Raw genomic sequence first — 57,671 nt, 5'->3', positions numbered from 1 at the left:
TCCGTCTTGCTCGATATTAGCGAGGAATCCGGGGCTAAAGTCCTCTACTGGGGGTCTGATCTGGGGCTCCTCACAGACGCCGATTGCCAAGCGTTCGCCGCGGTTTGTGTGCCTTCAACTTACAATTCCGATTCCGATGTGCCACCGCGTGTTTCTTTGGTGCCTCAACAAAGTGAAGGATGGATCGGTACCCCCGGACTAGTCGGCTCACGAAACGGCCTCGCACAGTTCAGCCGGTTCGTCCCGATGGACGTAGTGGCGGATGGCTACGGCACGGATGGGGCGCCGTCACACGCCGCGATCACCAGTATCGATGAGGAAGCCGGACTGGAGTTAAGCCTCACGCTGCACCTCACTCCTAGTGGCTTGTTGAAAACGCGTGCGGCGCTAACGAATACCGTCACTGACTTCTCCCACCCCTATTCGCTTGATTCGCTTCTGGTGGCACTGCCCACCCCGGCTGAGGAATCGCAGGTCATTGATCAAACCGGGCATCATCTGCGCGAACGCGATACGCAGACCCACGAGTTGACGATCGGTACCCATGATCGCACCCTGCGGATCGCGAGGGGGCATTCAACCTCCACGATTCACGGGACGTGCGCCCCCAGTACGGGGTGGCGCAACGGTGGCGTTCACTACGTTCACGTGGGATGGTCAGGCAACACCCGAACGGTGGCAGAAAAGAACCATCAGGGCGTCCAGTGCCTTCTTGCCGGAGAATTCCTCATGCCCGGCGAAGTTGTTCTGGGCGCGGGCGAAACATACGAGACACCGTGGATTTACGGTACGTGGGGCGACGGGCTGGATCAGGCCTCAGCTCGCTTCCATGACTATGTTCGTTCGCTTTCCCACTACCCTTCTAAGCCGCGTCCGGTGACGCTCAATGCGTGGGAAGCCGTGTATTTCGATCACTCAATGCCGCGCCTGCGAGCGCTGGTTGATGCAGCAGCGGAAACAGGCGTGGAGAGGTTTGTGCTGGACGATGGCTGGTTCGGTTCACGCCGCGATGACACGATGGGTTTGGGGGACTGGCACATCTCTCAGGAGGTGTGGCCCAATGGGCTCAATCCGCTATCGGATATCGTTCACGCCCACGGCATGGAGTTCGGATTGTGGTTCGAACCTGAAATGATCAACCCGGATTCGGAAGCTGCTCGCGCTCACCCGGACTGGATCCTGAGTCCAGCCACTCACCGCCCGCGCGAATCACGCAACCAACAGGTCATTGATCTCACCAATCCTGAGGCCTTCGCCTTTATCCGGGATTCCATTCTTCGAGTTCTTGCGAGCACCCAGATCGATTACATCAAGTGGGACTTTAACAGGGACCTTAATGAGGCAGTCTCTCCCCGCACTGGCCTTCCCGCCTATCATGCCCAAACTCTCGCAACATATGCCCTGATGGACGCGGTACTCGCTGCCCACCCTGAACTAGAGATTGAATCGTGCGCCGGCGGCGGTGGGCGCATCGATCTAGGCATTATGGAACGGGCGGTTCGCGTGTGGGGATCGGACTGCATTGATCCCATCGAACGGCAACTGATCGAAGCTGGCACGGCCCTTCTCCTACCGCCAGAGCTTGTGGGATCCCATGTGGCTTCCCCAACTTCTCACACAACGGAGCGAACCTCGAGCCTCACGTTGCGTGCGTCCACTGCGATGTTCTCCCATATGGGTATCGAGTGGGATATTACGGCCACAACCCAGCAGGAGCGCCGCGATCTGGCGGCATGGGTGAGCCTCCACAAAGAACTGCGGCAGATGCTGCACACGGGGCGTGTTGTGCACGCCGACCATCCAGACCGTGGCTGGTGGATCCACGGTGTGGTGTCCCAAAGCGGGGACAGGGCAATCTATGCCCTGACTCGCATGACCACCTCGGCGCAGCGGCCCACCCCACCACTGTGCCTTCCTGGCCTCGCGGCCGATGCTCGCTACGAATTGGCGGAACTCCTGCCGAACGGCGTTGCGAGCGAAGTTCGCGAGGAGAGCCATACGATCACGCCATGGTGGGGCAGCACTGTTGCCCTTCCCGGTTCGATTGTGACTCTCGCGGGATTCCGATTCCCGGATCTGGATCCAGAGCGGACGATCCTTCTGGATGTCACCCGCGTCTCAACAATTCGACAGTAGGAATGACATGTCAACTGTTACGCCACAGGCACCGGTAAAGCCACAGGCCCCGGCCCAGCTGCCGCGCCACAGATTCCGGTTGAGGAAAGATACACGCACCGCCGTGGTTTTCCTGATTCCGGCCGGAATCGGCTTGGTGTTGTTTTACCTTGTGCCAGCACTTCGCGGCTTGTATTACTCTTTCACCTAATATGAAGTTCTGACCCCGCCAGAGTGGGTGGGCTTGGACAATTACGAGCGGCTGATCAATGATCCGCTGTTCTGGAACGCCATGAAGGTCACGTTGTACTACGTTCTCCTGAATATCGGCTTCCAAACAATTATCGCTATTTTCCTTGCGGTGCTCATGCAGCGCTTGACCAATTCCACCTTCCTGCGTGGCGTGGCACTGATGCCATACTTCATCGCCAACGTGGTGGTTGCTCTGGTTTGGTACTTCATGATGGATTACCAAACGGGCATCGTGAACGTGGCCTTTGATTGGATAGGGCTGGACAAAATCGCGTTCTTTGGTGAATCGGCGTGGGCCATACCGACCGTTGCGTTTATCAACGTGTGGCGGCACATGGGCTACACCGCACTGCTCGTGTTCGCTGGCCTGCAAACGATTAACCAATCCGTGTACGAGGCCGCGGATATTGACGGGGCGGGTGAAGGGCGGAAGTTCTTCAATATCACCCTGCCGCTTCTGCGCCCGGTGCTTGCCATGGTCATGGTGGTCACCGTGATCGGATCATTCCAAATATTCGACACGGTTTCGGTCACCACGCAGGGCGGGCCTATTAATGCCACGCGGGTGATCAACTACTACATCTGGGATCTGGCCTTCGGACAACTCGATTTCGGATACGCTTCCGCGTTGGCCATCGTCCTGTTTGTCATATTAATGATCGTCTCGCTCGTCCAAATGAAGTTGATGCGCGCAGACGAATCGGATGAGTTGTAGGAGGGCACCGTGGCTCAAGAACCGAAGCAAAAGCTTCATCACAAGAAGCATGGAATCGGCCATTACGTGGCCTGGGCGTGTTTCATCCTTATCCTGTTACTGACACTTTTCCCGTTCTACTGGATGCTGCGATCTTCTTTTGCATCAAACGCATCCCTCATATCGGATCCGGGAGCGTTGTGGCCCGGAGAAACCACTCTTGACGCCTACAGGCGCGTGTTCGGATTGACCACTCCGGAGGAATCGATCGCTCAGGGAGGAGCGGGAGCCTCTATCAACTTCTGGCTCTACCTGCGCAACTCCTTTATCGTGGCCTCCATTGTCACCATCGGTCAGGTACTCTTCTCCTCCATGGCCGCCTACGCCTTTTCCAGGCTCCAGTGGAAGCGCCGTGAGCTGGTGTTCTCCGTGTTCATCGCGGCGCTCATGGTTCCCGCCATCTTCACAGCCATTCCGAACTTCGTCCTTATGAAGGATCTGGGGTTGCTCAACTCGTTCGCGGGACTGATTCTTCCCACGTTCTTCATGACCCCGTTCGCCATCTTCTTCCTGAGGCAATTCTTCTTGGGAATCCCTAAGGAGATTGATGAGGCCGCAATGATTGATGGGGCTAGCCGGTTCAGAGTGTTCTTCAAAGTGATCGTTCCGATGGCCAGCGCGCCGATCACCACGTTGGGGGTTCTGACCTTCATTAACGCCTGGAACGAATACTTCTGGCCGTTGTTGGTTGGCCAGGACGAAAATGTCCGAGTACTGACCGTGGCACTGGGCATCTTCCGATCGCAGACTCCGCAGGGTTCTCCGGATTGGTCGGCCATGATGGCGGCCACGCTGGTTGCGGCGCTGCCTATCATTATTCTTTTCTCCATCTTGGGTAAGAAGATCGTGAATTCGATCGGCTTTACCGGTATCAAGTGAGGCATCTGATGAATAGAAAAAAGAAAGCAGCGCTTTCAGGCGCTCTTGCACTCGCACTGGGACTCGGTGCCTGTGCAAGCGGAACACCGCAATCTGACGCCGATGTGACACTGCGATATTGGCTGTGGGATTCCAGCCAGCTCCCGGGATACCGCCAATGTGCGGAGAATTTTCAGGCGGACAATCCAGATATCTTCATCTCGATGGAACAGTACGGCTGGGATGATTACTGGACGCAGCTGACGGCCGCGCTGGTGGCAGAGAACGCTCCAGATGTGTTTACCAACCACACCTCGCGCTTTGGACGGTACGCCACCCTAGACCAGCTTCTCGATCTGTCCGATTACATTGAGCGAGATGACTATGACCTCACTCAGTTCCAAGAGGGCCTGCCAGAGCTGTGGAAGACCGAAAGTGGTTCTGGCCAACTAGGTATCCCGAAGGACTGGGACACCGTTGGCCTTTTCTATAACGAGGAAATGGTTGAAGAAGCTGGCTATACCGAAGAGGACCTGTGGGAACTCGAATGGAATCCTGAGGACGGTGGAACCTACGAGGAATTCCTTGCAGCTATGACCATTGATGCAAACGGCGTTCACGGCAACGAACCCGGTTTTGATAGTAATAATGTGGTGACCTACGGCATCGGGTACAACGAGGCAGGATCTGGTTACGGCCAAGTTCAGTGGTCCCCCTATCCCCTCTCCAACGGCTGGGACTATGCGGATGAGAATCCGTGGGGCAGGGTGTTCAACTATGACGATCCCAATTTCCAAGAATCAATCGAGTGGTGGCAATCTCTCATTGGAAAGGGATATATGCCGTCCCTTGCCATCGCTTCCTCAGGAATTGGAACGCTTGAATCCTTTGGTGCTGGCGCTTACGCCACTCTGATTGAGGGATCGTGGAACATGAGCAATGTTGCGTCAAGGGCAACCTTTGACCTTGACGTAGCGCCCACTCCGATTGGCCCTTCTGGCCAGCGCGCGTCCGTGATGAATGGGCTGGCCGATTCCATTTGGGTTGGTACGGGGCATCCGGAAGAAGCCTGGAAGTGGGTCAGCTACATGGGCTCGACCGAGTGCCAAGACATCATTGCCCAGGAGGCCGTGGTGTTCCCAGCGATTTCCTCCTCAACGGAACTGGCCATCCCGGCCTTTGAGGAATTGGGATTCAACGCCGAAGCATTCTCGATTCACCTCGATGAAGAGACCACTGTGACGTCACCGGTTGTGGACCGGTGGGCTCAGCTCGATTCGATCATGAATCCGGCTATGGCGGCAGTCATTGCCGGCCAATCCGATGTTTCTTCGCTGACCGATGCCAACAATCAGGTCAACGACATGATGGCTCGTGATCGCGATGACTGATGGGTGACGAGTGCTGTTAAGGGGCCCTAGACATCGACACGTCGATGCCCAGGGCCCCTTTAACGCGCTGTGGTGGATCTTATGAGGTGATGTCGGAGCTCATGAGTTGGCCGACTAGCGGAGCCGACTGAGCGATTCTATTGACAGCTGCCCGCATACCCTCGACGATCTCTGCTTGGCGCTCTTCTGACCAGCGTTCGATCGGTATGGAACAGGAGATGGAATCTCGGATAGGCACGGTGTAGGGAAGGGGAAAACCAACACACCGAATGCCCAGAGTGTTCTCTTGGTTCTCTGTGGCAAAGGTTTGCGTTTGAGCTCGTTCCAAATCTTCTTGAAGGGCCTCGGGAGTTGTGATCGTATACCTAGTGAGGGGCCTCAGTGTATGAGGAAAGAGATCGGGGCGCTGTGAAAGAATGGCCTTTCCCAGCCCCGTGGCGGCAGCGGGCAGGCGTCTGCCGACTCGTGAATACGCACGCAGGTCCTGTGGGGCTTCTTGGGTGACAAGGTAGACCACCTGAGAGCCGTCAATCCTTCCCATATGGAATGTTTCGTTGTGTGCCGATGCCAGATCGGTGAGTATTGGCCGCACAACGCGCACAAATGGATCCGAATCAATGTAGGACGTGCCAGCGATCAAAACGCGGATTCCTAAACTATAGCCCTCCGTGGAATCCAATTGGACCCAGCCTTTATCAATCAAGGTCCGAAGCAGTGCATAAATCGACGACCGTGGAGCATGTAACGCGTTGCAGATTTCCGACAGGTGTGCAGGGTCCGCTTGCCGAGACGCTAGGTATTCGAGAAGTTCGATCGTACGGCTCGCGGACTTGACTGTACGCACGCCCGTCTCCGGCATGGTGGTACTCATTCGCATTCCTTCACAGAGAGTTTTGTCAGCTTCAAGGATACCGAGATTACGCGGATCATGAGTTCAGGCACTTAGTCCTATAGGGAGACCTATATGTGACAAAGAGCACAATATGAAGAGTAGGTTTTCCTTCATTTAGTAGACTGTCTACATCTGTAGCCGTATCGTGTAGCTACGTAGACTAAAGTCTACTTCTTGAAATTGAACACCACAGCCTCAAATACGTTGTGGGTACGGACTCAATGTGGAGGGCAACAATGACGTTTAAGCCGGCAGGGATCATACCTGCTCTCGTGACTCCTCTGGATTCGGAAGGCAACCTTCTGGAACAGGGCCTACGCGACGTTCTGGATTACACCATAGGCAATGGAGTGCACGGTGTTTTCGTACTGGGTTCTTCCGGGGAAATATATGGACTGTCAGAATCGCAGAAGCGCCGCGTCGTTGAGATTACGGTCGAACATGTAGCCGGACGGGTGCCTGTATACGCGGGAGCATCAGAAATCACCACGCGTGACTGCATCAAGACGGCACATATGGCATCAGAAGTGGGTGGGGTCTCGGCTCTATCAGTTCTGACACCATACTTTATGACGCCAACACAATCTGAACTCGTGGAGCATTACAGGAACATTGCCGCCGAGACAGACCTTCCAGTGTTGCTGTATTCCAATCCGGGCCGCACTCAAGTCCCTCTTGCCCTCAATACAGTGCTTGAACTTGCAGAGGTGCCGAACATTATCGGAGTGAAGGATTCCGCCGGAAACATGACGCTCACGGCTGATTATCTACGTGAGACCCCGGATGACTTCATCGTTTTGATGGGGCGAGATACATTGATTTATCCGGCACTCGCCATGGGGGCAGACGGGGCGATTGCCTCCACTGCCAATATCGCGCCGCGGTTGCTGTCAAGTCTTTACAACGCGTTCCGAGAGGGTGATCACGCACGAGCACTCGAGCTTCAAAAGAAGCTCTCTCCACTTCGCAACCTGCTCGATCAAGCAACTTTCCCAGTTGTTCTCAAGGAGGGACTGCGCTATGCGGGTGTTGAAGCGGGCCAGTGCTTTGCTCCAGCTCGTGAGCTTGCGCCGGAGTTCCGCGAACCGCTCCAAGAAGCAGTTGCGGCCGTTACTACCTTCTGATGCCGAACCAGAGATCGTCGTATCTCAGGCTGCGGCCCGTAGCAGCTCCTCAGAAGGAGTTTGCTCTGAGGGAGTGTAGTCCACCGGGGTTTTCATCCCGCAGGGTTGTCACTCTCACGCTCAATGACGAGTTCATATAGGAGAAACTCATGCCTCTTTTGATTGTGGCGCTCGCGGTAGTGCTACTGATTTTTATGATGACAAAGCTGAAGCTCAACGGCTTCATCGCTCTATTGCTCACGGCAACACTTGTTGGCATATGGGCAGCAACAACCGGAAATCTGGCAGTTGACGGCGAAACGGTGGGCGTATCCGCCATCGCTGAAATTCTCGAAGCCGGTATTGGCGGGCAGATGAAATCCACGCTAGTTGTGGTTGGCCTTGGAGCGATGATCGGTCGCGTGATGGGCGATGCTGGAGCCGCCAGAAGAATCGCATCTCGCATTGTTGATGTTTTCGGACACGGCGGTGTGCAGTGGGCGATGGTCATCACGTCCGTGCTCATCGGTGTGACGATGTTCTACGAAGTTGCCTTCGTCATTATTGTCCCCGTGGCATTCACGTTGGTGAGGGCTACAAAGTCGAACCTCTTGTGGGTTGGACTACCGATGTCTATCACGCTATCGACCATGCACTCCTTTTTGCCGCCGCATCCTGGCCCGACGGCCGTTGCCGGAATGTACTCGGCATCCGTCGGACTAACTCTGGCCTACGGTCTCATCATGGCCGTGCCGCTCGGGATTTTCGTTGCCATGGTTTGGCCGCGGTTGAGCTTCATTAAGAAGATGAACCCGCAGATTCCCGAAGGCTTGGTATCGGAGAAGGAGATTCCAGAAGAGGAGCTTCCTCCGCTGAGCATTTCTCTGACCGTCGTGCTTTTCCCTGTCATCTTCATTGCCGGTGCCGCTCTCTACGATATGTTCGTCGATTCTGACGGCTGGTTCTCCGAAGTTATCAACTTCCTCGGCTCCCCGGCCATCGCACTCCTCTTGGCACTCCTCCTGGCGATGTACGTGTTTGGTCCACGCATTGGGCGTCCCATGACCGAAGTGGCCAAGTCCGCCGCTGAAGCCGGCAAGGCCATGGCGATGATCCTTCTTGTTATCGCGGGTGGTGGGGCCTTCAAGGAGGTTCTCGTCGCCGCCGGTATCGCTGACTACATCGCGGATATGGCATCCGGTTGGTCGATTTCCCCGATCATCCTTGCGTGGCTCATCGCGGTGATCCTGCGTATTGCGTTGGGATCGGCTACGGTTGCGGTTGCCACGGCGGCAGGGATTGCCGCGCCACTTGTGGCATCGGCGGGAGTCTCACCGGAACTGATGGTGCTGGCAACAACCACGGGTTCAATTGCCTTCTCGCACGTGAACGATCCGGGATTCTGGATGTTCAAGGAATACTTTAATTTGTCTGTGACTGAAGCTCTCAAGTCACGTACTTCCTACACCACAGTCTTGTCGATTCTGGGCTTGGGAGCCGTGCTATTGATGAGCCTATTTATCAGTTAACCACGAAAAGGAAAGGGAACGAATATGAAGATTGGATTCATTGGTCTTGGAATCATGGGAAAGCCCATGGCCAAGAATTTGGTCCGTGCTGGTTATGAACTCTACGTCAATGATCGCAATGAGGATTCAATTGCTGAGCTCGTTGAAGCCGGAGCAACTGCCGTGGGCAGTGCGAAGGAAGCCGCAGAAGCTAGTGAACTAGTCATCACGATGTTGCCGAATTCTCCCCATGTCAAAGAGGTTGCACTCGGTACAGGTGGTATCGCCGAAGGAGCTCACGACGGGCTGATATACGTGGACATGTCCTCGATTGCCCCGCTCGTGTCGCGTGAAGTCCATGATGCTCTAGCTGCGCGAGGGATTCCGATGTTGGATGCACCCGTCTCCGGCGGTGAACCCAAGGCCATCGATGGAACCATGTCAGTGATGGTGGGAGGCGATCGGGCAGTATTCGACACTGTCGCTCCCGTCATCGATACTATGGCTGGCGCTGTGACCTACGTAGGCAGCATCGGCGCTGGAAACATTGCGAAGTTGGCTAATCAGACGATCGTTGCAGTGAATATCGCAGCCTGCGCTGAGGCGTTCACCTTAGCTCAGAAGGCCGGAGTAGATCCTCAAGCCGTGTACGAAGCAATTCGTGGGGGACTGGCTGGTTCTACGGTGATGGATGCCAAAGTACCCATGATGCTCGCACGTAACTTCGAGCCGGGATTCCGGATCAACCTACACATCAAGGATCTCGGAAATGTTCTTGATACGGGTCATGGAGTAAACGCGCCGCTACCACTGACCGCGCTCGTACGCGAGATGATGAGCGTTCTTGACGGGGATGGCCACGTGGCTGAGGATCATTCCTCTCTCGTGCGTGTGTACGAGAAACTGGCCAACATCGAGCTGACTCCAGGAGAGCCCGAAGCCTGAATCCATCAGAATAGCCCTCGGACGGCTCCACACTAGCCGTCCGAGGGCCCATAACTGTCACGATATTTCTTCACTCATACACTGAAAGGGGACAAGGATGTCCACACCTACCGTAGCGAAAATCGACGTCTATCCAGTAGCAGGTCACGATTGCATGGAGCTCAACCTCTCGGGAGCTCATGGGCCATATTTCACCCGGAACATTGTGATTATTACTGATTCTGAGGGAAACCAAGGTATCGGTGAGGTGCCGGGCGGTCAGAAGATTACCGAAACGATCGAGGATGCGAAAGACATTGTCCTAGGCCGGCAACTCGGCGAATACAAGAACATCCTTGCAGAAATTGGCGAGCGATTCGCTGATCGCGATTCGGGCGGCCGGGGGCTTCAAACCTTCGATCTGCGCACCACAGTCCATGCTGTCACCTGTATTGAATCGGCACTCTTGGACCTTCTCGGTCAACACCTCGGCGTACCGGTTGCCGCCTTGTTGGGCGACGGTCAGGTCCGCGATGAAGTCCGGACACTCGGTTATCTCTTCTATGTGGGAGATCCTGACAAGACCGATCTAGAGTACATCCGTGAGAGAGATTCCGATGTGGATTGGTATCGCCTCCGCCATGAGGAAGCATTGACGCCGGAAGCCATTGTGAAGTTCGCGGAAGCAACTCATGAGCTATACGGTTTCAAGGATTTCAAGCTCAAGGGCGGCGTGCTTTCCGGTGAGGAGGAAATGAAGGCGATTGTCGCCTTGAAGGAGCGTTTCCCGGACGCCCGCATCACTCTTGACCCCAACGGTGCGTGGTCACTTCAAGAAGCAATCGATCTTTGCAAAGATAAGGTCGGAGTTCTTACCTACGCTGAAGACCCGTGTGGCGCCGAAGAAGGCTTTTCTGGCCGAGAAGTACTGGCGGAGTTCCGCCGAGCCACCGGCTTGCCAACAGCCACCAACATGGTGAACACGGACTGGCGCCAAATGACTCATTCGATTGCTCTACAGTCGGTGAGTATTCCACTTGCGGATCCTCACTTCTGGACGATGCAGGGATCGGTGCGAGTGGCGCAGCTGTGCCATGACATGGGGATGACGTGGGGCTGTCACTCCAACAATCATTTCGATATTTCCTTGGCGATGATTGTCCATTGTGGTGCAGCGGCTCCCGGTGAATACAACGCACTTGATACCCACTGGATCTGGCAGGAGGGCGTTGAGCGCCTCACCAAGGAGCCGGTGAAAATCGTTGATGGCAAGGTGGCCGTGCCATCCAAGCCGGGGCTCGGTGTTGAACCGGATATGGAGCGGATTCTCGCAGCCCATGAACTCTACAAGGAGAAGGTGGAGGGTGCTGGAGCTCGCGATGACGCTATTGGAATGCAGTTCCTCATTCCGGGATGGACGTACGATAACAAGAAACCAGCGCTCGTTCGTCCGTAAGTAGATGGCGGCGGCGATCGTTTGGCGTTACTGCCAATGCGATCGCCGCCGGTTCTGCACGATAACGCTCCAGATGCCATCCAACTGGAGAATCCAAGCGGCGTCCAAAAGTACCTACAGTGCGCTCATCGAACGCGTTAGGTGTGTGATCATTGCGGCCCGAGCCCCATCGGAATCTCTGCGGGCGATAGCGTTGCGAATTTGACGATGCTCGTGGCGCAATAGATCGCCGTGTTCAGGTGCGAGGACATTGGTGCCTTCGTGGATACTGGCACGTTGGAGCAGCACTGCCTGTGAACCCAGAGCAGAAATAATGGCAATGATCAGCGGATTACTCGACGCTACAGCGATACTTCGATGAATCGCGAAATCGGCAGAGATGGTTGACGCTCCATGTGCCACGGCCTCTTCAAAGTCCATGAGGGCTCTGTCCAGACTTGCCAAGTCCGCTACCCGGTAGCGCTTGGAAGCGAGAAAGGCAGCGTGTGGCTCGATGCCTAGCCGCAACTCCATGATGTCTTCTGCGGATCGTGACACTGAGAGATCGATGCTGAGACCATGAACATCAGCGTCATTGTGTGGCACAGAAGCGGCAGCGATGAAGGTGCCTCGCCCCTGATATGTCTCCACTAGCCCTTCGGCACGGAGTTGTGACACTGCTTCGCGCACAACCGTTCGTGAGACCTCATATGAGCGCCCAAGCTCGGCTTCCGATGGAACCTTATCTCCCGGCGCCAGTTTTCCGATGGCGATGTCCGATTTCAGCCGTACGGCAACGGCGTGGGACAGTCCGCGGTGATCCTCTCTGAGGAGGGGACCGGTTGGTTCTTTCATCGTTCTCCAGACTTGTGGGCGGGTTTGCCCCGATGGGGAAAGTCAAACCTGTGGTTCGATGGTACGACAAGGGGGCAGCTTGCACCACGATGGTGGATGACACCGTGGTGCAAGCTGCCCGAGGCGTGGCTAGAGATGGATGCGCTGTTACGGGCGCGTGCCGATCTCGGACGTTTCAACGGTCCATGCGCGTAGCTGGTCCGAAAGTGTGACGCCAAGACCGGGGCGGTTGGAGACGATCATGCGCCCGTCCTTGATTTCCATGTGTTCGTTGAACAGGGGGTCAAGCCAATCGAAGTGCTCAACCCATGGTTCGATTGGATACGTAGCAGCCAGATGCGAATGAATCTCCATCGCGAAATGGGGTGCAAGCTGCAATCCGGCGCTACTGGCAATCGTTGTGAGCTTGAGAAACTCAGAGATGCCCCCGATGCGTGGTGCGTCTGGCTGAATGAAATCGGCAGAATTCATTTCAACGAGCTTCTTGTGCTCGGCAACTGACGTCAGCATCTCACCTGTCGCAATGGGAGTGGATCTCGCGGGTTAGTACGGCATGCCCCGCGAAGTCATAGGCGTCCAGAGGTTCCTCAATCCAAATCAGATTGAACTCTTCCATCGCCTTACACATACGCATGGCAGTGGGACGGTCCCACTGTTGGTTTGCATCGACCATCAGAGGGAACTGATCTCCCAGATGCTCTCGCATGGCCGTCAGCCTCTCGAAATCAACGGTCCTATCGGGATGCCCAACTTTGATCTTGATGCCGCCAATTCCGGCCTCTAGCGACTTGGTGGCGTTGTCAAGAATTGCTTCCAGCGGAGCATTAAGGAACCCGCCGGAGGTGTTGTAGCAGCGAATGGAATCGCGATGAGCACCGATGAGTTTCGAAAGTGGGAGATCCGCGCGCTTGGCTTTCAAGTCCCATAGGGCCACGTCGATTGCAGCAATCGCCTGAACTGCTACGCCGGACCGGCCCACGGAGGCTCCGGCCCACAGCAGCTTGACTCTCAGTCTGTCAATATCATTCGGATCTTCCCCGATAAGATTGTCAGCTATTTCCTTGGCATGGGCGAACTGTGCCGGCCCGCCCGCGCGCTTTGAATACCCGAAGCCAAGACCCGAGTGGCCATCTGTCGTTTCAAGTTCGCAGAACAAGAAATGGACCTCTGTCATTGGCTTTTGGCGCCCTGTGAATACTTTCGCGTCTGATATTTCCGTCTTGAGAGGGAGAATAACGTGTGAAAGTTTGACGTGTGCAATGGTATCGGCAACCATGATGCTCCTTTGCGATCTGGAAGAGGTGCTGCGGTGCTCCTCTTCGCGGTAAACACATCATATAAGTAGGTCACTTGTATGACAAGTGCATAATCGTCATTGCTTTCCCAATATATGTGTATCCAATTCTGAGTGCCCAGTTGTATCTCCCGTTGCAGGCAATTTGTCTCTCGTACCATTTCGCAGAAAAGACCCCAGTCCTTAAGCAATCTATCGTATCAAAATACAGACACCTGATTTACTGTCATCCTTTGTGGCGTGGAGCGTTGGACGGAGTCCGTGAAAAATCCGTCGTCGTCGACAAAAGGGACGATAGTCCCAACCTGCCTACCCGATTTATCACAGGGAAATTTCCTCCATCTAATCAGCGAAATTTCGCCGAATGTGGGGTGAATAACGCGTAATTCGCCTCAGACCTACAGACAAAGGTCCAGTAGTGAGCGATAATTGAACTAATTCCATTACGGACTACCCATCCAGGAGAGACAAACAATGGAGCAAACCAGCGCAGGAGCCGAAACCCCCACTCAAGAGGCTTGGGGCGGCTTTGTTACCGGAGATTGGACCGAGAACATCGATGTCCGGGACTTTATCCAAAAGAACTACATCCCGTACTTGGGCGATGCGGAGTTCCTCGCGGGCTCCACTGACAAGACGCTCCGCGTGTGGGACACGCTCGAAAAGAAGTACCTGTCCGTAGAGCGTGAGAAGCGCGTTTACGACGTGGATACGAAGATTCCAGCGGACGTGGATGCCTTCCCGGCCGGCTACATCAGCGAAGATGACGATGTCATTGTTGGCCTGCAGACTGACGTTCCACTCAAGCGCGCGATGATGCCCAATGGCGGATGGCGCATGGTGGAAACGGCCATCAAGGAAGCGGGCAAGGAGCCCGATCCCGCGGTCAAGGAAATCTTCACCAAGTACCGCAAGACCCATAACGATGGCGTGTTCGATATTTACACGCCGAATATTCGCGCGGCCCGTTCCTCGCATATCGTGACCGGCCTTCCCGATGCGTACGGCCGTGGCCGCATCATCGGCGATTACCGCCGCGTGGCACTGTACGGCGTTGACCGTTTGATCGAGGACAAGCTGGCAGCCAAGGACGCTGTCAAGGATGAGCCTTTCTCCGAGAACTGGGCGCGCTACCGCGAAGAGCACAGCGATCAGGTCAAGGCCCTCAAGAAGCTCAAGCATATGGCTTCCATGTATGGCATCGATATTTCTGGGCCAGCAAAGACTGCTCAGGAAGCCGTGCAGTGGACGTACTTCGGCTACCTCGGCTCTGTGAAGTCACAGGACGGCGCTGCCATGTCATTTGGCCGCCTCTCCGCCTTCTTCGATGTGTACTTCGAACGCGATCTGGCCGCCGGACGTATCACCGAGCAGTTCGCTCAGGAAATCATTGATTCCCTGATTCTCAAGCTGCGCATCGTCCGCTTCCTTCGCACCATCGATTACGATCAGATCTTCTCAGGCGATCCCTACTGGGCAACGTGGTCCGACGCCGGGTTTGGCGATGATGGCCGCCCGCTCGTGACGAAGACGTCCTTCCGCCTCCTACAGACCCTGCGTAACCTCGGCCCGGCCCCCGAGCCAAACATCACGGTGTTCTGGAATGAGAACTTGCCAGAAGGTTACAAGGATTTCTGTGCGGCGATCTCGATTGAGACCTCCGCGATCCAGTACGAATCCGATGATCAGATTCGCTGCCACTGGGGCGATGACGCCGCGATTGCGTGCTGCGTTTCCCCGATGCGCGTAGGCAAGCAGATGCAATTCTTCGGCGCGCGTGTGAACGCAGCCAAGGGCCTGCTCTACGCCATGAATGGTGGCCGTGATGAGATGACTGGCAAGCAGGTTGTTAACGGCTTCGCCCCCATTGAGGGCGACGGTCCGCTGGACTTTGACGAGGTCTGGGCCAAGTATGAGGACATGCTCGATTGGGTCACCGGCACCTACGTTGAGGCGCTCAACATTATCCATTACTCCCACGATAAGTACGCGTACGAAGCGGTGGAGATGGCCCTTCACGATTCCGATATCGTCCGCACGATGGGCTGCGGTATCGCGGGACTTTCGATCGTGGCCGATTCGCTTTCCGCCATCAAGTACGCGAAGGTCACCCCGATTCGGGATGAAACCGGTTTGATCGTGGATTACAAGACCGAGGGTGAGTTCCCCACGTATGGGAACGACGACGATCGCGCCGATGAAATCGCGGCAACCGTTGTGCACACCATCATGGACAAGATCAAGGCGATCCCGCTCTACCGCGATGCGGTGGCAACCCAATCGGTGCTGACGATTACCTCCAACGTGGTGTACGGCAAGGCAACAGGTTCCTTCCCGTCCGGCCACAAGGCAGGCACACCATTCGCCCCGGGCGCCAACCCGGAGAACAGCATGGACTCCCACGGCATGGTGGCATCAATGCTCTCCGTGGGTAAGCTGGATTACAACGATGCGTTGGACGGCATTTCGCTCACCAACACCATCACGCCATCCGGACTTGGCCGCAACAAGGACGAGCAGGTTTCGAACCTCGTGGGTATCCTCGATGCCGGGTTCGTTCCCGAAGATGCCGATATCTGAGTTTCGCAAGAGGACTGAAAGGAAGCTACATTATGGCAGCTAAGACATACGAAGAGCGCCTCGCATCTATGAAGGCCGCTCGTGAGGATCACGGCGGAGTGCAGGGCCTGTACCACGCCAACATCAACGTGCTTGATCGCTCCACTCTAGAAGATGCGATCGATCATCCGGAGAAGTACCCGAACCTGACCGTTCGCGTATCCGGATACGCCGTTAACTTCGTCAAGCTCACGAAGGAACAGCAGCTGGACGTTCTGTCCCGCACGTTCCATCAGAGCGCGTGAGCGAGAACGATTGACTGAAACACTCGTGATGGGGGCCGCTGGCGATCAGGATTTCCTGTCACCAGCGGCCCGTCCGCATGGTGCCGGCATTGCCGGGATCGAAGAGCTCTCCGATCTGCAACGTGCAGACCGGTTGGCGCGCATGCGCTCCGGGGATCTGGGATCTATCCATTCGTGGGAGCTTGTGACGGCCGTTGATGGGCCGGGCACACGCATGACCACCTTCTTCTCCGGATGCCCGCTTGCCTGCCAGTACTGCCACAACCCGGATACGCTCCAAATGCGCAACGGGGAACCGGTAAGCGCCGAGGAGCTGTTGCGCCGGATTCGGCGGTACCGCAGGATCTTCAGGGCAACTGGCGGCGGCATCACGTTGAGCGGCGGCGAGGTACTCATGCAGCCCGCCTTTGCCTCCAAAATTCTTCATGGGGCCAAGTTGATGGGCGTTCACACGGCCCTCGATACCTCGGGCTTCTTGGGATCGCATGCCTCAGATTCCATGCTGGATGATGTGGATTTGGTGCTACTGGACGTCAAGTCCGGGGATCCCGCCACCTACAAAGAGGTGACAGGGCGCGCCTTGGAACCCACGATCCGCTTTGGCGATCGCTTGGCCGAACGCGGCATTGAGATCTGGGCCCGATTCGTTTTGGTTCCCGGCCTCACCGATGATCCGGAGAATATCCGCAAGGCCGCGAAGATCGCGGCTCGATGGAACTCTGTGAGCCGCGTTGAGGTTCTTCCGTTCCACCAGATGGGGCGGGACAAGTGGGCCAGCCTAGGCATGGAGTACAAACTTGCCGATACCAAACCGCCAACCAACGAGGCGGTAGAAGGAACCCGGCAGATCTTCCGGAACGAGGGCCTGAAGGTCTTTTAAGGGCGGCTTGACGCGGGCCGTCCGCGATTCCGGCGTTCTCGCATGGGTAAATCTGTGGCGCCACGGCCAGCTCAGGCGTTGAATAGTGACATGAGCAACTATCAGGTTCACAATCCAAACACAGGCGAAATCCAAGAACACTTCGATTCTCTGACTCCAGAAGAGATCCCTGCGGTGATTGACCGCGCTCACGATGGTTTCCAGCGTTGGAGCGCCACGCCCATGGCCGAACGCAGTGCCGTCCTTGAGCGATTCGCGGATCTGGTGGAAGCGGAAGCCGATCGCCTTGCCCGAATTATTGGGCGCGAAATGGGCAAGCCGCTGTCCGATGGACGTGCTGAAACCGGGACGCTTGCCAAGCACGCGCGATGGTTCGCGCGAAACTCTTCGGACGTACTGGCGGACACCGTTATTGACGCCTCCGATGGTGTGAGAACCTACGTCAAGCACGATCCGCTCGGCGTGCTACTGGGCATTATGCCGTGGAACTTCCCGTACAACCAGATTGCACGTTTCGCCCTGCCACAGCTCATGGTAGGAAACGCGATCCTCATGAAGCAGGCGTCCATCTGCCCAGTGTCCTCCGCTGAGTTCCAGAACTTGCTGGAGTGTGCTGGATTGCCTGAGGGCGTGTACACCAACATCTATCTTGACTCCTCCGATGTGGAGGCCGTACTCACCGATTTCCGGGTGAAGGGATTCAGTATCACGGGCTCGGAATCCGCAGGTGCCTCCGTGGCCGCGATCGCCGGGGCGAACATGAAGCGTTCTGTGCTCGAACTGGGCGGCAACGATCCGATGGTGATCCTTGATGCGGCAGATGTGCCGGCGATGGCCGAAAAGGCTGTGAGGCTACGCCTGTTCAACGCCGGGCAGGTGTGCACCTCTCCCAAGAGGATCATTGTGGATTCCGCCATCTATGACGAATTCATGGAAGCTGCGAAGGCCGTGATTGCCACAATCAAAGTTGGACCGTTCGATGCCGAGGGCACGGATATGGGCCCGGTTTCCTCAATTGAGGCGCGCGACGAGGTGGTGGAGCGGGTGGCTCAGGCGGTGCGCGACGGTGCGATCCTGCACTACGGCGGGGCGGCAATCGATCGCCCGGGCGCCTACATGGAGCCAGCGCTGCTGACAGATGTTGGCCTCGATCAGGATATTTCGTGCGATGAGCTGTTTGGCCCCGTCGTCGTCGTTTATCAAGCCGCCGATGAGGCGGACGCGTTGCGCATCGCGAACGCAACCGAATACGGGCTCCAATCGTCCGTGTGGAGCCAGGACGTGGAGAAGGCCGAGCGCTTCGCTCACAAAATCAACGCGGGCATGACTCTGGTGAACGCGCATCGCGAATCCAGCCCGGAATGGCCGTTCGGCGGAATCAACCGCTCGGGCTACGGGCGCGAGGAAAGCGCGTGGGGGCTCACCCTCTTCACGAACGAGCACGCTTTCCGTATTCACGACGCCAGTTAGGCAGCGGCCTTGCTGCGGGAGAGGCCCGTGGTTCGGGCGCAGAAGGTGGTGGAGCGGCATAGTAGGCTAGGTGCGCTATGGTCAGTTCGAATTCAGCATCCCGTGAAGCGTACCTTTCATCGATGGCGCGGCTGCGCGCGCGTATTAACGAGGCGTCGGCGCAGCAGGCCGATTCTGCGGCAGCACCGTCCCCGGATTTGGCGGGGGCGGACGTCAGTTCAGGCCGCGCGGGCGCCGGTGGGATGCGCGGTGTTGGCGCGCGCAACGCCCAAGCCGAGAAGATCCTCGAGGGGCTGAACCCCCAGCAGCGCAAGGCCGTGACGCATACGGGCGGGCCGCTGCTGGTTGTGGCCGGTGCTGGCTCGGGCAAGACTCGCGTGCTGACGGCGCGGATCGCCTACCTCATCGCATCGGGCCAGGCGCGTCCCAATGAAGTCCTCGCAATCACCTTCACCAACAAGGCCGCGAAGGAAATGCGGGAGCGGCTGGAACAGAATCTGGGCGGCTTGGCGCGGCACATGTGGATCTCCACGTTCCATTCGGCCTGCGTGCGCATACTCCGCAAGGAGCACGCCACCCTCGGGATGCGCTCCACGTTCACGATCTACGATCAGACCGATGCCCAGCGGCTGATGAACATGGTGTGCCGGGAGGGAAATTTCGATTACCGGGCCTTCCCGCCCAAGACTCTTTCGCGGCAAGTTTCCGATCTGAAGAATGAGATGGTAACGCCGCAAGAGGCCGCGCGGCGCGCTGAGGACCGCGCAACAACCGTGCTTGCGGAGGCGTATGCCGCCTACCAACAGCGCCTCCATGCGGCCAACGCGATGGACTTCGACGATCTCATCATGCAGGCCGTGCTGTTGCTGGAGAACCACCCGGATCTTGCCGAACATTACCGGCGGCGCTTCCGCCACATCCTCGTTGACGAGTATCAGGATACGAATACCGCGCAGTATCAGTTGGTCAAGGTGCTCGCGGGCGGGGTGCCCGAGGCGGAGGAAGGCGGCGAACCCGGGGAAGGCGGCGCCGTCCCTCAGGCGGACCTCATGGTGGTGGGGGATGCGGACCAATCGATCTACGCGTTCCGCGGGGCAACGATCCGCAACATCGAGGATTTCGAGCACGATTTCCCGAACGCCACCTCCATCTTGTTGGAGCAGAACTATCGCTCCACGCAGTCCATCCTCTCTGCCGCCAACGCCGTGATTGCCAACAATCAGGGGCGGCGCCCCAAGAAGCTGTGGACGGATCAGGGTGGCGGCGAAAAGCTGGTGGGCTACGTTGCGGATTCGGAAGCGGACGAATCGAGCTTCGTTGTTGAGGAAATTGATCGGCTGCGCGACACTGCAGGGTATCGCTACGGCGATATCGCGGTGTTTTACCGAACGAACGCGCAGTCCCGCGCCGTGGAGGACATGTTTGTTCGCTCCGGCATCCCCTACAAGGTGATTGGTGGCACCCGCTTCTACGAGCGGCGTGAAATTAAGGATGCCATGGCCTACCTCCACGCGGTGGTTAACCCGGACGATACGGTTTCGCTCAGGCGTGTGCTTAATATGCCCAAGCGCGGGCTGGGTCAAAAGGCGGAGGAGCATGTGGCGCTTCAGGCCTCGCGTTACGGGATTTCGTTCGGGGCGGCGCTCGCGGATGTTGCACATCCGGAGAACTCTGACCGCGCCGAAGTGGCGGGCTTGACTGCCCGCGCCCGTAAATCTCTGGAGGCCTTCGTGCGCGTTCTGGAGAAGGGGCGCGAAGTTGCAGAAAGTGGGGCGGGGCCAGCCGAGGTGCTGGACGAGGTGCTGGACGAAGCCGGCTACTTGGCCATGCTGCGCGAATCCACCGATCCTCAGGATGAATCTCGCCTCGAAAACCTCGCAGAATTACATTCGGTTGCCTCCGAGTTCCGAACCATCAACCCGGAGGGCACGCTGGAGGAGTGGCTGGATCAGGTCTCGCTGGTCGCCGATTCTGACCAGCTGCCCGAAGCAGATGGCGGTGAAGGCGAGGTCACGCTCATGACCATCCACACAGCCAAGGGCTTGGAGTTTCCCGTCGTGTTCGTGACCGGGATGGAGGACGGCACGTTCCCGCACATGCGATCGCTGGCCGATCCGAAAGAACTGGCGGAGGAGCGCCGCATCGCCTACGTTGCGCTCACCCGCGCACGCCAACGCTTGTATCTCACGCGCGCGGCTACCCGGTCAGCATGGGGCGCTCCCCAAGAATTCCCGGCCTCACGCTTCTTGGAGGAGATCCCGGATGACGTGATGGAGTGGCGCCGCGAGCAATCCAGCCAGGATGTGGTGCGCGCGAGTTATCAGGGCAACGGTTTTGGTCAGGGACGTTTCGGCCAGCGTGGGCGGGGTTCTTTTGACGACGACGGCGGGCCAGTATTCGGCTCCGGCAAACCGTTTGTTCCGGGCAAGCTGGGAGCAGATAGCGAAATGGCTCAGGGCGGAGAACCGGAGGCCGGAAGCTCCGGCCAGGAACCAAGCGGCGGGAAGGCGGACGCAGAAACCGGCGGGCTTTCGGTAGGCGATGCGGTGCGCCATAAGAGCTTCGGTACAGGAAAGATCGTGGCGTTTGAAGGCTCGGGAAAGTCCACGGTTGCCAAGGTCAATTTCCGCGGCGGCGTGACCAAACGCCTCATGCTGCGCTTTGCTCCGCTCGAAAAGGCTTAGAGTTTAGTAACTGCGCGAAATGTTGGGTACACTCAAAGTATCTTGACGTCGAGATTTCGGCAGGGGAAATCCGACCGAGGAAAGGATACTGCGAGTGGATCTCTACGAGTACCAAGCGCGTGACCTCTTTGAAAAGCACGGCGTTCCCGTGCTTGACGGAGTGGTAGCGAGCACCCCCGATCAAGCAGCACAGGCGGCACAGCAGCTAGGCGGCCTAGTGGTTGTCAAAGCGCAGGTCAAGACAGGTGGACGCGGAAAGGCGGGCGGCGTCAAGCTTGCCCGCAACCCAGATGAAGCTCGGCAGGCCGCTGAAGCGATCTTGGGCATGGACATCAAAGGGCACACGGTTCATCGCGTGCTGGTTGCCGCCGGGGCCGATATTGCCAACGAATACTATTTCTCAGTTCTGCTGGATCGCTCGCAGCGGCGCTACTTGGCGATGTGTTCGGTAGAAGGCGGGGTGGAGATCGAGCAGCTGGCGGCCGAACGGCCCGAAGCTCTAGCCCGTGTGGCCGTAGATCCCCTCACTGGAATTGATGACGCCACGGCGCGAAAGATCGTGACCGAGGCAGGCTTTGAGGCTGATGTGGCCGATCGCGTGATCCCCGTGATCCAGAAGCTGTGGGACACCTACAAGGGCGAGGATGCCACGCTGGTGGAAGTGAACCCGCTGGTCCAGACAGCAGATGGGGAGATCATCGCACTGGACGGCAAGGTGAGCTTGGATTCCAATGCGTCCTTCCGCCACCCGGAGCACGCCGATCTGGTGGACAAAGCCGAAGAAGATCCCCTTGAGGCCCGCGCGAGCGAACTCGGCCTCAACTACGTCAAGCTCTCCGGCGAAGTAGGAGTGATCGGAAACGGCGCGGGATTGGTCATGTCCACTCTGGATGTGGTGGCCTACGCAGGCGAAGCCTACGGGGTAGGCCCGGCCAACTTCCTTGATATTGGTGGCGGTGCCTCAGCTGAGGTCATGTCCAACGGCCTGAGCGTTATCCTCTCGGACCCCGAAGTGCGTTCCGTTTTGGTTAACGTATTTGGAGGTATCACAGCGTGCGATGAAGTGGCGCGCGGAATTGTCGGTGCGCTCGAACTCCTTGGAGATCAGGCCAGCAAGCCCATTGTGGTGCGCCTTGATGGCAATTCGGTTGAGGAGGGCCTGAGCATCCTCCGTGACGCCGAGCATCCACTCGTCACAATTATCGCCACCATGGATGAGGCCGCGGCCGAGGCAGCGAAGCTAGCCGGTAAGGGAGAATAAGCATGTCCATTTTTCTCAATGCGCAGTCCCGAGTGATCGTCCAAGGGATGACGGGCTCTGAGGGCCAAAAGCACACGCGCCGCATGCTTGGTTCTGGCACCGCGATTGTTGGCGGAGTAAACCCACGCAAAGCGGGAACGTCCGTAGAATTCGATGTTGTTCCTGTTGGGCCGGGCGCTGAAAGCCGCGATGCGGGAACCATTTCGGTTCCCGTGTTTGGCACGGTGGCCGATGCTAAGGCTCAAACCGGCGCCAGCGTTTCGGTGATCTTCGTTCCGCCCGCTCACGCCAAGAGTGCAGTGATCGAGGCCGTGGATGCGGCCATGGAGCTGGTTGTCATCATCACCGAGGGTATACCGGTGGCCGATTCCTCCGAGTTCTACACGTACGCGGCTCACAAGGGCGTACGCCTGATTGGTCCGAACTGCCCTGGCATCATCACGCCGGGGGAGTCCAATGTGGGCATCACCCCGGCGGACATTACGGGTTCCGGCAAGATCGGCCTTGTGTCCAAATCAGGCACGCTCACGTACCAGATGATGCACGAACTGTCCGATATCGGCTTCACCACCTGCATCGGCATCGGGGGAGACCCGGTGATTGGGACTACCCACATCGATGCACTCGAAGCGTTCGAAGCAGATCCTGACACCGAGCTGATCCTCATGATCGGGGAAATCGGTGGAGACGCAGAAGAGCGGGCAGCCGCCTACATCAGTGAACACGTGACCAAGCCGGTTGTTGGCTATGTTGCGGGATTCACCGCCCCGGAGGGTAAGACGATGGGCCATGCCGGCGCGATCGTTTCGGGTTCGGCGGGGACAGCTGCCGCCAAGCAGGAAGCGTTGGAGGCCGTGGGCGTGAAGGTGGGCCGCACACCCAGCCAGAGTGCTCAGATTGCTAGAGAACTACTCCTTCGCGGATAACCTGAACCACCCGAAAATCGGCGTCAAGCACCACGGCATTGGGCTTGACGCCGATCTCGTATGTCAGGGTGACACCCTTGGCTGCCCGACCCTCGCGCAGCAGCGAGGCAGCGCGAACTGGCCCCGATACGGTTGCGCGGACAATCTGCGGGAGGCTGAGCGCCCCGCGCTGGCCCATGAGAGCCACCTGATCCGAAAGCTTGGAACATCCGCCAGCGATCGTGGAGCTGCCAGCCAGCCGGGCTGCACCATCCTTGACCTCTACGTCCAGTCCGCCCAGTTGATAGGCCCCCTCTGGCATCCCAGCCGCGGCCATCGCGTCCGTGACGAACACTGCGGTTCCCGCGAGATCCAGATAGTCCACCAGATCCTCCACGAGCTCGGGCGCCAGATGTACGCCATCGGCAATGAGCTCCACGCTGATCTCACCGCGTTTGGCACCCTGAATGAACTCGCGCACCGGCCCCGGAGCGCGATGGGACAGCGGCGGCATGGCGTTGAATAGGTGCGTGGCGGTTTGGCGAATTGTGGCTGAGTGGGAGGCTTCCTGAACAACACCCGCCATCGCCTGAGCTGCCTGATCCGCCGTGGCGCTCGTGTGGCCCCAAGAGGGTTTGGCACCGTGAGCTAGAAGCATCGCGGCTACCTCGGCGGCGTGAGGGATTTCCGGGGCTACCGTCATGGTCCGGATCCAGCCGTCGCCGGCCCGTAGCCAGGTCTCGAGCTCCGCAAGGTTGCCGTCCCTGATCGCCTCAGGATTCTGTGCGCCTGCCTTGTGTGGGGAGACGAACGGCCCCTCCATGTGGATTCCGGCCAGCTCCCCACTCTGGCAGAAGGGAACGAGTGCACGGATGGCGGGCAATGGATCAACCATGGACACGAGGGATGCCACGAGCGCAGTGGTGCCCGCGTTTCGGTGGGCCTCGATGCCACGCGCTATCGCCTCCGGCTCAAGATCATCGGGGAAGGAGGTGCCGCCGCCTCCGTGGCAGTGCAGATCCACGAGCCCGGGAATGATGTAGCCGGCGGGGGCGGGGCCATCGGCTCGAATGATCTCCCGAATCCGCCCCTCGCCGTCCAGCACGAGGCCATGACCAGCCACGTTTCCGTAGCCGTCCAGCACCAGTCCGTCAAATCTGCGTCCGCTGGCAGGGGCTCCGGACTCACTCATGACAGCCCATCCCAGCGCTCGCGGTACAGATCGGCGAAGCGCAGCCGGCGCGCCGCCTCCTCATCCGTGAGCACATAGACGTTGGGATGCATCTGCATGATGGTGCAGGGCCACGAGGCACTGATCGGCCCTTCGACGAGCTGGCCAACTGCCTCGGCCTTCCCAGAGCCGAAGGCCATGAGCAGGAGCACCTTCGCTTCCATGATGGTGCCGAGTCCCTGAGTGATACAGGTGCTTGGCACGGCATCGGGATCATCCCCGAAGTATCGGGAGTTGTCGCGCTTCGTGGAGGAAGCCAGAACCTCAACACGCGTGCGGGAAACGAGGGATCCGCCCGGTTCGTTGAACCCGATGTGCCCATCGGAACCCAGCCCCAAGATCTGCAGGTCAACGCCCGCCGCGTGTACTGCGCCATCGTAGGCGCGGGCAGCTGCATGGGGATCATCCGCCAAGCCATCGGGAGTGTGCAGGGTGGCCTCGGTTAGCCCCGTCTGTCCCAAGAGTTCACGGCGCAGAACGTTGCGGTAGAGCTCCGGGTGTTCTCCATCCAACCCCACGTATTCGTCAAGTGCGTAGGCGGACGTCGCAGAAAAGCTGCCCCGTGCCCACGCCTCCCTCAACTGCGCGTACAGGCCGAGAGGCGTGGAACCTGTTGCCACCCCGAGAGTGTCGTGGGGATGATCGATGACGATCTGAGCTGCAGCTTTGGCTGCCTCGTCGCTCGATGGGAAGATACCGATGTGCATAATCCACCTTCTGTACTTTGAACACTGAGTCAGTCCGGCGATCATAGACCGTGCTGTGTCACATGACCTCCTAGGTCACACAAAACGATTCTAGAGTTTCGAGTCAGTTAATACGATGAGTTCACGAGAGTTCGAGCATGCGGCTCTTTCGCGACACGCCGCGGCAACATGGGGTCCGCACAGCTGTTGAAAGGGAACCATTAGAACCGATGAGTACCGACTATCCTCGCAGGACCTTCGCAGCCGTTACGGCCGTCATTCAGCCCATCGTGTTTAGCTGGATTGCCACCGCGCTTGTGGCCATCCTTTGCTACACGGTCACGGCATCGTCCCCCGCACTCAGCGCGGTGACGTGGCAGGATTCGGCGCGCTTGGGAACATCGCTGTGGCTCTTGGCATTCGGCGGTCCACTGGAGATCGGCGGGGCCACGATCGGGATGATGCCCCTTCTGGTGAGCGCCGTGTTCGGCTTCGCCATCTACCGATGGATGCGCCGTTACGAGATCACCGGGTGGCTCGATATTGGCATCAGCGGCCTCGCCGCATTCCTCGTCACTACGCTCATCGGGCTGATCGGCCTTCCCGGTTCGATCCCCGCGTTGGGTGGCCTAGGCGCCGCCGTGATCACGGTAATATGCGGGCTCTTGGCACGGCCGAAGCCGCCGTGGCTGTCGCGCGCGTGGGCTATCACGTGGCCAGTCATGCTGGCGCTGAGCGGCCTAGCTATCGGAGCGCTTGCGGTGAGCCTTGTGACCGGCTGGGATCGCGTGCAGGAGATCCAGAACTATTACCTTCTGGGCGGCCTATCCACTGTGGTGTTCGCGATCGCGCAACTCCTGTTCCTGCCCAACGTGCTCATCTGGGCGCTGGCTTACGTGTCTGGTGTGGGCTTCGCGGTGGGTGAAGGTACCGCGTTTTCGCCGTTCGGCGTGAGCGCCGCCCCGCTGCCCGCCCTCCCTATTCTGGGGGCGCTGCCCACTCCGGATCTCACCCTTCCATGGATCATCGCCCTTCCTATTGCCTGCGGCATCGGCATCGGCCTGTGGCGCACCAAGCCGTCCCTCAAGGAGAGCGCTCGTGATGGCGGGATCGCTTTCCTGATCATCCTGATCTCCACCGCGTTGGTGGGGGCGTTGGCCAGCGGCGGTATCGGTCCGGGCCGTATGACAGCCGTGGGCATCGTGCCGCCGTTGTTCGGCATTGTGTTGGCCGCCGAAGCGGGCGGAGGCCTTTTACTGGGCCTGCTTTTCCGGCCCACCGTTGAGAAGATCCGCGAAAGCCGCAGCAAGGATGATAGCCTGCCCGAGTGAAGCAGCTGCATACGTGTGCAAGTCCAGCCCGCCTTGTTGTCATGGTGTCCGGCGCCGGTTCGAACATGCAGGCCCTGCTGGAGGCCAGCGCCGATCCTGCCTTCGGAGCCCAGATCGTGGCCGTTGGCGCGGACCGTGAGGGCACCCGCGGCCTCGAGATAGCCGAATCGGCGGGAATTCCCACCTTCGTGGAGAAGCTGGGAGCCTACCCGAACCGCGAGGAGTGGGACGGCGCGCTTGCTGTGAAGGTGGGGGAGTTCTCCCCTGACCTTGTGGTGTTGGCCGGCTTCTTGAAGCTCGTAGGGCCTCAGGTTCTCACGGCCTTCCCCGGCCGCGTGATCAATACGCATAACGCACTGCTCCCGGCCTTCCCGGGTGTCCACGGCCCAGCGGACGCACTCGCGCACGGGGTCAAGATCAGCGGCGCCACCCTGTTTATCGTGGATCCGGGGATGGATACCGGCGCGATTCTAGCGCAGGTCACGTGCCCGGTTTTTGACGACGACGACGAAGCGTCCCTCTTGGACCGCATCAAAACCGTGGAACGCGAACAGCTAGTCAGTGTGGTAGGCGCCATGTCTCGTCAGGGCTGGTGGATGGAGGGCCGCAAGGCCGGACTTTGCTAGACTGATTCCGGCCGCGACTGGCGTAGAAGATGGTTACCATCGGGGAGCGGCATGACGAACAAGCCGCGCGCCTGGGCATGAAAGGTAGATCATGCCAAAGGCACTCATTTCCGTTTATGACAAGCAGGGCTTGGAAGAACTAGCAGCCGGGCTTCAGGGCGCTGGATGGGACATCATTTCCACCGGGTCAACAGCCAAGGCGATCGCCGCAGCCGGCGTGCCGGTCACTCCCGTTGAGGACGTCACTGGCTTTCCCGAATGCTTCGACGGCCGCGTCAAGACGCTGCATCCGAAGATCCACGGCGGCATTCTGGCCAAGCGGGATACACACGCGGCCCAGATGGCCGAGCTGGGGATTGAGCCGATCGATCTGGTGATCGTGAATCTGTACCCGTTCGAGGAAACTGTTGCGAGTGGGGCCAGCTCGGCAGAATGCATTGAGCAGATCGATATTGGCGGACCAACCATGGTCCGAGCGGCGGCAAAGAACCACGCGAGCGTTGCCGTCGTCGTCGATCCTCATCAATATCCCAACGTCCTCCACGCGGTATCGGACGGGCAATTCACGGACGAATTCCGGGCCCAACTCGCGGCCGAGGCGTTCGCGCACACGGCGGCCTACGATATGGCGGTGGCCGGGTGGATGAGCAAGCCGCTCCGGTACGGCGAAAACCCGCATCAGGGCGCCGGTGTGTTTGCCTCAGGTAGCGCCGGGCTGGCGAACGCGCAGCAGTTGGGTGGCAAGGAGATGAGCTACAACAACTATCAGGATACGGATGCGGCGATCCGTGCGGCGTGGGACCACAGTGAACCCTGCGTGGCCATCATCAAGCACGCTAATCCGTGCGGGGTGGCCGTGGGAGCGGACGTGGCCGAGGCGCATCGTCTGGCCCACGCATGCGATCCCGTGTCCGCCTACGGCGGGGTGATTGCTACGAACCGCGAGGTCAGTTTAGAGCTGGCGCAGCAGGTCAAGCCGATTTTTACCGAGGTGATTGCCGCCCCCTCGTATGCCCCAGAAGCTCTCGAGCTGCTCCAGACCAAGAAGAACCTGCGGATTCTTGACGTAGTGAACGATCAGCCAGCCTTCGATTACCATCCCATCAGCGGCGGCATGCTGGTTCAGGAACGCGATCGCCTTCAGGCCCCCGGGGACGATCCGGCGAACTGGACGCTCGCGGCCGGGCAGGCCGCCGATGCGGCCACCCTTGCCGATCTGGCCTTCGCATGGCGCACCGTTCGGGCCGTCAAGTCCAATGCAATCCTTCTGGCCTCCGGCGGGGCCACCGTTGGTGTGGGCATGGGGCAGGTCAACCGCGTGGATTCGTGCCGGCTGGCCGTGGAGCGGGCGGGGGAGCGGGCACATGGTTCCGTTGCTGCCTCCGATGCCTTCTTCCCGTTTGCCGATGGATTCCAGGTGCTGGCGGCGGCCGGAATTCGCGCCGTTGTGCAGCCCGGAGGCTCCATCCGCGATGACGAAGTGATTGCAGCTGCGGCTGAGGCCGGGGTGACAATGTACCTCACGGGATCGCGTCACTTCTTCCACTAGTTACGCGCGAGTAGGCGGGACTTCTGGTCAAATCTGTGCCTGTGCGTCGGCTAGTCTGGTGGGGTAGCAAACCAGAAAGGACAGCATGATGACGTTGCAGCTCATTGAGCGTTCGATCGATCAGGCAAACGCCTGGATCGAAGCTTCGAAGGCTTACCCGAATTCCCGCGCCGCGGCCCTTCTGGCCGATGTACTTCACCATGAGGACGGGCTGGATTACACCGTTTCATTCGTGGACGGTGTAATTCGGCCGGAGGATCCGAAGGTTGCCTCACACAACCTGAAGAAGCTCGCTTCACGCAACGTCTCCTTCCTGCCCGCATGGCTCTCCGCTCCCGCGAAGATCGGTGGCTCCATCGCCCCAGGTGCCCCGGCACTCGCGGCCGCTGCCGCCCAGAAGGTGTTCTCCACGCTTGTGGGCGATCTGGTTGTGGATGCCACGCCTGAGAAGCTGGGAGGTGCGATCGAGGCGCTGCGTGATGATGGGTCCCGTCTCAACATCAACCTGTTGGGTGAGGCGGTGATGGGGGATAAGGAGGCCGAACGGCGCATGGCCGCCACCCGTGAACTCATCGAACGCCCCGATGTGGATTACGTGTCCCTCAAGGTGTCCTCCGTGATTGGGCCGCATGCGCCCTACGGTCACCGTGCGGCGGTGGCGAACGCCGTGGAGAAGCTGCTTCCTGTGTTCCGGCTGGGTGCGGCAACGGGAACCTTCATCAACTTGGACATGGAGGAGTACAAGGATCTCGATCTAACAATCGATGTGTTCACCAACATTCTGGATCGCGATGAGCTCCTCACTTACCGCGCGGGAATCGTGCTGCAGGCCTACCTGCCAGACGCCCGCGGGCGGCTGGCCGATCTGACCGAGTGGGCGCACGAGCGCCGTGAACGGGGCGGTGCCCCCATTAAGGTCCGGCTGGTCAAGGGCGCTAACCTTTCGATGGAATTGGTGGATGCCGTCATTCACGGGTGGGAGCTCACGGTTGAGCCCTCCAAGGTGGCCACCGATGCCAACTACATGGCCGTGCTGTCCGATGCCTTGGTGCCCGAGCGCCTCGATTCGGTCAACATTGGCGTGGCGGGCATGAACCTGTACACGCTGTCCTACGCCCTGACCCTCATGGAGGATCGCGGAATTCCGTTGGACGGGCGTGTTGATGTGGAAATGCTGGCAGGCATGGCCACCCCGCAATCACGCGCCGTGCGCGATGCGATCGGGCCGCTCCTGTTCTATGTACCTGTTGTGCGTCCCACCGAATACGATGTGGCGGTTGCCTATCTGGTGCGCAGGTTGGAGGAAAACTCCGCCCCGGACAACTTCATGTCCAACGTGTTCGATCTTGACAAGGATTCGGTGCGCGATCATGAGGCCGATACGTTCAGGGCTGCCGCCGATCTTATGGCATCCGATGCCCTACACTTCGGGCCCAACCGCCTGCAGGATCGCCACATACCTGCCACCATCGCCGATGGCTTCGATAACGCACCGGATACCGATCCGTCTCTCATGGCCAACATCGAATGGGCAGAGGACATTGCCGGACGCATGAAGTCCAGCACGCTGGGTAGCGGCATTGTGGATCTCATATCTACGCCCGAGGAGATCGATCAGGCGATCGCTAAGGTGCGCCGCGCCCAAGTGACGTGGGCACAGAAGTCCGGTGCCGAACGCGGCGCCGTGTTGCGCGCGGTGGGTCAGGGCCTAGAAAAACATCGCGGTGATCTCATCGAGGTTGCCGGATCGGAGGCGGGCAAGCTGTTCGATCAGGGCGATGTGGAAGTATCAGAGGCCACCGATTTCGCCCTGTACTACGCGAGCCTTGCCGAACAGCTCGATTCGCTTGAGGGTGCAACCTATTCACCCGTTCAAGCCACTCTTGTGACGCCGCCGTGGAACTTCCCGATGGCCATTCCTGCCGGTGGCGCTCTGGCGGCGCTGGCCGCCGGGTCAGGCGTGCTGTTCAAGCCCGCCTATCTGACGCGCCGCACTGGGGCTTTGCTGGCGCAGATCATGTGGGAGGCCGGCGTTCCTCGGGATCTGCTGGCCCTCATTGATCTGGACCGCGCGCACTCCTCAACGCTGGGAGAGCAGCTGGTGCGCCAAGCCGATCAGGTGATCCTCACGGGAAGCACGGAAACTGCCGAGCGTTTCCGTTCGTGGCGTCCCGATCTGCGTCTATTCGCGGAAACGTCCGGGAAGAATGCCGTAATTGTGACGGCGCAGGCGGATATGGATCTGGCGGTCAAGGATGTTGTCACGAGTGCCTTCGGGCACGCCGGGCAGAAGTGTTCGGCTGCCTCGCTGGTGATCCTCGTGGGTTCGGCCGGATTCTCCAAGCGCTTCCAGCGGCAGTTGGTAGATTCGGTGCGCTCTCTCAAACTCGGCTACCCGTGGGACCTGTCCACTCAGATGGGGCCGTGTGTGGAGGAACCGCACGGTAAACTGCTCAACGGCCTGACACAGCTTGGACCGGGAGAGAAATGGGTGATCAAGCCGGAGCGCGTGGACGATAAGCTGTGGAGCCCCGGTGTGCGCACCGGAGTTCAGCCCGGCAGCGAATACCATATGACCGAATACTTCGGACCAATCCTTGGCATCATGCGTGCGGATACGTTAGAGGAAGCTGTTGAGTGGCAGAACGCCGTTGATTTCGGCTTGACGGCCGGAATCCATTCGCTCGATTCGGATGAGATCGGATACTGGCTCGATAACGTTGAAGCCGGCAATGTGTACGTGAACCGCACCATCACCGGCGCGATCGTCCGCCGCCAACCGTTCGGCGGGTGGAAGCGCTCCAGCGTGGGTGCCGGCACGAAGGCCGGCGGTCCCAACTACCTCATTGGGCTGGGCCATGTGGAACCGGATTTCACTGCGGAGCTGCCCAAGCAGATCCATATTGCGAGCGATGTCTTGCGTAAGGCGCGCAATGTTGCCTCCACGATGTCCTTCATCGATCAGGAGCGCTTCGTTCGGATTATTCGCGGGATGGACGGCGCGCGCGAATCCGAGTTCTCGCAGGTCCATGACCCCTCCCAACTGGGTGTGGAGAAGAATTGCTTCCGTTACCGGCCAGCCAAGGGCGTCATTATCCGCCTGAGCGAAGGCGGCAACCTCGGCGATCTTTTGGCGCTGGCCGCCGGTGCGCTCTCGGTTGGCTGCAGCTTCCAAATCTCCACCTTCGCACCGCTCTCGCGGCAGATGGCGGAGTATTTGGGTGCCGTTCCCGTGACGGTTGAATCAGATGCTGCCTTCGAACAGTACATGGCCGCCCACCGCACAACGCCGGACGGTATGCGAATCAGGCTAGTGGAGGGTGATGCCACTCGGTTGGCCGAAGCTGTTGAAGGAAGTATCGATGTTGCAATCTACAGCGATCCGATCACGGCATCGGGCCGCGTGGAGCTTCTGCCGTTCGTGTTCGAGCAGGCCGTGTCCGCCACCAATCACCGGTTCGGCAACTCGACACGGCTGCTGGACGGGGTGCTCTAGTAGCTAGGACGCGTGGATGGCGGCGGTCGTTTGGGCCGCCGCCATCTGCTTGCGTAGTGCCTTTCTTGCCCGTGAGGTCTCACGCGGGGCGTCTATCCCCAGAAACGCTCCGCTCTCCCATCGGATGCTTAGGCCCTCGCGCACACCGGTATCAGCCTGCGGAACCTCGCCGATCAGCGTGATCTCGTGCCCGAACTGTGTGGAGAACACTTCGGGTGGTGCCGGGCGGGGTTCGCTCTCTCCCATGATGCAGGCGGCCAGTCGTCCGGCATCGCTGAGGGCTTGTGTCCAGTGCCCGCCGGGGAGCCCGCCCAGATCGGCGCAATCCCCGGCGGCATACAGGCTAGGGATCTCGGTTCCTTCTTCGTCTAGAACGCAGCCCTCGGATGTCGCTTGAAGGGCCCCGCGGGCCGTGCGTGCGCCCACGGGCAGGAAATCCACCGTGGGGCGGGCGCCGGTTGCCTGAACCAGAACGTCGCAGTTCCCGCCGGGGTAGGGCTGGTTGAGATGGACGTTCACGCCAGCTTCTTCGCACCATGTCCCCCAGATGTCATCCACCGTGCCGTGGAACGTGCGGTCCAAGAAGTGTTGGCTGGCTTCCCACACGTTCACTGAGGCGCCGATGGCGCTGGCCACAGATGCCACCTCCATGCCGATCCACCCGGCGCCCACTACGTGGACCGTGCTGCCGGGCGTGATGGAGGCGCGCAGTGCCCGGGCATCCTGAAGGGTGTACAGCGTGGAGGCTCCGGCAATGGACTGCACTGGCCGGGCGCCAGAGGCGATGATCAGCACGTCCACCGGTGTGCCGTCCACAAACCATGTGCCATCGCGAGTGATAGTGCGGGCCTCGCCACACACGTCCACGGCCAGCTCGTCTAGATCGCCCAAGCCATCGTCAGCTAACAGGTGATGGAAGTCTCCAAAAAGTTCCTTGGAAAGCGGGGGACGGTCGTATGGCGGCACGCCCTCGGCGTTCCAGCCGACGATAGTGCCGGTGAATCCGCGTGCTCTCAGCTCAGCGGCGGCACGCAATCCAGCCAATCCAATCCCAATGATTCCGATGGTTTGCATCTATACATGCTAGCTTGGACGCTATGGAACGAGTACCCCGGGACGGAACCTATATCTTCTTGGCGGGCTGGGTCATCCTGGTTACCGGACTCACCTTCGCCGCCTCTGCGGTGGTGTCTATGCGTGTGCTCGCGGCCAGCCTGCTGGTTTTCGGGCTGCTCCGTGCGTTCTTGCCGGCGGGTGCCGTGCCCGTGATTCGTTCCCGTTTTTTCGATGTGGCGTCCTATTGCGCTCTGGCGCTTGCACTGGCCTATCTCTCCGGTTGGGCTGATGTGGCACTGCGCTCATAACCGTTGCCAGCGCTGGCGTTGAGTAGAATATGCCCGTGGACCTGATCAACATCCTTTTTGTCCTTCTTTTCACGCTCATCGGCGGCATTTTCGCCGCATCCGAAATGGCCTTCGTCTCGCTTCGCGAATCTCAGATCGAGGAGATGGCCAAAAACAGCAAGGCTGGTGCCGCCGTCAAGCGCTTGACGGAGGATTCGAATCGCTTCCTTTCCGCCGTGCAGATCGGTGTGACGATCGCCGGGTTTTTCTCCGCGTCCTTTGGCGCCGCACAGATTGCGCCTTCGGTTGCCCCGCTCCTCCAAGATGCGGGCATGGGGCCATCGGCGGCCAGTACCACCGCTTTCATTCTGGTCACCATTGTCATCGCCTACATTTCGATTGTCTTCGGCGAATTGGTTCCCAAGCGCATCGCCATGCAATCCGCGCAATCGTTGGCTCTTCTTGTGGTGTACCCACTTTCCGGTATCACGTTTATTTTGCGCCCCGTCATCTGGTTCTTGGGCGTATCCGTGAACTTCGTTCTGCGGCTTGTTGGCCGCGACCCTAAGGAACAGCGTGAGGTCATGGGAGCCGCCGAACTCCGAGCGTTCGTGGCCGGGCAGGAATCGATCGCGGCTCAGGAACGCACCATGGTGGTGGATATGCTTTCGGTGGGGGATCGCTCCGTCCAAGAGATCATGACGCCACGCACGGAAGTGGAGTTCTTTTCCGCGGATACCCCGATTCAGGCGGCTCAGCAGGAGATTGCGAAGTTGGGGCACTCACGTTATCCGGTGCGCGAGGGAAATTCGGACGACGACGTCGTAGGCTTCATCCATATCCGCGACCTTCTCAACCCCTCACAGGATGTGACAACCGTGGGGGATCTGGTTCGTCCCATTATGTTCTTCCCCACGGGGAAGCTCGTGCTGGCCGCGATGACGGAGTTGCGCGCCGCTCACGAGCACCTTGCAGTGATTGTTGACGAATACGGCGGGACCGATGGCATCATCACTCTAGAAGATGCCGTCGAGGAGTTTGTGGGTGAGATCCGCGATGAATACGATCGCGAATCTCCCAAGTTCATCAAGCGTGGAGACAGCCGTGATGTTGACGGGCTGGCCGGGCGCGCCGAAGTGGTCAAGATCCTCGGGATTGATCTTCCGGAGGGCCCCTTTGACACTCTGGCGGGCTTTGTTGTGGATGAGCTTGGCCGGATGCCGCAGATCGGTGATGCCGTGGAATGGGGAGGCTTCCGCTTCACGGTGCAGTCCATGGACAGCCGCCGCATCGAATGGCTGCGCGTCCAGGAGCTCGTGCCGGCTGATACGGACGAAGCGGAAACCAACGCGGAAAACCAGCAGTAATGTGTGGGGACGGGAAGCCCCGTGGCGTGACGTTTCGCAATTCCAGCGTGAGCTTTGGCGGAGTTGCGCGCAAATTATCTTCACGTCGAGTAATCTGTCCTGTGTAGCTCAGTGAGTGATAGTTAGCGAGGAGAACCTAATGGCGAAAATCAAGGTGAATGGTCCCGTTGTTGAAATCGACGGAGACGAGATGACCCGCATCATCTGGCAGGACATCCGTGACCGGCTGATCCTGCCCTATTTGGATGTGGATCTGCGTTACTACGATCTGTCCATTCAGAACCGCGATGCGACTGATGATCAGGTGACTGTTGACGCCGCCAACGCCATCAAGGAACACAACGTGGGGGTCAAGTGCGCAACGATCACTCCCGATGAAGCCCGTGTCAAGGAATTCGATCTGAAGAAGATGTGGCGGAGCCCGAACGGCACCATCCGCAACATCTTGGGCGGCGTCGTGTTCCGCGAGCCCATTATCATGAACAACATTCCCCGCCTTGTTCCCGGCTGGACCAAGCCCATCGTGATTGGGCGCCATGCCCATGGCGATCAGTACAAGGCCACGGATTTCAAGGTGCCGGGCGCAGGAACGGTCACCATCAGCTACACGCCGAAAGATGGTTCTGAGCCGATCGAGATGGAAGTATGTCAGATGCCCGAATCTGGCGGCGTTGTCATGGGCATGTACAACTTCTACGAGTCCATCCGAGATTTCGCACGCGCCTCCTTCAACTACGGCCTAATGCGCAACTACCCCGTGTATCTCTCCACGAAGAACACGATTCTTAAGTCCTATGACGGGGCCTTCAAGGATTTGTTCCAAGAGGTGTTCGATAATGAATACAAGGAGAAGTTTGAGGCCGCTGGCCTCACCTACGAGCACCGCCTCATCGATGACATGGTGGCCGCTAGCCTCAAGTGGGAGGGCGGCTACGTGTGGGCCTGCAAGAACTACGATGGTGATGTCCAGTCCGATACGGTCGCTCAGGGCTACGGATCACTCGGTCTCATGAAGTCCGTGCTCATGACCCCAGATGGCAAGACCGTGGAAGCTGAGGCAGCACACGGCACCGTCACCCGCCACTACCGTCAGCACCAGCTGGGTAATCCCACGTCCACGAACCCGATTGCCTCGATCTTCGCGTGGACCGGCGGCCTGCGCCATCGCGGGGAGCTGGACAATACCCCAGAGGTGGTGAACTTCGCCGATACCCTTGAGCAAACCATCATCGATACCGTTCAGGGGGGCAAGATGACGAAGGATCTGGCTCTGCTGGTTGGCGGCGATCAAGAGTTCCTCACAACGGAGAATTTCATGAATACTCTGGATGAGAATCTCCGCGCGCGTCTCAAGTAGCGCGTCTCAAGTAATTGAAGCCCGTGGCAGGGTTCTGGTACCTCACGTAGCCTTGGCGGTGAAATCGAGTCTGAATCTCACCGAGAGGACACTATGTCTTGGCTAAAGAAGGCCGGAATCCTGCCTTGGGTTCTCCTCGCCATCGTTCTGGGCATCCTTTGTGGCCAGTTCTTCAACGCACCCGTGGCGCGGATATTTGTTACATTTAACGATCTATTCTCACAATTCCTTAACTTCTCCATCCCGCTCATCATCGTGGGACTGGTTATTCCCGCTATTGCCGATCTGGGCAGGGGCGCTGGCAAGTGGTTGGGGATCACCACGGCGATCGCCTACGGTTCGACAGTCATCGTTGCGTTCCTGACCTATTTCACCTGCAAGGCGCTCTACCCCCACATCCTTGAGGCTGGCGCTTTTGATCAGGTGGAGGAAACAACGGATGGGCTCACCGCCTATTTCTCTATCGAGATGCTCCCCGTGTTTGATGTGATGACGGCACTCCTCGTGTCCTTTGTTGTGGGAATCGGTATTGCGCTGGTGCCCAAGGGCACCATGCGTAAGGGATTTGTCGAGTTCCGGCTGATTATCACCGGCCTGATCGAAAAGGTCATCATCCCGCTGCTGCCATTGCATATCTTCGGTATCTTCCTCAATCTGACGATGACCGGTGAAGTTGCTGCGATCATTTCCGTGCTTCTCAAGGTTGTTGTCCTCGTGATCGCACTGGAAGTAGTGATCCTGCTCATCCAGTTCATCACTGCTGGCGCTATCGCGAAGAAGAACCCGTTCAAGGCACTCCTTGGCATGCTGCCGGCCTACGCCACGGCCCTCGGAACCTCTTCCTCAGCGGCAACTATTCCGGTGACGCTCCGTCAGACACTGAAGAACGGCGTCTCCAAGCCGGTGGCAAGCTTCGTTGTTCCATTGTGCGCGACCATCCACCTGTCCGGTTCCGCCTCGAAGATCACCGCCTTCTCCATGGCGATCATCATTGTCAATGGGCTGCCAGTGAGTACCGCACAGTTCATCGGTTTCCTCTTCATGCTGGGCATCATCATGGTGGGAGGCCCCGGTGTGCCTGGTGGTGCCATCATGGCCGCCGTTGGCATCCTTCAATCGATGCTTGGGTTCGGGGACGCGGATATCGGCCTCATGATTGCCACCTACATCGCCCTTGATTCCTTCGGGACCGCCACCAACGTGACGGGCGACGGCGCTATTGCGATGGTGATCGATAAGCTCGCCGGCAAGGAACTGAAAGAAACCGACGATGCATCCGAATTCGATGAGGACGCATACATCGCCAGCATTAGAGAGTGAACTCGGTCAGTTCCTCCTGATATGAACGATCCCCAACGGCGTACAGCACTTCGGTCAGGCCCAGCCACCATGGATCGTACGAGAGGCGAGTTTCCATATCTATCTGTTCGTCCATGTGACTGACCGGATGGACTTGGAGCTCGCCTTCTCTCATGCCCACGTAGGAGCTTGTTTGCTTGCCCGCGGTGATCTGGGCGGACAATTCATCAATCGCGGCAGAGGTGAGCTGGACAGCGAGTGTGCGGTCAAAGGGAGAGGGGTTTCCTCCCTGCTGCATGTGGCCAAGGACGGCTGGGCGGACGTCAAAGATCCCATCGCCTTCCGCGGCGAAAACCCGAGTAATGAGATCCGTGGTGTAGTAGGGAGAAGCCGCCTCGTTGCGCACCACAAGGTAGAGCCTGCGCCCCCTCGTAAATGTGGCCACCATTGCCTTGGCATCGTGGGTGAGCTGATCGAGCGTGATTCCCGTTTCGTTCAGATACACTTGCTCGGCCCCCGAGGATATTCCGCTCATCAGCGCTAGGTATCCGCACCGCCGGCCCATGGTTTCGGCCACGAAGCAACGCCGTGACGCTGAAGCGGATTGTTTGATCCGATCCAGAGTTTCGGTGACGTTGTTGAGTGCAGTATCTGCTCCGATGGACAGCTCGGATCCGGGCAGGTTGTTATCGATTGATGCTGGTACGCACACAAATGGAATCTTGAAGGCAGGGTAACGGTTGCGTTCGTGCAGCATCTCCCAGACGGCCTGGTACCCGGAGAATCCTCCGATCATGAGTACCGCGTCAATCTGGTGCTGTTCGAGCACTCGTCCCAGCGCGTAGTACTGATCGATCGTGGGAATGGTGCGTCTGGTCCCAAGTTCGGCACCTCCCGTTCCCGTCCACAGATCAACCTGCGCCCATGTGAGCTCGTGGATACGTTCGTCAAGGAGTCCGGGAAAGCCACCATCAACCCCCAACATGGTGAAGCCGCGATCCTCGCCAAGACGCACAGCGGCCCGTGCCGCGGTATTCATGCCGGGTGCAAGCCCGCCGGCATGCAGGAGGGCAACCCGTGGGCGGCGCCCGGCAGATGAGGGGAGCGAATGCTCTGCCGGGGACGAGTGATCCGGGTGTACGGGGGAGGAGAGCTTCTCAAAGGTCGAGATCATGGACTTGTAACTGGCACCCCGTGAAGCCACTGCCTCATCGTATTCGCCCTGTTCGAGGTGGTTCTTGACCGCGCGGGTGTTCGCAACGGCCTCCATCATGGGAATGGCCGTCACCCTATTGTGGCGTGTGGCGATGATATGGGATTGATGGTGTTCATCTGCGCGCAGCACGTCCAGAGCGGCCGAGTATCCGAGCAGAGTGGGCATCCATCTGTCATAGGCCGATGGCGTTCCGCCGCGCTGGACATGGCCAAGCGAGGTGACACGTACATCCTCCCCAAGGCGTTCGGTCAACAGGTCGCGGACATCTGCCGCGTGAATGGGTGCGCCGGCGCGATCTTTGGCACCCTCAGCCACAACGATGATTGAATCGCGCCTACCTGCGGCGCGCCCGGCCCGCAGCTTGTCACACAGTTCGTCCTCCCAGCCCACCGGCGGCGGCATCTCCGGGATAAATGTGTAATCACATCCTCCTGAAATGGCGCCCATCAGCGCCAAGTACCCGCAGTTCCGCCCCATAACCTCCACAATGAAGGTGCGTTGGTGGGCTGCGGCAGTGGAAGCCAGAGCATCGATGGCTTCGAGGATGCGATGGAGCGCGCTGTCCGCCCCGACCGTCATATCTGAACCAACAAGATCGTTATCGATTGATCCCACCACACCGGCCAGATGCGCCGTGTGATGGCGTGCTGCAAGATCTGGCTCCAGTTCTCCGGCCTGTACCAGTTCATCCACGAGACTCGGCCACTCCGAGCGCAGAGCGTCCGCACCCGTGAGGGTTCCATCCCCGCCGATCGCCACGATGCGATCGATGCCCAGACGAACGAGGTTCTTGACTGCGCGGCGCCGCCCGGCGCGCTCGCGAAACTCGCTGCACCGCGCCGTGCCGATCGTGGTGCCACCCAAATTGAGGATGCCCGATACATCGGACCATCCCATCTCGCGGATCAGATTGCCGCCTTCAACAGCGCCTCTCCAGCCTTCGTGGACCCCGTAGGGCACAGCGCCCTCGTGAATGGCCGTGCGAACAACAGCGCGAACAACCGCGTTCATTCCTTGGGCATCGCCGCCCGATGTGAGAACGGCGAGCTTGGTCCGCTCGGCGCCGTTACCCGTGTTTTGGTCTTCCACCGCACGGGATTCCTGCTGCGTATCGTCCATGGATCAAGACTACCGAACTGCCCACGGCGTAGATACGCATTTCGGCGTGCTCGCGGTGCGTTCGTCGTCGTCGGAAAACTCAGAATCTTCCCGAGCGGTGAGTGTTGCCCGCGCGAGTGCTTTCGGTTGCTGGCGCATGCGTAGCGGGTAGGTGGTCTTGTGCTCTGGTGACGAGGGATCATTCGAGTTACACTTATTGCGAATGTTGCGATAGTTTCGATCAAGTGGGGTGAGTTGATGAGTGATATCTCGACGCTGGTGCCAGAGCCGACAGACGCGAAGCTGGCGGCCTCGGCGTTGCGTAGCTTCGGTGTTGCGCTAGATGCGGACGTTCCGGTTCGGCTGAGCGTGGGCGAGTCGGATATGGAGATGGAGGTGCCGCGTGCGGTGCTGACCGCGGTTGCTCGCGTGCTTGATAGCTTCGCCCACGGTGAGGGTGTGACGCTCGTGCCCACGCACGCGGAGCTGACGACGCAGCAAGCAGCGGATGTGCTGAACGTGTCTCGCCCATTTTTGATCGGTTTACTCGATGCGGGGCAGATCGGCTACCGCACGGTCGGCACTCACCGTCGTGTGAGGGCCGCGTCACTGGTGCGGTACTTGCGCGAGGACGACGCCCGCCGGGAGGCCGCCGCGGACGAGCTGGCTGTGGAGGCTCACGCGCTTGGGCTGTCCTGATCCGGGTCGGGTTGGCGCGGCTGGTGCGCCCGAAGTGGACGGATCGGATTCTTGAGGAAGTGTTCCGCAATCTCAGAGCCAATCGGCCAGACCTCGACCCGGCTAGGCTGGATCGAACCCGGCGGCTGATGAACGACGCGGTCCGAGATGTGGCCGTCACTGGCTATGAGTACCTGATCGGCCAGCTCGAACTACCCGATCCCGACGATCGGCACGTTCTGGCTGCCGCGATTCATACCGATGCACAGATGATCGTCACCCGCAATCTGCGCGATTTTCCCGGTGACACTCTCGCCCCGTGGGGTATCGAGGCTCAGCACCCGGACGTTTTTCTCGCCGGGCTCCACAAAGTACATCCGGGCATCTTGGGCGAGATTACGACCGCGATCGCCCGCACCTGGGCCGGTGGCGCCACAGCCTCTGACGTACTGGACCGCCTCGCAGTGGATGCGCCCCACACTGTGGACTTGGTGCGCCGGTCAGACCCGACACTTCGGAAAACTCAGAATCTTCCCAAGCGGTGAGTGTTGCCCGTGAGAGTGTAAGCTGTTCCACAGATTGTTCGCTGACATGGAGGAAGCATGACCATCGATCCCACAAGCACCGCCGCTTGGAAGCATCTGACAGACCTGACGCGTGACTTTACCCCGGATTTCCGTGGGCGATTCGCTGCCGATCCCGAGCGGGCCGAACGGTATACGTTGACCGCAGGCGATCTGCACGTGGACTTGTCCAAGAACTTCATTGATGAAGAGATCCGTGATGCACTCGTTCAGCTGGCTGACCAAGTGGGCGTGCCCGAGCGCCGCGCCGCGATGTTCGCGGGGGAGCACATCAACGTGACGGAAGATCGCGCCGTACTGCACACCGCTCTGCGCCGCCCGGCATCGGACCAGCTGGTTGTGGATGGTCAGGACGTGATTGCCGATGTGCACGAGGTGTTGGAGCGCATATACGCTTTCGCGAACAAAGTGAGGTCCGGCGAATGGGCCGGAGTGACGGGCAAGAAGATTCAGACCATCGTCAATATCGGCATTGGCGGCTCCGATCTGGGGCCCGTCATGGCCTACGAGGCTCTCAAGCTGTACGTGGATCTAGAGGCGCGTTTCATCTCCAATATCGATCCCACTGATGTTGGCGAGACGCTCAAGGGCGTTGATCCCGAGACCGTGCTGTTCATCGTGGCGTCCAAGACATTCACTACCCTTGAGACGCTGACCAACGCGAAGGCCTGCCGCCGCTGGTTTGTTGAGGGACTGCAGGCGCGCGGAATTGTCAGCGATGATGCCGTGTCCAAGCACTTCATTGCCGTGTCCACCAATTTGGAGAAGGTGGCAGAATTCGGGATCGATCCGGCCAATGCCTTTGGTTTCTGGAACTGGGTAGGCGGACGCTACTCGGTGGATTCAGCGGTTGGAACCGCACTGGCGCTGGCGATCGGGCCGGAGAATTTTGCGGAGTTCCTCGAGGGATTCCACACGATGGATGTGCACTTTGAGAGTGCCCCGGCATCCGAGAACGTGCCGCTGCTCATGGGGCTGCTCAACGTTCTGTACGTCAACTTCTATGGCGCAGGATCCCACGCGGTGCTGCCATATTCGCAGTACCTACACCGGTTCCCTGCCTACCTCCAGCAGCTGACGATGGAATCTAACGGTAAGTCCGTCACCTGGGATGGCGCTCCCGTGACCACCAAGACCGGCGAGGTGTTCTGGGGCGAACCTGGCACCAACGGCCAACACGCGTTCTACCAGCTGATCCATCAGGGTACGCAACTGATTCCCGCGGACTTCATTGCCTTCGCTAACCCGGAGTACGCGATGAAGGACGGTCAGACGGATCAGCACGAACTGTTCCTTGGCAACTTCTTCGCGCAAACCAAGGCGCTAGCGCTGGGAAAGACAGCCGATGAAGTCAGGGCTGAAGGAACGCCCGAGGCGATCGTGTCCGCCAGAGTTTTCCCGGGCAACAAGCCCACCACGTCCATCATGGCACCGGATCTGACGCCCTCGGTGCTTGGCCAGCTGATCGCACTGTATGAGCACATCACCTTCGTGCAGGGCGTTGTGTGGGGAATTGATTCGTTCGATCAGTGGGGCGTGGAGTTGGGCAAGCAGATGGCCAACGATATGGGCCCGGCGATCGCCGGAGATACCGATGCGCTGGCCGGTCAGGACCCCTCCACGCGCGGGCTGATTGCCTATTACAGGGCTCATCGCCGGTAGCAGCCAGTTACCGGAGCGCGTTCCGCTCAGTTGTTTCGTGAACATTTGGGTCCTATGGGCCTCTTCGGCGCGAGCCGCGCCACTAAACTATAGGGCGTGGGCAACCGCAGCCCAATCCTCAACTCGAAGGAGTTAAACGCATGGCTAAGACGCCTGTTACCGTTACTGTCACTGGAGCTGCCGGCAATATCGGCTACGCTCTCCTGTTCCGCATCGCCTCTGGCGCCCTGCTCGGCCCAGATGTACCCGTTCGCCTCAACCTGTTGGAGATCCCTCAGGCCGTCAAGGCCGCAGAGGGTACAGCAATGGAGCTCAACGATTCCGCGTTCCCGCTGCTTGAATCCGTGAATGTGTATGACGATCTGAACAAGGCATTCACCGGCACCTCAGTAGGACTGCTTGTTGGGGCCCGGCCCCGCACCAAGGGCATGGAGCGCGCTGATCTGCTAGAGGCCAACGGTGGAATCTTCGGACCTCAGGGCAAGGCAATCAACGATAACGCTGCCGATGATGTCAAGATTCTGGTTGTGGGCAACCCCGCTAACACCAACGCCGTGATCGCCATGCAGTCCGCGCCTGACGTTCCCAATGACCGCTTCAATGCCATGATGCGCTTGGATCACAACCGCGCCATCTCCCAGCTTGCTAGCAAGACGGGTGCTGCCGTCACTGACATCAAGAAGATGCTCGTGTGGGGTAACCACTCCGCCGATCAGTACCCGGATGTCTCCTACGCAACGGTTGCTGGCAAGCCCGCACCGGAGCTCGTGGATGAGGAGTGGTTGACGTCCTACTTCGTTCCCACCGTTGCCAAGCGCGGCGCGGCGATCATCGAAGCCCGCGGCGCCTCCTCTGCCGCATCAGCTGCTTCCGCCGCCATCGATCACGTGTACAACTGGGTCAATGGAACCGTTGAGGGCGATTGGGTCACCGGCGGCATTTACTCCGACGGTACGCATTACGGTGTTCCCGAGGGCCTCATCTACGGCCTGCCCGTCACCTCGAAGGGCGGTTCGTGGGACGTCGTGGATGGCTTGGACATCTCTGCGGCAACGCAGGCCGGCATCGATCACAACATCACGGCTGCTCAGGAGGAGCTGGACGCGGTTCGCGCGCTCGGCCTGATTAAGTAGCGCTGCGCTGATCGAGTAGGTTGGCGAGCTCGAACTCGCTGATCCCGAGTCATCAGAAGGGGCAGGTGCATCACACGGTGTGCCTGCCCCTTCGCTGTGCCCTGAGCTTGGCCGCACCGCCGGCCCAATGCCCAGACTCCTCAGTTGGACCACTTATGGCGCCTCCGGAGGTGGTATGCCATGTCCAACAACTACATAAGGTGTCCAAGGGCGGACAAGGAGCGGGCGGAGACCAAAACGGCCTAGAGGAATAAGACACACCTCCTGCACGCGAGCCTACGGTAGGGTAACCTACTTGAACGTAAGGTACGTTTGAGTAACTTAGAGGTGTTCATGGACTGGTCACTCACCAGTGCGCAAGCCGCGGTGTTCCTCCACACGGAATCCACTGGCTCAACGCAGGACGATCTGGCGGCTATATGGCCAGGGAGTCCTGACTTCACCGTACTTATCGCAGATGATCAAGTGGCGGGCCGTGGCCGCATAGGCCGCCAGTGGCATTCGGAGCCCGGCCACTCGCTCCTGATCTCCGTCTTAGTTTCTCTGCCCATCGCGCTCCGGGAACAGCTGCACTGGCTGACTCTCATTGGTGGCGCAGCGGCACGTGCGGCCACGGGCAGTGAGCGCGTCAAGGTGAAGTGGCCGAATGACGTCGTCGTCGACAATAAAAAAATCGGCGGAATCATTGGCGAACACTGCGGAGAATCGGACGGGCGGATCAGCGCCGTTCTGGGCCTCGGAATGAACCTCTCGATCACTGAATTCCCAACGCCCACCGCAGCTTCCCTGAAATCGGTGGGGCTCCCTGTCCCCAGCCGTGATGAGCTTGCGGCGGCGTGGCTAGCAGGACTCAGGGAACGTATCAACGCATTCGAAGCCGCTGCCGGAGATCCGGAGCGCTCGGGCGTATTGACCGAAATCAACACACATTGTGACACGCTGCGCCCAGGAATCATGGTGGGGCGCCCCGCAAATTCTCCCGTGTACGGGACCGGACGCGCGGTACTAGCAGACGGTTCGCTGGAGGTGGCCACAGATGGCGGCCTCGTGCGGATCACGGCCGGCGAAGTATCGCTATTCAACTAAGGAAGGCACCAATGATCTCACGAATCCTCGTGGCGAACCGTTCGGAAATCGCCCTGCGCGTGATCCGAACGGCGCGCGATATGGGTATCGAATCCGTGGCAATCTACACGGAATCCGATATCAACGCTCAGTTCGTGGCTCAGGCCGATGAGGCCCACGCCATCGGCGGCGATTACATGAACATCGAGCGCATCGTCGACATCGCCAAAAGCACCGGCGTGGATGCCGTTCACCCCGGATACGGATTCCTGTCCGAAATCGAGGAGTTCGCAAGCGCCGTCATGGACGCCGGGATTGCGTGGATCGGCCCCGATCCGAGTGTTCTGGCCAAATTGGGGGATAAGATTCAGGCGCGCCGATTGGCCGAATCCGTAGGTGTTTCGCCGGTTCCGGGGATTTCCGATCCGGTTTCTGGGCGCGAGGCCGTGGAAGAGTTCGTGGCCAGCCACGGCTTCCCGATCGTCACGAAGAAGGCCGACGGCGGTGGCGGACGGGGCATCACCGTCATTGACTGCGATGCCGATATCGATCATTTCTTTGCCGCACATGGCACCGAATCTGACAAGTTCTTCGTGGAACGTTTCATCCGGACCGCTCGCCACGTTGAAACCCAGTGTGAACGCGATTCTGCCGGGAACTTCGCCGTGGTGTCCACCCGCGATTGTTCTGTTCAGCGCCGCAACCAGAAGCTGATCGAAGAGGCGCCGGCGCCCCAGCTGCCCGGCGATTCCGACGCCACCATCCGCGACTGGTCCAAGCGCTTGTTCGACGCCGTGGGCTACGTTGGTTTGGGCACATGCGAATTCCTCGTGGAGCCCGATGGGCGCGTCAACTTCCTTGAAGTGAACCCCCGCCTGCAGGTGGAGCACACCGTGTCTGAAGAGGTCACGGGGCTGGATCTGGTGCGCGAGCAGATTACGATCGCCGGTGGCGGCGCGCTGACGCCCGTACCCGAGGCGCGTGCTCACTCCTTCGAGTTCCGGATCACGTGTGAGGATCCCGCCAACGGCATGATCCCTTCCACCGGCACCATCTCCCACCTGCGGTGGCCGCTGGGCCACGGGGTGCGGATCGAATCCGGGATTGTTCAGGGCGATGTGGTAACCAACGGCTTCGACCCGATGCTCGCCAAGCTGGTTGTGACCGCTCCGGATCGCGAGCAAGCGATTGCTCGCTCGCGCCGCGCACTCGATGAGATGGTTGTTGAGGGGCTGGCCACGCCCGCCGCTCTGTATTCCGAAGTGATTTCCATGGACGATTTCGCCGGGGCTCCTATCTCTACTCGGTGGTTCGAGGATTCTGTGCTGCCGGAAAAGGTGACCGAGGGTGGGAGCGGCGGTGCAGGCGGTGCTAGTAACGGCGCCGTAACCACCCACACGGGGCTCCCTGCGGTTCCAGATGAGCGCGTGTCCTTCGTTGCCGAACTCAACGGGCAGCGCGTGAACATCACCATTCCACGCGACGTGTTGGTCCCCAACGGGCCTCGCGTAGCAAGCCGCGGCCATCAGCCATTGCGCGGGGGAGCACGCCGTGTTGCAGGTGGCGCCTCGGGCGAACAGGTGGACGCCAGCGGCATGGTGAACTCGCAAATTCAAGCCATCGTGGTGCGCGTGTGCGTGGAAGTGGGCGCCGCGGTGCGTCAGGGCGATCTGCTCGTGGTTCTCGAATCCATGAAGATGGAGAGCTACGTGTACGCCCCCTATGACGGAACTGTTAAGGAAATTGCGGTGGCGGGCGGCGAAAACGTTGCCGCCTTCCAGCCGCTTGTCCGAGTGGATCGGAAGGAGGACTGATTGTGAGGACGCGTGGTATCCGGGGGCTTCCGGACGAATCACAGACCATTGACCGCTCCTCGCGCGTTGTTAATCGCGCGGATTTCGCGGCATACCAAGACGAATTGGTGAGCACTGCTGAAGAAAAGGCACGTAGCCGCCAGCACCCCAAGTCCAAGCAGACGGCCCGCGAGCGTATTGAGATGTTCGTGGACAACTTCACGGAGATCGGCCAGTTCGTTGGCGGCAATATGGCTCAGGGCTTCCTGGGCGCCGCCGTTGTGACAGGCATTGGTGAGTTGAACGGGCGGCAGGTAGCCGTTTACGCACAAGACTTCTCGATTGCCGGCGGAACACTTGGACGTACGGAGGGCGATAAGATCATCGCCATCATGGATAAGGCGCTGGAGTTGCGCATTCCGATCGTGGCCATGCTTGATTCTGGCGGCGCGCGCATCCAGGAAGGTGTGTTGGCGCTTTCCCAGTACGGGCGCATCTTCGCCAAGACGGTGGAGGCATCCGGCGTTATTCCTCAGATCTCCGTGATCCTCGGGCCGTGCGCTGGCGGCGCCGTGTACTGCCCGGCTCTCACGGACTTCATCGTGATGACCAAGGAACACGCCCACATGTTCGTCACGGGCCCGGACGTTGTTAAGGCAACAACCGGTGAGGACGTGTCCTTCGAAGATCTAGGTGGCGCGGCGCTCCACAACTTCCAGTCAGGCGTTGCTCACTATCAGGCTGAGGATGAAGAAGACGCGCTCGATTACACGCGCGCCCTGCTGAACTACCTTCCCTCCAACTGCGATGGCCAAGCCCAGCGCTGGGATTATGAGGAGGGCCCGGATGATGTGCTCAGCTCCGCAACCATTGCCGATCTGGTACCCGAATCCTCCAAGCAGCCCTACGACATGGTGGAGGTTATCCGCCACCTCGTGGATTACGAGGAGTTCGTTCAGGTTCAGGAGCTGTTCGCGCCCTCGATCGTTGTGGGCTTTGCTTGCCTGAACGGCGAATCCGTGGGGATCGTGGCTAACCAGCCGCTCCATGACGCTGGAACGCTGGATGTGGACGCCTCGGAGAAGTCTGGGCGCTTCGTCCAGTTCTGCGATGCCTTCAACATTTCGGTGATCACGCTTGTGGATGTTCCGGGATACCGCCCGGGAACGGAGCAGGAGCAGGCCGGCATTATTCGCCGCGGCGCCAAGCTCATCTGGTCCTACGCGAACGCCACCGTGCCCCTCATCACCGTTGTGCTCCGCAAGGCCTACGGCGGTGCCTACATCGTCATGGGCTCGAAGTCACTGGGCGGGGATATGAACTTCGCTTGGCCGGGAGCCGAGATCGCCGTGCTGGGAGCGGACGGCGCTGTGGCCATCACCGGCCGCCGCGAGCTCAAGGCCGCGGCCCAAGAGGGCGCGGACGTAGCTGTGCTCAAGCAAGAGCTCATCGATGAATACACACGTGAAAACGTGAACCCATACTTGGCGGTGGCGTCCGGAGAACTGGATGCCATTATCACGCCCGAATCCACACGTTCCAACATTGTTTCTGCACTGCGTATTCTGCGCACGAAAGATAGGTCCCATCCCGGCACGCGCCGGCACGGCAACATGCCGATGTAGGGGAGAAAGACGAGAGATGATTACTCAAGAGATTAATTCCGGCACTCCCTGGATCCTCCAGTTCGCAGGCCAGTCATCACCGTGGCGCCGCGAGCTCGATGAACTTGCTTCCGAGGGACAGATCGCCACAGAGCTTTCCACCATCGATTCGGCAGCCGAGGCCCTGTTGGCACCGGTTCTGCCCGAGCTGACGCTGATTAGCGGCGGGCGGCTGAACTTGCTCGGCAATTCGGGTGAAGGTGCTTTTGCCTCCGTTCCCGGCATCCTCATGGCGCAGTACGGTGCGTGGCTGGACGTCTCGCACGTTCTGACCAACCAGCCGGTGGCCGTAATCGGCCACTCGCAGGGAATCTTGGCCGAGGCCCTTCTGGCGGCCGAAAACAAGGCAGCCGTCATGGCACTGGCACGCCTCATTGGCGCCGCAGCCACGAAGGTCACGCGTGAGGCCGGCGCCGAACGCGCAGGCAACACCGCGATGGTGTCCGTGCGCGGGGTTCCGCGCGGGTTGCTGGCCGATCTGGCTTCTGGCGTTGGCGCCGATCTGGCCATCGTCAATTCCTACAATTCACTCGTCGCATCAGGCCGCCCGGCGGATCTGGCCAAACTTGTGGCCAAGCTGGAGAAGGTTGCTGAGAAATCGGCCGCCGAACGCACGGCAAAGAAAACTGGCGGCGCCCCACTCACACCCGTCGTCGAATTCCTTGACGTGGATGCGCCATTCCACTCGCATATCCTCGAACCCGCCGTCGCCCTTGTTGATGACTGGGCGGCGCGTTGCGGACTGAACGTGGACAAGTCGGACCACCTAGCCCGCGCCGTCCTCACCGATCATCTGGAGTGGGCGAACGAATTCGGCGAGGCGGTGCAGAAGCTCGATCAGGGATACGTTGTTGACCTTGGACCGGGCAACCTGCAATCGCTCACAACGGAGAACCTTGCCGGGTCTGGAATCACGTATGTGGATGCCGGAACTGCGCCCGCGCGTGACGAATTTGTTTCCGGTGAAGGCCGCGAGGTCACATCGGAGGACTGGACGGCCTACGCTCCCAAGCTGGCGACCATCCGCAACCATAAGGTTCTTGAGACGGCGTTCTCGCGCCTGACCGGACGCTCGCCCATCATCTTGGGCGGCATGACCCCCACCACCGTAGATCCGGAGATCGTTGCGGCCGCAGCGAACGCCGGGCACTGGGTGGAGTTGGCCGGCGGCGGGCAGGTGACCGAAGAGGTCCTGTCCGAACACGTTGATGGCCTGCGCAAGATGCTAGAGCCGGGCCGCACCGCCCAGTTCAACGCCATGTTCCTTGACCGCTACCTGTGGAATCTGCAGTTCGGCACCCGGCGCCTTGTCTCGCGTGAACGCGCGGCCGGCGCCCCGATCGATGGTGTCACCATTTCGGCTGGCATCCCGGATCTGGACGAGGCCGTGGAACTCATCGAACGCCTGCGCGGCGAAGGATTCCCCTACATCGGCTTCAAGCCGGGCACCGTCCAGCAGATCCGCCAAGTACTGGCGATCGCACGGGTGACCGAGGGCATGCCCCTCATCATCCAGATCGAGGACGGGCACGCAGGAGGCCACCACTCGTGGGTTGACCTCAACGATATGTTGCTGGCCACCTACCGTGAGATCCGCGAGGCGGGCGTGATCCTGACCGTGGGTGGCGGAATGGGCGTGCCAGAGCGCGCCGCCGCCTTCCTCACGGGCGAATGGTCCAAGGAATTTGGCCGGCCGGCCATGCCGGTTGATGCCGTGTTCATCGGCACCGTGGGCATGACGGCGCTCGAGGCGAAGACCAACCGGGACGTCAAGGAATTGCTCGTGGCAACCCCCGGTGTTGCCGCCGATGATGAGGGCGGCTGGATCGCCAGCGGGGCGGCCCGTGGGGGAATCACCTCCGGCCTGTCCCAGCTTCGCGCCGATATCTACAAAGTGGAGAACTCCTGCTCGGAGGCCGGGCGGCTTCTGGTGGACGTTGACGGTGATGCTGAGGCGATCGCCGAGCGCCGCGATGAAATCATCGAGGCTATCAACAAGACCGCCAAGCCCTACTTCGGCGATATTGAAGAGATGACGTACGCGGACGTTGTTCGCCGCTACACGGAGTTGTCATATCCGTGGACCGACGGCGGGCTCGTGACGCGCTTGTTCGAGATGCTCCAGCGTTTCGAGGCGCGCCTGTGCGCGGCCGATCATGGCGAAATCGCCACGATCTTCTCCGATGAGGAGGCAGTGCGCGATCCATACGCGGCCCTCGATGCCTTTGTTGCCGCCTACCCGAACGCGGATACCGAACTGGTCAGCGCAATTGATACGGCATGGTTCTTGTCCCTGTGCCTGAAGTACCCGAAGCCTGTGCCATTCGTGTCCAACATTGGCGCTGACGTCCTTCAGCGGTGGGGTGGGGATTCGCTGTGGCAGTCTCACGATCCGCGCTACAAGGCGGACGAAGTCAGCATTATTCCTGGACCTACCTCAGTTGCCGGTATCACCTCCGTTGACGAGCCGATCGCATCGATCTTGGCGCGCTACGAGGACTACACGGTGGGACAGCTGGATGGAGAGGCTCCCGAGGTGTTCTCACGCTTGGCTGCCGATCGCGATACATACCTGCGCACCGTTCCCTACGTCATGTGGCACGGCCAGTTGGCTGAAAACCCGGCGGCGCTCGTGGAAGAGGTGGAGATTCGCGAAAGCGATGCGGGCCTTGAGCTGCGCGTTCCGCTTGATACCTTCTGGGACGGCACTGAGGCGCAGCAGCATGTTGTGCGCGAGCTGATCATCCCGATCGTTCTGCCCGATTCGGTCCAAAACGGTGGGCTGCCCATCGTGGACGATGCCCGTTTGGCCGATGATATGCGCCAGATGCTGGCCGTGACCGCCGGCGTTGGCACCACCACAATCGGTGGCACGCCCATCGAGGGCCTTCCGGAATTCGTGGAGGGAGAGGCACACTTCACCTACGCCGTATCTCCCGCGATTGGTTCCCTGCACGCTGGTGTGACCGCCGGCGGACCTCAGGGTGCCGTTCCGTCCTCTATTCTTGGTTCGAGCTGGCCCACCATCTATGCGGCCATCGGCTCCGGCTGGGCAAATGATTACCCGGTGATCGAAGGGCTCTTGTCCGCCGTTCATCTGGATCACTCGGAGAACCTGCACGTATCGATTGACGAGATCCTTGCCTCCGGCCAGCTGACCTCCCACTCGCACTGCGCCAGCATCGAGGAATCCTCTGCCGGGCGCGTTGTGACGATCCAGACGCGCGTGACGCGGGGCGCGGGCCATGCCGGGGAAACAGGCGAACCCGTCATCGAATTCGTGGACCGCTTCGCGATGCGCGGGCGTGTGACAACAACCGATCAGCCGGTGGATCCAGCCCCTCGCGGCGGCCATGTGGGCGAGGTTGTGGACACCCCACATTCTCTCCTTAATCGCGTGACGGTGACCGCACCGGAGAACATGACGGCCTTCGCCATCGTTTCTGGTGACTTCAACCCGATCCACACGTCCACGCGGGCTGCAAAGATGTCCGGGATGGATGACGCGCTGGTTCACGGCATGTGGCTGTGCGCGGCCGCTCAGCATGCGGTGGAGGATCTGTGCATCACCGGATGGACCTACCGCATGTTCGGAATGGTCAACCTAGGCGACGATGTGGAGATCAGCGTGGAGCGCGTTGGCCGCATTCGCGGCGGCGGGCTTGCCCTCGAAGTGACCTGCCGGATCGCAGGCGAAGTGGTGGCTCAGGCCAGCGCGTCCGTTGCGGCTGCGTCCACGGCCTACGTGTACCCCGGTCAGGGCATCCAGACGGCGGGTATGGCGCTGGACGAGCGCAACGATTCGCCTGCGGCCCGCGACGTGTGGGAGCGCGCGGATAAGCACACACGTGCGGCGCTTGGATTCTCCATCCTCGCCGTGGTGCGCGATAACCCGAATTCCATCACCGCTAAGGGGGAGACCTACTTCCACCCGGATGGCATCTTGAACCTCACCCAGTTCACTCAGGTTGCGCTGGCCACCGTGGCCATCGCGCAAACCGAGCGGCTGCGCGAGCAGGGTGCCCTTGTTAACGGCGCAAGCTTCGCTGGGCATTCGCTTGGCGAGTACACGGCGCTGTCCGCCTACGGCCGGATCTTCACGTTGGAGAACCTGCTGGAGATCGTGTTCCAGCGCGGTTCCACGATGCACCACCTCGTGCCTCGTGACGCCGAAGGCCGTTCGAATTACCAGCTCGGAGCGCTGCGTCCTAACCAGTTTGGGATTGGCGACGACGGTGTGCTTGCGTACATTTCCGAGGTTTCGAAGGCTTCTGGCGAGTTCCTTGAGGTTGTGAACCTCAACTTGGCTGGTCAGCAGTACGCGGTTGCCGGAACCCTTGCAGGGCTGAAGGCACTCGCGGCAGATTCGGCGCGGCGAGCCAAGGAGTTCGGTGGCAAGCGTCCATTCATGCTCATCCCGGGCATCGATGTTCCGTTCCACTCCTCCGTTCTTCGCGATGGTGTGCCGGACTTCCGCAACCTGCTCGAAGGGCTGATGCCAGAAGACGTTCATCTGGATGTTCTGGAGGGGCGGTACATTCCGAACCTCGTGGCTCGGCCATTCGAACTGACCACAGATTTCATGGATGCGATCCTCGCCGTTGTTCCCTCCGAATCGGTGGCGAACCTGCGAGCTAACTTCGATGAGGTCATGTCCGATCCGGGCTCTGTGGCCCGCGAACTGCTGGTTGAGCTGTTGGCGTGGCAATTTGCTTCGCCCGTGCGCTGGATCGAGACGCAGAAGGCGCTCATCGAATCGCGCGTTCAAGAGATCGTTGAAGTTGGCTTGGCTTCCTCCCCAACGCTCGCGAACCTCGCGAGTAAGACTCTCGCGCTGCCACAAAACGCTGGTGCGAACGTCACGGTGTACAACGTGCAGCGTGACGCCAAGCGAGTACTCCACGAGGATGTTGCGAAGGCGCCGGCTCCCGAGGTAGCAGATGAGGCAGCCGCCTCTGATGCTGCTGCGGCGGCAGGAGCTGTGGAACAAGAGGCAGCCGAACCGGCCGCCATGGTTGCTCCGGCAAGTCCTCCGGCTTCTGCGCAGGCCGCTGCTCCGGCATCGGGCCCCACCCCGGACATTCCGTTCAGGGCAGGGGATGCGTTGAAGATCCTTCTGGCTCAGCAAACCAAGATTCGTCTTGATCAGATCATTGATGCGGATACCGTGGAAACCCTGACCAACGGGGTCTCTTCCAAGCGCAACCAGATCCTCATGGACATGACGGCCGAATTCGAGTTGAGTGCACTGGACGGGGCCGCCGAGGCGCCGTTGGCATCGCTCGAGTCCACGATCAACGATCAGGCTCACGGGTATCGTCCATTCGGTCCTGTCCTGTCTGAGGTTGTCAATGAGAGGCTGCGTTCCCTGACGGGTGCGGCGGCCTCCAAGCCCTCACGCGTGAGCGAGCGAGTGAGCAACGTGTGGCAGCTCGGTGAAGGATGGAGCGCCTATGTTCGTTCTGCCCTCGTTCTGGGCACCCGTGAGGGCAAGTCCCTGCGCGGCGGCGAACTTGCCACCCTGTCCACGCCGTCAAATGCTGCGGAACTTGATGCGGTCATCGATGCCGCCGTGAACGAAGTGGCCGGAGTGCTGGACATCTCCGTTGCCATTCCGAGTTCCGGTGGCGGCGCTGGCGGTGCGGTGGTCGATTCGGCAGCCCTAGACGCCTTCTCGGATGAAATCACCGGGGCGCTGGCGGATACGGCTCGCGAGCTTCTGGTTCGCCTCGGCAAGGCTCCCGAGGTTTCGGTTGAAGCCCCGTCAGAGGACGTTGCCCTTCGCGAAGCGATGAGCAGCGAACTCGGCTCCGGCTGGGAGAAGTTCGTGACTCCAGCCTTTGATGTTCGCCGGGCTGTCCGCTTGTGCGATCGCTGGGCAACCGCACGCGAGGATGTCGCGCGGATTGCTGCTGGCTACGAGGTGGAAGGAAACTTCCAAGGCGTTGGTGAAGAGGTGGCGCGGCAGGCCGAATGGCAAGCTGCCCGCAACCCAGATCCACGGTTCGCAGAAATCGCAGCCGCGGCTCGCAACTCGGAGCCAGGCGAATTCGAGGGGCAGGTTGCCGTGATCACCGGGGTTACCCCGAATTCGATCGCTGGTGCCGCTGCCGGCAGGCTCTTAGCTGGTGGGGCAACGGTTATCATGACCGCCTCGCGCATCAACACGGCGCGTCTATCCTTTGCTAAGGAGCTGTACCGCACCCACGCAACGGGCGCGGCGGAGCTGTGGCTGCTTCCGGCCAACCTCGCGAGCTTCCGCGATATTGATTCACTCATCGAGTGGGTTGGATCCGAACAGCGCGAGACGGTTGGCGCAACATCCCACCTGATCAAGCCGGCTCTCATTCCGGATATCCTGCTGCCGTTTGCGGCACCGGGTGTGCGCGGATCGCTGGCAGATTCCGGATACGAAACCGAGAATCAGGCACGTGTGCTCCTGTGGGGCGTTGAGCGCCTACTCGGCGGGTTGGCTAGCGTTGGTAGCGAAATCAACGTGGACCATCGCCTGCACACGATCCTGCCGGGATCGCCTAACCGTGGAACCTTCGGCGGGGACGGCGCATACGGTGAGGTCAAGGCTGCCTTTGACGCCATCTGCAACAAGTGGAGCTCCGAGCCGTGGGGTGCTCGCACTTCTCTGGCTCACGCGAAGATCGGTTGGGTGCGTGGCACCGGGCTGATGGGTCATAACGATCCGCTCGTGGGAGCTGTTGAGGCCGCCGGTGTTCACACGTGGTCCACTGAGGAGATGGGGGAGCAGCTGGCTCGCTTGGCTAGCGCGGAAACTCGCGCTCAGGCCGCGTCCGGCCCTGTTGAAGCGGACCTGACCGGTGGGCTGGACAAGGTTGATCTCAAGGCGCTGGAGGCTTCGCTTCCTGAGACGCCGGAAGAGGCTAACCCAGCACCGTCCATCAAGGCGCTTCCCACACCGGAGAGCCACGTCCAGCCGGGTAATGACACGGCGGATTGGTCCGGTGTAACCGCTCGCCCAGAAGATCTCGTTGTCATGGTAGGCATTGGAGAGGTTGGTCCATGGGGCTCCTCCCGAACTCGCTTGCAAGCGGAGCTGGGGCTGAAGGACGAAGGCGATGTGGACCTCACAGCCGCTGGCGTTCTCGAGCTGGCTTGGATGATGGGGCTTCTCCAGTGGCACGAAACACCTCAGCCTGGTTGGTATGACAAGGAGGAGCACTTCGTAGACGAATCTGAGATCTGGGAACGCTTCCGTGACGATGTTGTGGCGCGCTCCGGCATTCGCACCTATGTGGATGACGGTGTGCTGGCAGATCTGGGTACTGTGGATGTGGCGCCGGTTCGCCTCGAATCGGATGTGACATTCTCGGTTTCGGACGAGGCTTCGGCCAAGGACCATGTACAAGCCGATCCGGACAATACGAGTGCCGCGTTCGTGGATGACGAGTGGCAGGTGACCCGCAAGGCGGGAGCACTCACCTATGTGCCACGCCGTACCACGCTTTCGCGCACCGTTGGCGGCCAGTTCCCCACAGATTTCGATCCGGCGCACTGGGGCATCCCGGCGTCCATGACCGAATCGATGGACCGGATGGCCATCTGGAACCTGCTGACTACGGTGGATGCCTTCGTGGCTTCGGGCTTCACGCCCGCTGAACTGCTGGCGAACCTTCACCCGGCAGAAGTTGCCTCCACTCAAGGCACGGGCTTCGGAGGCATGACCTCCATGCACCGCCTGTACGTGGATCGCTTCAAGGGCGGGGATTACCCGCAGGACATCCTGCAGGAAACACTCCCGAACGTGGTGGCTGCGCACACGATGCAGAGCTACATCGGCGGGTACGGTTCGATGATTCACCCGGTGGGGGCTTGCGCCACCGCTGCGGTGTCCGTGGAAGAAGGCGTGGATAAGATCACGGCGGGCAAGGCAACCTTCGTGGTGGCCGGCGCGATCGACGATCTGCAGATCGAATCCCTCATCGGATTCGGTGATATGAACGCCAGCGCTAACTCTCAGGCCATGCGTGACAAGGGAATCTCCGATCGGTTCTTCTCCCGCGCTGGCGATATCCGCCGCGGCGGATTCGTGGAGAGTCAGGGTGGCGGAACGGTCCTGCTGGCTCGCGGTGACCTTGCCGAAGAGCTGGGGCTACCTGTGCTCGGTGTGGTTGGATTCGTCCAGTCCTTCGCCGATGGCATCCATACATCGATCCCGGCTCCTGGCCTTGGTGCCTTGGCAGCGGGACGTGGCGGCACAAACTCCCGCCTCGCTCGCAACCTGAACGCGCTGGGTGTTCAGGCGGACGATATTAAGGTGTTGTCCAAGCACGATACGTCCACCAATGCCAACGATCCGAATGAGGCTGAACTGCACGTTCGCTTGGCGAACGCCCTTGGGCGTTCGGAAGGCAACCCGCTCTACGTGATTTCGCAGAAGACTCTGACGGGACACTCGAAGGGTGGCGCGGCACTGTTCCAGATGGCGGGCCTGTCACAGGTGTTCGCAAATGGAACGGTTCCCGGTAATCGGTCACTCGATTGCTTGGATCCCGAGTTCGCGGCTGATCCGTTCCTCGTCTGGCCGCGTACGCCCATCGAGGTTGGGCCAGTCAAGGCTGCGCTTTTGACCTCGCTTGGCTTTGGCCACGTGTCTGCAATCGTTGCGATGGTTCACCCCGGAGCTTTCGAGCAGGCCGTTGCCAATGCCTCTGGAGAAGAGGCGGCGCACCAGTGGCGCGATCGCGCGAGTGAGCGCCTTGCCTCCGGTAACCGTCAGCTCCACAAGGGGATGATCGGGCATGCACCACTGTTCGAGGAGCCGGAAGGCCGCCGCTTTGACGGCGACGCCCACGAGCAAGAGGCAGCCATGCTTCTCGATTCGGAATCCCGGCTGGGAGAACATGGGGTTTACTAGAGATGGGGTCTACTAGAGCTTGATCTTGTAGGAACCAAGGAGGAGGGGCTTGACCGCCACTGGTGGTCAAGCCCCTCCTCCTATGCTCGAAAGCCGATAGAATCGCACAGCAGCCCCCCTTTCGCCACCGCAACTGCCCACGTTTCGCCACCGCAACT

General features: G+C 59.8%; 40 protein-coding genes and 1 riboswitch (1 of these 41 running past the window's edge). Of the genes, 32 read left to right on the top strand and 8 right to left on the bottom strand.

From position 1 onward, the window contains the following. The 5 genes in view from ACTHV6_RS03860 to ACTHV6_RS03840 are tightly spaced (at most 33 nt apart) and all read left to right on the top strand, a layout consistent with a single transcriptional unit that may run on beyond the window. Positions 1-2,136: the 3' portion of an alpha-galactosidase gene (locus ACTHV6_RS03860; protein ID WP_441385952.1), read on the top strand. Its footprint begins 45 nt before the window's first position; the window shows 2,136 of its 2,181 coding nt (coding positions 46-2,181); its start codon lies off the left edge, out of view; it ends in the stop codon at positions 2,134-2,136. A gap of 7 nt (positions 2,137-2,143) precedes the next feature. Continuing rightward, the gene (locus ACTHV6_RS03855) at positions 2,144-2,326 is read left to right on the top strand and encodes a hypothetical protein (protein ID WP_441385951.1); all 183 of its coding nucleotides are present in this window, start codon (positions 2,144-2,146) and stop codon (positions 2,324-2,326) included. Positions 2,327-2,359: 33 nt separating this feature from the next. Beyond that, positions 2,360-3,082, top strand: a complete 723-nt coding sequence (locus ACTHV6_RS03850) for a carbohydrate ABC transporter permease (protein ID WP_441385950.1) — start codon at positions 2,360-2,362, stop codon at positions 3,080-3,082. A 9-nt stretch (positions 3,083-3,091) separates the two neighbouring features. Next, positions 3,092-4,000, top strand: coding sequence for a carbohydrate ABC transporter permease (locus ACTHV6_RS03845; protein WP_441385949.1), 909 nt, complete (start codon positions 3,092-3,094; stop codon positions 3,998-4,000). 8 nt (positions 4,001-4,008) lie between these two features. Then, entirely contained in the window at positions 4,009-5,370 is a 1,362-nt protein-coding gene (locus tag ACTHV6_RS03840) for an ABC transporter substrate-binding protein (RefSeq protein WP_441385948.1), read from the top strand. 79 nt (positions 5,371-5,449) lie between these two features. On the opposite strand, the gene ACTHV6_RS03835 is transcribed toward ACTHV6_RS03840, so the two are convergent. Then, on the bottom strand, positions 5,450-6,241 hold the full coding sequence (locus ACTHV6_RS03835) for an IclR family transcriptional regulator (RefSeq protein ID WP_441385947.1): 792 nt from the start codon (positions 6,239-6,241) through the stop codon (positions 5,450-5,452). A gap of 257 nt (positions 6,242-6,498) precedes the next feature. On the opposite strand from ACTHV6_RS03835, the gene dapA reads away from it, so the two are divergent. From dapA to ACTHV6_RS03815, 4 genes are all read left to right on the top strand, one after another. Next, entirely contained in the window at positions 6,499-7,386 is an 888-nt protein-coding gene (dapA, locus tag ACTHV6_RS03830) for a 4-hydroxy-tetrahydrodipicolinate synthase (protein ID WP_441385946.1), read from the top strand. 149 nt (positions 7,387-7,535) lie between these two features. Then, positions 7,536-8,894: a gluconate:H+ symporter gene (locus tag ACTHV6_RS03825; protein WP_441385945.1), complete on the top strand. Its 1,359-nt coding sequence runs from the start codon at positions 7,536-7,538 to the stop codon at positions 8,892-8,894. 24 nt (positions 8,895-8,918) lie between these two features. Then, entirely contained in the window at positions 8,919-9,818 is a 900-nt protein-coding gene (gene garR, locus ACTHV6_RS03820) for a 2-hydroxy-3-oxopropionate reductase (protein WP_441385944.1), read from the top strand. A 97-nt stretch (positions 9,819-9,915) separates the two neighbouring features. Next, entirely contained in the window at positions 9,916-11,253 is a 1,338-nt protein-coding gene (locus ACTHV6_RS03815; RefSeq protein WP_441385943.1) for an enolase C-terminal domain-like protein, read from the top strand. A gap of 114 nt (positions 11,254-11,367) precedes the next feature. Here ACTHV6_RS03815 and ACTHV6_RS03810 read toward each other — a convergent pair whose 3' ends face one another. The 3 genes from ACTHV6_RS03810 to ACTHV6_RS03800 all read right to left on the bottom strand — a co-directional run bounded on the left by ACTHV6_RS03810 (position 11,368) and on the right by ACTHV6_RS03800 (position 13,363). Then, positions 11,368-12,087, bottom strand: a complete 720-nt coding sequence (locus ACTHV6_RS03810; protein ID WP_441385942.1) for a FadR/GntR family transcriptional regulator — start codon at positions 12,085-12,087, stop codon at positions 11,368-11,370. A gap of 147 nt (positions 12,088-12,234) precedes the next feature. Further along, positions 12,235-12,597 (bottom strand): enolase C-terminal domain-like protein, encoded by a 363-nt coding sequence (locus ACTHV6_RS03805; RefSeq protein WP_441385941.1) that lies wholly within the window; start codon positions 12,595-12,597, stop codon positions 12,235-12,237. Between the two features lies 1 nt (position 12,598). Further along, complete coding sequence (locus tag ACTHV6_RS03800) at positions 12,599-13,363, bottom strand: mandelate racemase/muconate lactonizing enzyme family protein (protein WP_441385940.1); 765 nt, start codon at positions 13,361-13,363, stop codon at positions 12,599-12,601. A gap of 492 nt (positions 13,364-13,855) precedes the next feature. Here ACTHV6_RS03800 and ACTHV6_RS03795 point away from each other — a divergent pair, with 492 nt between their 5' ends. The 7 genes from ACTHV6_RS03795 to sucD all read left to right on the top strand — a co-directional run bounded on the left by ACTHV6_RS03795 (position 13,856) and on the right by sucD (position 23,466). Next, positions 13,856-15,961, top strand: a complete 2,106-nt coding sequence (locus ACTHV6_RS03795; protein WP_441385939.1) for a pyruvate formate lyase family protein — start codon at positions 13,856-13,858, stop codon at positions 15,959-15,961. 32 nt (positions 15,962-15,993) lie between these two features. Further along, entirely contained in the window at positions 15,994-16,245 is a 252-nt protein-coding gene (grcA2, locus tag ACTHV6_RS03790) for an autonomous glycyl radical cofactor GrcA2 (protein ID WP_441385937.1), read from the top strand. A gap of 28 nt (positions 16,246-16,273) precedes the next feature. Next, positions 16,274-17,125, top strand: a complete 852-nt coding sequence (gene pflA, locus ACTHV6_RS03785; RefSeq protein WP_441385975.1) for a pyruvate formate-lyase-activating protein — start codon at positions 16,274-16,276, stop codon at positions 17,123-17,125. Positions 17,126-17,215: 90 nt separating this feature from the next. Continuing rightward, positions 17,216-18,595, top strand: coding sequence for an aldehyde dehydrogenase family protein (locus ACTHV6_RS03780; protein WP_441385936.1), 1,380 nt, complete (start codon positions 17,216-17,218; stop codon positions 18,593-18,595). A 122-nt stretch (positions 18,596-18,717) separates the two neighbouring features. Then, the gene (pcrA, locus tag ACTHV6_RS03775) at positions 18,718-21,279 is read left to right on the top strand and encodes a DNA helicase PcrA (protein ID WP_441385935.1); all 2,562 of its coding nucleotides are present in this window, start codon (positions 18,718-18,720) and stop codon (positions 21,277-21,279) included. A gap of 94 nt (positions 21,280-21,373) precedes the next feature. Next, positions 21,374-22,540: an ADP-forming succinate--CoA ligase subunit beta gene (gene sucC, locus ACTHV6_RS03770; protein ID WP_441385934.1), complete on the top strand. Its 1,167-nt coding sequence runs from the start codon at positions 21,374-21,376 to the stop codon at positions 22,538-22,540. 2 nt (positions 22,541-22,542) lie between these two features. Further along, positions 22,543-23,466 (top strand): succinate--CoA ligase subunit alpha, encoded by a 924-nt coding sequence (gene sucD / locus ACTHV6_RS03765; RefSeq protein ID WP_441385933.1) that lies wholly within the window; start codon positions 22,543-22,545, stop codon positions 23,464-23,466. Here the strand turns inward: sucD and ACTHV6_RS03760 are convergent. Continuing rightward, complete coding sequence (locus tag ACTHV6_RS03760) at positions 23,441-24,637, bottom strand: N-acetylglucosamine-6-phosphate deacetylase (protein WP_441385932.1); 1,197 nt, start codon at positions 24,635-24,637, stop codon at positions 23,441-23,443. The genes sucD and ACTHV6_RS03760 overlap by 26 nt on opposite strands. Next, positions 24,634-25,383, bottom strand: coding sequence for a glucosamine-6-phosphate deaminase (locus ACTHV6_RS03755; protein ID WP_441385931.1), 750 nt, complete (start codon positions 25,381-25,383; stop codon positions 24,634-24,636). The genes ACTHV6_RS03760 and ACTHV6_RS03755 overlap by 4 nt, the downstream gene beginning before the upstream one ends. Before the next feature lie 209 nt (positions 25,384-25,592). Here ACTHV6_RS03755 and ACTHV6_RS03750 point away from each other — a divergent pair, with 209 nt between their 5' ends. The 4 genes from ACTHV6_RS03750 to ACTHV6_RS03735 all read left to right on the top strand — a co-directional run bounded on the left by ACTHV6_RS03750 (position 25,593) and on the right by ACTHV6_RS03735 (position 32,364). Continuing rightward, the gene (locus tag ACTHV6_RS03750) at positions 25,593-26,693 is read left to right on the top strand and encodes a cell division protein PerM (RefSeq protein WP_441385930.1); all 1,101 of its coding nucleotides are present in this window, start codon (positions 25,593-25,595) and stop codon (positions 26,691-26,693) included. After that, positions 26,690-27,319 (top strand): phosphoribosylglycinamide formyltransferase, encoded by a 630-nt coding sequence (gene purN / locus ACTHV6_RS03745; RefSeq protein WP_441385929.1) that lies wholly within the window; start codon positions 26,690-26,692, stop codon positions 27,317-27,319. The genes ACTHV6_RS03750 and purN overlap by 4 nt, the downstream gene beginning before the upstream one ends. A 3-nt stretch (positions 27,320-27,322) precedes the next feature. After that, a riboswitch (ZMP/ZTP riboswitch) is annotated at positions 27,323-27,403 on the top strand. Between the two features lie 7 nt (positions 27,404-27,410). After that, the gene (purH, locus tag ACTHV6_RS03740) at positions 27,411-28,868 is read left to right on the top strand and encodes a bifunctional phosphoribosylaminoimidazolecarboxamide formyltransferase/IMP cyclohydrolase (RefSeq protein ID WP_441385928.1); all 1,458 of its coding nucleotides are present in this window, start codon (positions 27,411-27,413) and stop codon (positions 28,866-28,868) included. A gap of 85 nt (positions 28,869-28,953) precedes the next feature. Further along, complete coding sequence (locus ACTHV6_RS03735; RefSeq protein ID WP_441385927.1) at positions 28,954-32,364, top strand: bifunctional proline dehydrogenase/L-glutamate gamma-semialdehyde dehydrogenase; 3,411 nt, start codon at positions 28,954-28,956, stop codon at positions 32,362-32,364. Positions 32,365-32,367: 3 nt separating this feature from the next. On the opposite strand, the gene ACTHV6_RS03730 is transcribed toward ACTHV6_RS03735, so the two are convergent. Further along, the gene (locus tag ACTHV6_RS03730) at positions 32,368-33,438 is read right to left on the bottom strand and encodes an FAD-dependent oxidoreductase (RefSeq protein ID WP_441385926.1); all 1,071 of its coding nucleotides are present in this window, start codon (positions 33,436-33,438) and stop codon (positions 32,368-32,370) included. A 23-nt stretch (positions 33,439-33,461) separates the two neighbouring features. On the opposite strand from ACTHV6_RS03730, the gene ACTHV6_RS03725 reads away from it, so the two are divergent. The 4 genes from ACTHV6_RS03725 to ACTHV6_RS03710 all read left to right on the top strand — a co-directional run bounded on the left by ACTHV6_RS03725 (position 33,462) and on the right by ACTHV6_RS03710 (position 37,751). Beyond that, positions 33,462-33,728, top strand: a complete 267-nt coding sequence (locus tag ACTHV6_RS03725) for a DUF3017 domain-containing protein (RefSeq protein ID WP_441385925.1) — start codon at positions 33,462-33,464, stop codon at positions 33,726-33,728. Between the two features lie 35 nt (positions 33,729-33,763). Then, positions 33,764-35,074 carry a hemolysin family protein gene (locus ACTHV6_RS03720; RefSeq protein ID WP_441385924.1) on the top strand — a complete coding sequence of 437 codons (1,311 nt, stop codon included), beginning with the start codon at positions 33,764-33,766 and terminating at the stop codon, positions 35,072-35,074. Positions 35,075-35,213: 139 nt separating this feature from the next. Further along, the gene (locus ACTHV6_RS03715) at positions 35,214-36,431 is read left to right on the top strand and encodes an NADP-dependent isocitrate dehydrogenase (RefSeq protein ID WP_441385923.1); all 1,218 of its coding nucleotides are present in this window, start codon (positions 35,214-35,216) and stop codon (positions 36,429-36,431) included. Between the two features lie 93 nt (positions 36,432-36,524). Further along, entirely contained in the window at positions 36,525-37,751 is a 1,227-nt protein-coding gene (locus ACTHV6_RS03710; RefSeq protein WP_441385922.1) for a dicarboxylate/amino acid:cation symporter, read from the top strand. Here ACTHV6_RS03710 and ACTHV6_RS03705 read toward each other — a convergent pair. Next, positions 37,741-40,065, bottom strand: a complete 2,325-nt coding sequence (locus ACTHV6_RS03705; RefSeq protein ID WP_441385921.1) for a 6-phosphofructokinase — start codon at positions 40,063-40,065, stop codon at positions 37,741-37,743. The two genes, ACTHV6_RS03710 and ACTHV6_RS03705, sit on opposite strands and share 11 nt — an antisense overlap. A 237-nt stretch (positions 40,066-40,302) precedes the next feature. Here ACTHV6_RS03705 and ACTHV6_RS03700 point away from each other — a divergent pair, with 237 nt between their 5' ends. From ACTHV6_RS03700 to ACTHV6_RS03665, 8 genes are all read left to right on the top strand, one after another. Then, positions 40,303-40,743, top strand: a complete 441-nt coding sequence (locus tag ACTHV6_RS03700; RefSeq protein WP_441385920.1) for a helix-turn-helix domain-containing protein — start codon at positions 40,303-40,305, stop codon at positions 40,741-40,743. Positions 40,744-40,766: 23 nt separating this feature from the next. After that, positions 40,767-41,267: a PIN domain-containing protein gene (locus ACTHV6_RS03695; protein ID WP_441385919.1), complete on the top strand. Its 501-nt coding sequence runs from the start codon at positions 40,767-40,769 to the stop codon at positions 41,265-41,267. Positions 41,268-41,324: 57 nt separating this feature from the next. Then, positions 41,325-42,968 carry a glucose-6-phosphate isomerase gene (gene pgi, locus ACTHV6_RS03690; RefSeq protein WP_441385918.1) on the top strand — a complete coding sequence of 548 codons (1,644 nt, stop codon included), beginning with the start codon at positions 41,325-41,327 and terminating at the stop codon, positions 42,966-42,968. Between the two features lie 140 nt (positions 42,969-43,108). Then, the gene (locus tag ACTHV6_RS03685; protein WP_441385917.1) at positions 43,109-44,101 is read left to right on the top strand and encodes a malate dehydrogenase; all 993 of its coding nucleotides are present in this window, start codon (positions 43,109-43,111) and stop codon (positions 44,099-44,101) included. A 312-nt stretch (positions 44,102-44,413) separates the two neighbouring features. Beyond that, positions 44,414-45,187 (top strand): biotin--[acetyl-CoA-carboxylase] ligase, encoded by a 774-nt coding sequence (locus ACTHV6_RS03680; protein ID WP_441385916.1) that lies wholly within the window; start codon positions 44,414-44,416, stop codon positions 45,185-45,187. Between the two features lie 11 nt (positions 45,188-45,198). After that, positions 45,199-46,980, top strand: a complete 1,782-nt coding sequence (locus ACTHV6_RS03675) for an ATP-binding protein (protein ID WP_441385915.1) — start codon at positions 45,199-45,201, stop codon at positions 46,978-46,980. A 17-nt stretch (positions 46,981-46,997) separates the two neighbouring features. Beyond that, positions 46,998-48,584 (top strand): acyl-CoA carboxylase subunit beta, encoded by a 1,587-nt coding sequence (locus ACTHV6_RS03670; protein WP_441385974.1) that lies wholly within the window; start codon positions 46,998-47,000, stop codon positions 48,582-48,584. Positions 48,585-48,600: 16 nt separating this feature from the next. Continuing rightward, complete coding sequence (locus ACTHV6_RS03665) at positions 48,601-57,513, top strand: fatty acid synthase subunit beta domain-containing protein (RefSeq protein ID WP_441385914.1); 8,913 nt, start codon at positions 48,601-48,603, stop codon at positions 57,511-57,513. The last annotated feature ends 158 nt before the right edge of the window (positions 57,514-57,671 follow it).

The sequence above is a fragment of the Ancrocorticia sp. genome, assembly GCF_052089425.1.
Classification (GTDB): domain Bacteria; phylum Actinomycetota; class Actinomycetes; order Actinomycetales; family Actinomycetaceae; genus Ancrocorticia.
This window is presented reverse-complemented; position numbering and strand designations above follow the sequence as displayed.

Bases quoted from the DNA above. Each gene is read 5' to 3' on its own strand.
- ACTHV6_RS03795 (WP_441385939.1), top strand. From the start codon at position 13,856: ATGGAGCAAACCAGCGCAGGAGCCGAAACCCCCACTCAAGAGGCTTGG.
- grcA2 (WP_441385937.1), top strand. From the start codon at position 15,994: ATGGCAGCTAAGACATACGAAGAGCGCCTCGCATCTATGAAGGCCGCT.
- purH (WP_441385928.1), top strand. From the start codon at position 27,411: ATGCCAAAGGCACTCATTTCCGTTTATGACAAGCAGGGCTTGGAAGAA.
- ACTHV6_RS03855 (WP_441385951.1), top strand. From the start codon at position 2,144: ATGTCAACTGTTACGCCACAGGCACCGGTAAAGCCACAGGCCCCGGCC.
- pcrA (WP_441385935.1), top strand. From the start codon at position 18,718: ATGGCGCGGCTGCGCGCGCGTATTAACGAGGCGTCGGCGCAGCAGGCC.
- pflA (WP_441385975.1), top strand. From the start codon at position 16,274: ATGGGGGCCGCTGGCGATCAGGATTTCCTGTCACCAGCGGCCCGTCCG.
- ACTHV6_RS03815 (WP_441385943.1), top strand. From the start codon at position 9,916: ATGTCCACACCTACCGTAGCGAAAATCGACGTCTATCCAGTAGCAGGT.
- ACTHV6_RS03705 (WP_441385921.1), bottom strand. From the start codon at position 40,065: ATGGACGATACGCAGCAGGAATCCCGTGCGGTGGAAGACCAAAACACG.
- ACTHV6_RS03760 (WP_441385932.1), bottom strand. From the start codon at position 24,637: ATGAGTGAGTCCGGAGCCCCTGCCAGCGGACGCAGATTTGACGGACTG.
- ACTHV6_RS03810 (WP_441385942.1), bottom strand. From the start codon at position 12,087: ATGAAAGAACCAACCGGTCCCCTCCTCAGAGAGGATCACCGCGGACTG.
- ACTHV6_RS03835 (WP_441385947.1), bottom strand. From the start codon at position 6,241: ATGAGTACCACCATGCCGGAGACGGGCGTGCGTACAGTCAAGTCCGCG.
- ACTHV6_RS03805 (WP_441385941.1), bottom strand. From the start codon at position 12,597: ATGCTGACGTCAGTTGCCGAGCACAAGAAGCTCGTTGAAATGAATTCT.
- ACTHV6_RS03755 (WP_441385931.1), bottom strand. From the start codon at position 25,383: ATGCACATCGGTATCTTCCCATCGAGCGACGAGGCAGCCAAAGCTGCA.
- ACTHV6_RS03675 (WP_441385915.1), top strand. From the start codon at position 45,199: ATGATCTCACGAATCCTCGTGGCGAACCGTTCGGAAATCGCCCTGCGC.
- pgi (WP_441385918.1), top strand. From the start codon at position 41,325: ATGACCATCGATCCCACAAGCACCGCCGCTTGGAAGCATCTGACAGAC.
- ACTHV6_RS03840 (WP_441385948.1), top strand. From the start codon at position 4,009: ATGAATAGAAAAAAGAAAGCAGCGCTTTCAGGCGCTCTTGCACTCGCA.
- ACTHV6_RS03715 (WP_441385923.1), top strand. From the start codon at position 35,214: ATGGCGAAAATCAAGGTGAATGGTCCCGTTGTTGAAATCGACGGAGAC.
- ACTHV6_RS03725 (WP_441385925.1), top strand. From the start codon at position 33,462: ATGGAACGAGTACCCCGGGACGGAACCTATATCTTCTTGGCGGGCTGG.
- ACTHV6_RS03700 (WP_441385920.1), top strand. From the start codon at position 40,303: ATGAGTGATATCTCGACGCTGGTGCCAGAGCCGACAGACGCGAAGCTG.
- sucD (WP_441385933.1), top strand. From the start codon at position 22,543: ATGTCCATTTTTCTCAATGCGCAGTCCCGAGTGATCGTCCAAGGGATG.
- ACTHV6_RS03730 (WP_441385926.1), bottom strand. From the start codon at position 33,438: ATGCAAACCATCGGAATCATTGGGATTGGATTGGCTGGATTGCGTGCC.
- garR (WP_441385944.1), top strand. From the start codon at position 8,919: ATGAAGATTGGATTCATTGGTCTTGGAATCATGGGAAAGCCCATGGCC.
- ACTHV6_RS03800 (WP_441385940.1), bottom strand. From the start codon at position 13,363: ATGGTTGCCGATACCATTGCACACGTCAAACTTTCACACGTTATTCTC.
- ACTHV6_RS03825 (WP_441385945.1), top strand. From the start codon at position 7,536: ATGCCTCTTTTGATTGTGGCGCTCGCGGTAGTGCTACTGATTTTTATG.
- ACTHV6_RS03665 (WP_441385914.1), top strand. From the start codon at position 48,601: ATGATTACTCAAGAGATTAATTCCGGCACTCCCTGGATCCTCCAGTTC.
- ACTHV6_RS03735 (WP_441385927.1), top strand. From the start codon at position 28,954: ATGATGACGTTGCAGCTCATTGAGCGTTCGATCGATCAGGCAAACGCC.
- ACTHV6_RS03750 (WP_441385930.1), top strand. From the start codon at position 25,593: ATGAGTACCGACTATCCTCGCAGGACCTTCGCAGCCGTTACGGCCGTC.
- ACTHV6_RS03710 (WP_441385922.1), top strand. From the start codon at position 36,525: ATGTCTTGGCTAAAGAAGGCCGGAATCCTGCCTTGGGTTCTCCTCGCC.
- dapA (WP_441385946.1), top strand. From the start codon at position 6,499: ATGACGTTTAAGCCGGCAGGGATCATACCTGCTCTCGTGACTCCTCTG.
- ACTHV6_RS03685 (WP_441385917.1), top strand. From the start codon at position 43,109: ATGGCTAAGACGCCTGTTACCGTTACTGTCACTGGAGCTGCCGGCAAT.
- ACTHV6_RS03780 (WP_441385936.1), top strand. From the start codon at position 17,216: ATGAGCAACTATCAGGTTCACAATCCAAACACAGGCGAAATCCAAGAA.